Origin of the sequence: Mammaliicoccus sp. N-M50 (assembly GCF_022386995.1) — a bacterium.
GTDB lineage: Bacteria > Bacillota > Bacilli > Staphylococcales > Staphylococcaceae > Mammaliicoccus > Mammaliicoccus sciuri_A.
In genome coordinates, this window is sequence record NZ_JAJNJA010000002.1 from 57,672 (window position 1) to 115,342 (window position 57,671).

The following is a 57,671-nucleotide window of genomic DNA, read 5'->3' on the forward strand; positions in this document are numbered from 1 at the left end:
TATTGGATTGCTTGAATGTCCAAGTCTTCATAGCATCTATAAAGAAATTTGCTATGTTAGAACACACAAACAATCCACTGTTTATTCTAAAGATATTGTTACTTCAAAAAAATTTGATGACTTATCAATAACTTATCAGGAGAAACTTGAAGAAATTAAATTTAAAGTATCGGAATTCAATAAGACTTTATTTTAACTCCAAAACGCTTTTTATATACTACTACTGTTATAATCACTGTCTACTCATCAATAGTAATAGTAAGTTCCCGGTTGCTCTACAGTCATTAATTGCGTTATGTGATTCGCCATCGTCTAAATTGAAATGTTCTTTTAAAGTTTGAAGTTTATGATTAGGTGTTTCTCTGATTAGTTTTCTTGAAAAAGTGAGTGTGTCAATAACTCTCAATTTCTCATATTCTATATTATTAATTTGAAGTTGGTAGAGTAAGAACTTCATATCAAATGGTGCATTATGTGCGACTATCGTTCTTCTTCTAATGATATTATATAATTCCTCTAATTTATCCTTTCCTAAACTAGGTTTATCTTCTAAAAACTCATTTGTAATACCTGTGATTTTTTCTATTCTTTTACTTATTGGTTTACTTGGTTTGAAGTATTCATTATATTCATTAATGATTTTTCCATCTTCATATTCAATAATCCCACACTGAATAATTTCGTTTTCGTTATATTTTAAACCTGTCGTTTCGAAATCTAGAACGATAAAGGAATCTGTTAATTTACTAACTTTTGTATAACTTAAATCTAGTAAATTATTTGAACGATTATAAGTTCTTCTTGGCGCACGATAGGGTGATGTATAAGATTTTTGATTTTCCATATTATCAAGAAGCGCGCGATTCTCTTCATTTAATTTATTAATTTCATTTCTTAATTGAAAATTTTCTTTAATCAATTGTTCATTTTTATGTTGAAGTGCTTTTATATCATCATTGTTAAAATGATTAATCTCTCTTTCTAACTTTAAAGTTTTGTAAAATACTTGAATTGCATGAACTGGATCACTCGATGTAAAAGAAAATGTTAACATTCGATTTTCACCATAATCTAAAATTAATTTACTAGAAATAAAGTTTTCTATTGTATCTAAAGAAACAACCTCTGACCATGGGATTTGAAAAGTTAAATTCGCTTTATGCTGCACTAATATAATTTCTTGTATTGTCACAAAAATTGAGCCTATTACATACTCTTTATCAATCTTAGTTGAAGTTTCAGATTCAAGTAAGACCTCAACTTCAGGGAATTTAGATTGAAACAACATTTTATCCATTTTTTTAGCTTTCAATTTCATTTCACCCTTTCTAATTATATAACGCTAGTAAACAAGAGTATTTATAAAATCATGTCAGTTTTCTTTCTTTTTAATACTAAAAATTAATAAAACAAGTGGAACACTAAACATTACAGGCATTATAAAAATAAGTGGCAAAGTCATAAGAGCCATGTATAAAAATGTGCTGTCTAATGTGTATTTGGACATGTGTATCATTCCTTTGAAATTAAACTTTTTTATTTTTCGTGATAAAATTTTTGTAAAATTGATTATGTATGACTTATATATGAATAAATAATGATTTAAAACCTCAAATCATCAATAAAATAATACTCTTTTTTGTCTTTAAATAAATAATTTTGTAAAGGGATTAAAATGTCTTCGCTGATTATATAATTTTGAATTTCGTTAAAGTTGACCCATTTTAATTCTACAATTTCATTGTCAGGATCATTAATTGATATTTCACCGTTGAAATTTAAGCACTTAAAATAAGTTACTAAACAATGAGCATTCTCATTAGGTATGTTATTTTCAGCTATATATGCTAGTTCATATTGATTTATAGTTAATCCTGTTTCTTCAAATACTTCTCTAATTAAAGATTCATATAAAAACTCACCTTGCTCAACTACGCCTCCAGGTAAACTCCATAAATATTCATTATTATATTCATTTTTAACTAATAAAATAGTATTTTCTTTAATTAAAATAGCATTTATGACTCTATAGAAATTTGTCAAAATTATCACTCCTTTATTTCTTAAATATATTATAATAAAGTTGTTAAAGTATGATAATTCAATGTGATAGATAACAGATAAATTCGCTAAGATCATACGTAATATAAGATTTGGAGTTGATCACATTGTCAAATATTACAAAAATTAGGATCAGAACGATTTTGAACTATATCACTGGTATAGCATTACTTGGTTTAACGTTTTATTTACTATTTTTATTGTAACCTTGTTACGAAATATGGGCAAAACAAAGGCTAGGACTTTTTACATAAGTCCTAGCCTTTGATTTTTCTAAAATAAAAGATTTTCACATTATTTTGCTTAAATGACTTATAATATAGTTATTAGAATTTGTTAATTATATAAGGAGTTGCTTATTTTATGAGAATAAATGTTTTACAACATACGCCAAATGAAGGTGTTGGATCAATAGGTGATTGGGCTAAAGAAAGAGGACATGATTTGTATATTTATCATCCGTATTTTTATAATGGTGTAATACCTTCTGCTGAAGAAACTGATTTACTAATTATTTTGGGTGGTCCAATGAGTCCGAATGATACAGATGATTGGATTTTTAAAGAAAGAGAGTTAATAAGAGAGTTATTGAAAGCTAACAAACCAATGTTTGGAGCTTGCTATGGTGCCCAACAAATAACAAAAGCAATAGGTTATACAGTGGGTAAATCACCAGTAAAAGAAGTGGGCTGGGATAAAGTTTATCTTGAAAGTGATACTATACCGGATCTACCGAAAGAATTAATGGCATTACATTGGCATGAAGAAACATTCCAAATTCCTAAAAATGCAGAATTGTTATTTTCAAGCGAGTACTTAACAAACCAAGGATTCTTATTGAAAGATAATGTTATTGGCTTACAATTTCATTTTGAACCTGGACCTTTTGATGTTAAAGAAATTGTTACGAATGACTTTTCTTATGCAGTAGATTCTGTATTGAATCAAACACCTCAAGAAATAATTGACTATGAAGTACCTAAAGAAAATAAAGATGTTATGTTTAAATTATTAGATTTTATAACAAAAAGTAAATAATATATTTATTAATATCAAATCAAAACAAAGGCTAGGACTTTTTTACATAAGTCCTAGCCTTTATATATCTTCATATTTTCACGTCACTTCAGTTTTCTGTGCTTTTAAGAAGAAATACACGCCTACGAGTACGATAATGATACCTAGTATTTGTACGTATTCTAAGTATTCTTTCAAGATAAATATTGCTAATATTGATGCGCCTACGGGTTCTAGTAGCATGCTCATTGATATGGTTGTTGGATTTATGATATTTAAGAGATAATTGAATATGACGTGCGCTATTGTTGGGAAAATGGCCAATGATATAAATAATAGCCATTCTTTCATTGAATAGTTTACTAATGTAGCATGCGTGATGATGTTATAAATGAGTAAAAAGACGCCTGCGAAGAAGAACACGATGATGCTATAAACCCAATGTGTGAGTTTGAGCATTGCATTCTTTCCTATCATTAGGTAACACACTATTGATATAACACTTAATAAAGATAATATATTACCAATCATTGCAGTTAAGTCAGTTATATTAAAGTCGCCCCAACTTACGATTACAACACCGATAAACGATATTAAAATTGTACTCAAAACTTTTAGTGTTATTTTTTCTCTATAAAATAAGAAACTTGCAATAATCGCAATAATGGGTTGTAAAGATAATATGACTGTTGAACTAGCAACGGTTGTTAATTTTAATGAACCAAACCATAATCCGAAATGAAGTGCTAAAAATAGACCAGCTAATACAAGATATAGAAAATCTTTAAGATTTAATTTGAAGATTTCTTTTTTATATCGATATGCAAAGGGTACTAGCAAGATGACTGCTATAAACATTCTGTTCATGCTTATTACGCTAGAAGGGGCGTTTGATAGCTTTACTAATATGGCAGCTAGTGAAATTGCAATGATTGAAATAAGTAATAACATATTTGTCTGTTTATTCATAAGCAAAACCTCAATTTAAATTATAATTTTAGATGTATGATTGGATAATCTCTTCCTTGTCCATCATGTGAAGATTCTTTATATGGTTTAAATCCATTTTTCATATAAAAGTTCAAGGCTTGCTCGTTATCTTTGTTTACGTCAACTTTTTGGATATGATCTTCTGTTAACAAGTGTTGAAGTATTTCAGTTCCAAATCCTTTTCTGAAATGTTCTGGATCTATAAATAACATTTCTAAGTTATCTTCGTTGATACCTGAAAAGCCAACAGCTTCTCCATCGTAAAGCCATAAATTTGCATCTACGTATTTAAAGTAGGTTGGTATTTCTTTTTTTAATGCAATTCTGTCTTCTTCTTTTAAAAAGTGATGGGTTGCGAGTACGGAGCGTTCCCAAATTTTTAATGCAAGTGGATAATCTTTCTCTTGTAGTTCAGTTTTTAATAAGCTCATTGTTATGACTCCTAATTAGATGTGAATATTAGAATGATAGCATATGAAGGTTAAATGCGTATAGGTTATTATGAATTTTTTGATAAACTTATTAATCTTATGATTGGTATATTTTAATAGTAAATTTCAATAATTTTTATAGAAATATCATTCGATTCATTGTTATGAAAGTATTGTAATTTCAGTATATCTATCTATTTATTATACTAGAATGATATTTGCGGTATTTATTATATGATTGCTTTAACTTATCAGTTCTTTTTTTAATTGTTTCAATATTGATTATATGTTATTAATTAAGTTAGGTTAAAAATACTTAGTTATAAAGTGAATGCATTTATTGTATATACAATGGAGGAAGTAATGAAATTAGCGTGGTTAATTGATACAACAACTTATATTGATCAAAATATGGATGATAAAGATTTATTTGTCGTTTCTTTATCTACAATTATTAATGACAAACCTTATAAAGATTCACAATTTGAAAGTTCAAAGTTATTTTTTGATATGTTAAAAGAAAATGGTAATGGTGCTAAAACAGCTCAACCTACACCTCAAGATTTTATAGAGACGTATGAGCAAATTCAAGAAGAAGGTTATACGCATGTTATTGCGGTTCATCCTTCTAGTAGTTTATCAGGCACATATGCATCATCGCTATCAACTGCACAATCTTTCCCAATGGAAATTCATGTAATTGATAGTGGAACAGGAAGCTTTCCTCAAAAAGAATTAGTCGAGTATGGTAGAAAACTTTATGACGAGGACTATTCATTTGAAGAAATCGTTAATAAGTTAGAAGAAGTTAAACATACAAGTGAATTATATTTGTTGCCACGAAACTTACAACAATTAAAGAATAGTGGAAGGGTTTCGAATAGCAAATATTTATTAAGTAGCTTACTTCATATTAAATTATTATTGAAATTAGAGAATAGTACAATCGACTTAGAACTTAAGTCTAGAGGCAATAAGAAAATAGAAGCTTATTTAATCACACATATTAAAGAAATTATTGATAAAGGTGTTACAAACATTGGTGTGTTACATGCTGGAAATGAGCAAGAAGCACATGTATGGAAAGAGCGCATATTAACTTTAAATAAAGATGTTAATGTATATGTCGAACCTTTAGTTCCAGTAGCATCTGTTCATACGGGATATGGCACGATTGGAATAGGTTGGATACAAACTCAATAATGAAAACGTTTAAAAATCTGAGAATTTAATTTCTCAGGTTTTTTTATATACAAAATTCAAAAAAACTCTTGTAATTGCATAGCAAAAGTACTAATATGGTTAAATCTGATTAAAATAATAAGATTAAAGGAGCGTTGAGACATGAAAAAATATCCTTTAGCGATTTGGATACTAAGCCTTGGTGCTTTTGCGATAGGTATGACTGAATTTGTAATCATGGGTTTGTTACCTAATATTGCAAGAGATCTTGATGTAACCGTATCTGATGCGGGTCAATTAATTACAGGTTATGCATTGAGTGTTGCAATAGGGGGACCGATTATAGTGTTAGCGACTTATAAATTACCTCGAAAAAATTTACTCGTCTTATTAATGGCTATTTTTATAATAGGTAACGGGATAGGTGGTATTGCACCTAATTATGGTTCGCTTATGTTAAGTAGAATTATTGCCGCTTTAGCACACGGTTCATTCTTTGGTATTGGATCTATACTAGCAGCAAGTATGGTACCGCCTCATAAAAGAGCAAGTGCAATGGCATTAATGTTTATGGGATTAACAATGAGCAACATCATTGGTGTACCTTTTGGAACATTTGTAGGGCAAATATTTGGCTGGAAAATGACATTTATTATTATTAGTGTTCTAGGACTATTAACATTAATAGGTATTATTCGATTTGTACCTAACCAAAAAGATACACAGCCGATTTCAATTAAAAATGAATTGAGTGTATTAAAAGATGTTAAACTTTGGTTGACACTAGGTGTAACACTGTTCGGATTCAGTAGTGTATTTGCTTATTTCACGTATATTTCTCAAATATTAATCAATGTTTCGCATATAGAAGAACGCTGGATTTCATTTGTCCTTATTATATTCGGTGTTGGTGTAACATTTGGTAATATTATTGGTGGGAAATTAGCAGACTGGAATTTAAATAAAGCACTGAATACGATATTTATCGTCTTCCCAATATATATCTTTATGATGTACTTTATTCAAAACTATAGCTTGTTAATGGTTGTCGGTATTTTTGTATTTGGTTTGATTGGCTTTAGTATGAGTCCATCATTACAATTTAAAAGTATGGTCATTTCACAAGATGCACCAATGCTTGCTAGTACGATGAACCAATCAGCATTTAACATCGGTAATGCGCTTGGTGCGTTCATCGGCGGTATCGTAGTAAGTCAATTAGAAGTTAAGGATCTAGCGTTAGTTGCACCATTTTTAACACTTATAGGTCTTGTCTTCTTATTACTTGAACGATTTGTTACGCAAAGAAGAGAAAAAGAAGCAATCTAATATGATGGAAACCTAGGTGAATTGATCGCCTAGGTTTTTTGATATTATAAAGCATTTTTTATGTTTAAATTCAAAAATATCGTTATAATGAATAATGGTATAAGGAGGTCCAAACGATGAAACATTGGATTGAACAGCAGGTGTTACGTGCACCACATAAAATTGCAATTCAACAAGGTGATGTTGAATTAACTTATGAACAACTATTTAATGATTCTAAAAATAAAGCACATTACATTAAACAACTTCAATTGAAAAGAGTTGGATTATATATCAAGAATGATATTAAACATGCATCACTTATCATTGCAGCTTGGTTAGCAAATGTAGAAGTGGTTATGATTAATACGAAGTTAACACCAGTCGAAATTGAACAACAATTGGACAGTATTGGCGTTCAAACGGTCTTTACGTTTAAACCACTAAATATCAAGCAAAATTGTATTGATATTGAGGATATTTATATAGACGACAGTAAACATGTGGATCATGATTTTACGTTTAATATGGATGATATCGCGACGATTATGTTTACTTCTGGTACAACTGGTCCTGCAAAAGCTGTTCCACAAACTTTTTCAAATCATTATTTTAGTGCAATGGGTTGTAAAGAAAGTCTTGGCTATGATGAATCAACGAGATGGTTGTCCGTCTTACCGATTTACCATATTTCAGGTTTAAGTGTGTTAATACGTAGTTTAATAGAAGGTTTTACACTTATTTTAGAATCGAAATTTGATGTAAATCGCGTAATGCATTTAATTAAAAATGAGAACATCACACATATTTCATTAGTACCTCAAACATTACAATGGTTGATGCAAGATACGTTAACACAACCATATCAATTAGAAAAAATATTATTAGGCGGCGCAAAGTTATCTGAAACGATGATTAATAAAGCGTTAGACTATCAATTACCGATATATAATTCGTTTGGTATGACTGAAACATGTTCTCAGTTTGTGACAGCAAGTCCAGAGATGTTACGTGAAGCACCAAGTACAGTAGGGAAAGTACCTTCAAATGTTCGCTTCAAAATTTTAAATCAAAATGAAGAAGGACATGGGGAAGTCGCTGTATATGGTGGCAATGTGATGAATGGTTATTTAACAGGTAGTCAGAATTCAGAAACATTTGAAGATGGTTATTTTAAAACAGGTGATGTTGGATCAATAGATGATGCCGGTTATGTATATATTTATGATAGAAGAAAAGATTTAATCATTAGTGGTGGAGAAAATATTTATCCATTTGAAATTGAACATGTGATATTGAATCATCCGGACGTTCAAAATTGTGTTGTTGTACCAGTTGATGATGAAAAGTGGGGGCAAGTACCTGCATTAGTGTATGAAGCGGAACAGACTATCCAAGATGATACATTTAAAAATATACTCAATTCAAACTTAGCAAAGTATAAACACCCAAAATACTTTTATAAAATAAATGAAATACCAAGAACTTCGACAGGTAAACTTTCAAGATACAAAGTAAAGGCGTGGGTCATGAATGAGAAAAAATAGTTTGCATTTCTATAGATTCAAAGCACCTTTCAGAGTACCGATACGAACACCTTTAGTAGAATTAAATGAACGAGAAGCATTAATTGTAGAATGGCAAGACATGAATGGGTCTACGTATTATGGTGAATGTAATGCGTTTAATAGTGACTGGTATCATTTCGAGACAATAAATAAAGTTGAAGAAACTCTATTAAAATGGTTCGAAAAACATGAATTTGTTGATTTTAATAGTTATCCATTATGTTGTGAATTAATAGATGAACTCATTGAATATCCGAATGCACGTAGCGTTATGTCTATGATATTCTTTCAGAAATTTCATGAGTTAAAGCCGATAGAAGTAGCATATGGTGCAACTATTAATCAAAATATTGAACAATATTTCAAGCAATATAATGGTGAATTACCGACGAGAATTAAATTAAAATGGCATGAAGAAGTTAATCGAGATATAGATTTTTTAACAGAACATTATCCGCAAATACAAAGAGCAATTGATGCAAATGGTGTGTTAAATCATGAGCATGTGTCTTTATTAAATACATTTAAAGATGAACAATTTATATATATTGAGCAGCCATTTTCTAAATATGAACACTATATAGAGCATGTTAGTACGCTCGAGTTACCAGTATTTATTGATGAAAGTGCTCTAAATTTAGAGCAAATTATTCAATTTAATCAGCATAATCTGATTGATGGCGTTGTGATTAAACCTTCACGTGTTGGAGGGATAGATAAAGCACTTAAAATTATTGAATATTGTCGCGAACATCACCTTAAATATGTCATAGGTGGAATGTATGAATTTGGGCTTAGTAGTTACTTTACTGCATACTTAGCACAGTACAGTTCATATCCGAGTGATGTGACGCCGAGTGATTATTACTTCACGGAAGATTTCGTTGTTGATAACGCAAAGACTGATGGTCATCTCATTAAATATGTGCCACCAATCGTTGATAAAGATAAATTAACAAAATAAAAGGGGAGCGGGACAGAAATCTAATTTGTATAAAAAGATTTCGTAGTCCCGCCCCGACAAGGATGACTAGAGTTGAAAAAAGCTTGGTACAAGCGCATTTTCAATTCAGTCATCTACTGCCAAGATACTATAAGAGGCTAAGACATTACATTATGTCCCAGCCTCCTTTTAATAAATGTTATGAATCTTTTTTAGGTGGAACAGGGTCGTAGCCGCCTGGATGAAATGGGTGGCATTTTAAGATGCGTTTCGTACCTAACCATGTCCCTTTAATAACCCCATATTCTGAAATAGCTTCAACTGCATAGTTAGAACATGTAGGTTGGAACCTGCATGTAGGTGGTGTCAATGGGGATATATATCGTTGATAAAGGCGTATTAATTTAATAAATACTTTTTTCATAGCAATGCTCCTATTTGTAATTGTTTTTCGTTAAGTTCTGGTATGGTTTAACATCAGTGGAATTGAATTTATAGAAATCTGTTGTCTGTTTCATATGGATGTTAATCGTTTCATTTTTAATTTTTCCAGTTGCTTTAATGTTAAAGGTTAACGTTTTTGGTAATGTTTTGTCTTTTTGGAATGTAAGCTTAAACTTACCACTTTTAATTTTTAAGTCGTTAATATTACTTAATGACGCTTGATCTGCCAATGGTGATTGACTAAACCCTAGTTGATAGAGATATTCCATAACTTTACCTGTACCTTCATATGAAAGGGTATCGTTTTCTAAAGTGACATCGTCTTCAATAGGTTTTAGTAAACTTTGATTAAAAGTCGTTAAATCGAACCAATCTTGTCCAATTTTTTGATAATAATCTATTTCGGCATTCTTTGCATGATAATTTAAATACTTAGATTTAGGTGAGGATTTGATTTCGTTTGAATCAATCCAAACACTTTTATTATGCACTGGAAATTGTTTTGTATTACTTTCTTGTTCGACATTAAATGTAAGTTTATCATGGTGGTTTGTTCGGCCATGTGACAGTTGTTTAAGCGTTGTTTTTTTATCTTGAAAATCAACTGTTGTCTCGTTACTAGATTTAATCGAATGTGAATCTACTTTTTTAATGTTTTTTTGAAAAGCTTCGATAGCATCGCTACTATCATCAAATTTATTTTGACCTTCTGGACTACAACTTGCTAGAATAAGAGTAATTGTTAATACTAAGGTCGTTAAGGTTAACTTTTTCAATATCTTCTACCTTCCTAATAATATGTATATACAGTTTATCATAATTGAAGAAAGAGGTCGTGTATCATGCGCTACAAAGATCCAAATGGATTGGATGTTGATTTAGCATATAAATGTCCAACAGATCAACAAAATGCGAAACATGTTCTAGGTATTCCGATTTTTAATAATGAATATGTGTTAACGCATCATAAGATAAGAGGTATTGAATTTCCTGGTGGGAAAGTTGAACCAAATGAAACGAATAAAGAGGCTGTTCAGCGTGAATTATATGAAGAAACAGGTGCGATCGCTAAAAATATAACGTTTATAGCTTCATATACTGTACATGATACAATCCCGTTTAATAAAGATGTCTATTTTATTGAAGTCGAATCTATGGATAGCAATAAAGCGTATTTCGAAACTTATGGACCCGTTATTGCTAAAGAAATCAATGATATACCTGAAGAAGAGAAGAGTTTTCTTTTAAAAGATACAGCAATATTAAAGTGCGTTGAAAGGGTGTATAAACTTGGATTTCTACAGTAAGAAAAAAATGCCAGTTTTCTTTAATCATCATCTAACTGAAGAAGTGATATATGAAGTGGATGAATTGAAAGTCAGAGGCATGTTGATGACACCAAATGAACGTGTTAATCGCATCGTTGTATATTTACGTGGTGGTAAAGGACAAGTAGGTAGAGTGAGGCCAGGTCGTATGGCGCAATTTAAAGATAAGCATACACTTGTCTTTGCACCTTATTACAGAGGTAGTAACGGTAGTGAAGGTAGAGATGAATTTTGTGGTGATGACTTACATGATGTTATAGAAGGGATAGAAATACTCAAATCACAATACCCAAATGTTCCTGTTCATATGATTGGATTTTCTAGAGGTGGTATTCAAGGCTTGCTTACGTACCAAAAAGTGAAAGCAACGAGTTATATTATATGGGGTGGCGTTTCAGATTTATTGATGATGTATGAAGAACGAATTGATCTAAGAGGAATGTTAAAAAGAATGGTCGGTCATCCTAAAAAACAATATGAAGCTTATGCACGTAGAAATGCATTGCAATCTATTCATAAAGATAGTCCGCCTATATTAATCGTACATGGTGATGAAGATAAGCAAGTTAATATTAATATGGCATATCATCTAGAAGAACATTTAAAGCAAGAAGCGGTAGATCATCAAACAATCTATTTAAGTGGAGAAGGTCATGTTTTAAGACCAGAAATAGAAAAACAAACATTGTTACAAATTAAAGAATGGATGTATAAATGTGAAAAGAGCTTGGACCAATAAGGCCCAAGCTCTTTTTGTATTTTATAAGCGGTTATATGTGAATCCGCCTTCTTCTTGAATATGCTCAGAAGACTCACCGAATTTACCGAAGTTTTCTTTAAAGTTCTTAGCAAGTAATTTTGCTTTTTCGTCATATGCGTCAGAAGATACCCAAGTATTACGAGGATATAATATTTCTGAAGGTACACCTGGTACATGTTTCGGAATATTAAGACCAAAGATTTCATCTTTAACAAATTCTGAATTCTTAATTTCTCCACTAATTGCACGACGAATCATTGAACGTGTATGTTTCAAGTCCATTCTTGAACCTACACCGTATTCGCCACCAGTCCAACCAGTGTTTACAAGATAAACGTCTACATTATGTTCATCGATTAGTTTACCAAGTAATTCAGCGTATTCAGTCGCATGTAATGGTAAGAAAGGTGAACCGAAACATGTTGAGAATACTGGTTGAGGACTTGTTACGCCTCTTTCTGTACCTGCTAACTTAGAAGTGAAACCACTTAAGAAATGGTACATAGCTTGAGATTTATCTAATTTAGAAATAGGTGGTAATACGCCAAATGCATCTGCAGTTAAGAAGATAATAGTATTTGGGTGACCAGCTATTGATGGTGTAATAATATTATCGATAAAATCTATTGGGTATGCAGCTCTTGTATTTTCAGTTAATGTAGTGTCGTCATAATCTACTGAACCATCAGGATTTACAGTAACATTTTCTAAAACTGTTCCATAACGGATAGCATCATAAATTTGTGGTTCTTTTTCACGGCTAAGACTTACTGTTTTAGCGTAGCAACCACCTTCGATATTGAAGACACCATTTTCATTCCAACCATGTTCATCGTCTCCGATTAATTTTCTATTAGGATCTGCAGATAAAGTTGTTTTACCTGTACCTGATAGACCAAAGAATAAAGCAACATCTTTGTTATAACCTACGTTTGCTGAACAGTGCATACTCATAATGCCTTTTTTAGGTAATAAATAGTTCATTACTGAGAATATACCTTTTTTCATTTCACCAGCGTATTCAGTACCACCAATTAATATGACACGGTGTTTGAACGAAGTAATAATGAATGTTTCAGAATTAGTGCCGTCTTTTTCTGGATCAGCTTTAAATCCTGGTGCACTAATAACAGTGAAATTAGGGCTGATATTAAGTGCTTCTTCTTTAGTTTCTGGGCGGATAAACATGTTCTGTGCAAATAAATTATGCCAAGGTAACTCATTAATAACACGTAAATCTAAACGTGATGATTCATCTGCACCTGCATATCCATTAAAGACATAAAGTTGTGATTTTTGGTTTAAGTAGTCAATAACTTGATCATATAAATTTAAAAAGTTACTTTCTGAGATAGGTTGGTTGATTGTTCCCCAATCAATATCTTGTTCAGTATCTTCCTCTTTAACGATAAATTTGTCTTTAGGAGAGCGACCTGTGTATTTACCAGTTTCCATTCTGATTGCGCCAGATTCTGTTAATACGCCTTCTCCTGCTTCTAGAATGTGATTGTACAATTCAGTTCTAGAAAGTTGCTGTAGTGTAGTGTCCTTCTTTAAAAGGTTTGAAAGTTCGATTGATTCGGTAATTGACTGTATTGCCATAAATGACGACCCCCATGTCTAATATTAATGTTGTAAGCATTTTCATGGAATTAGTATAACACATTAAAATATATAGTCTATACTAATGAGTAAATTTGTTATAAAATTTTTTTAGAAATTTGAATGTGTTTCGTTCCATTGACATATTATGAAAACTTTAGTATTATCATTTCTGACGGATTCTCTTATCCTGAGTGGTGGAGGGACATGGACCCAATGAAACCCAGCAACCTCTTTCTAATGAAAGAAAGGTGCCAAACCGTTTGCAGACCAATATTGTCTGAACGATAAGAGCGAATGGACGAGTGTGCCTTCTCTCTATATCTTTATTGAGAGAAGGCACTTTTTATTTGCGCTGAGGAAGAGACCGTACAACTTTATTTAAAGGAGATTTTTTATGTCAAAGAATAGAAGACTCTTCACATCAGAATCAGTAACAGAAGGGCATCCAGATAAAATTGCGGACCAAATTTCCGATGCTATTTTGGATGAATTATTAAAAGGCGATCCTAAAGCAAGAGTCGCTTGTGAAACAACAGTAACAACTGGTATGGCTTTAATTGCAGGTGAAATTTCTACTTCAACTTATGTAGATATTCCTAAAGTAGTTAGACAAACAGTAAAAGATATAGGATACACAAGAGCGAAGTACGGTTATGATTTCCAAACGATGGCGATTTTAACAGCTATTGATGAACAATCACCAGATATCGCACAAGGTGTAGATTGCGCATTAGAAGATAGAGATGATTTATCAGATAGAGAAATAGAATCAATTGGTGCAGGTGACCAAGGTCTTATGTTTGGTTTTGCTACAAATGAAACTGAAACATATATGCCTTTACCAGGTTATTTAGCTCATCAACTTGCGAAGAGATTAACAGATGTACGTAAAGACGGTACTTTAGAATATTTACGTCCAGATGGTAAGACACAAGTAACAGTTGAATATGACGAAAATGATAAACCAGTAAGAGTAGATACAATCGTTATTTCTTCACAACATCATGAAAAAATTGAATTAGAAAAAATTCAACAAGATATTAAAGATCATGTTATCTATCCAATCGTACCTAAAGAATTATTAGATGAAGAAACTAAATTCTTTATTAATCCAACAGGTAGATTCGTAATCGGCGGACCACAAGGAGATGCTGGATTAACAGGTAGAAAAATCATCGTAGATACTTACGGTGGTTATGCAAGACATGGCGGAGGATGTTTCAGTGGTAAAGATCCTACAAAAGTAGATAGATCAGGAGCATACGCTGCAAGATATGTAGCTAAGAATATAGTAGCAAGTGGATTAGCAGATAAATGTGAAGTCCAATTAGCATATGCAATTGGTGTAGCACAACCAGTATCCATTTCAATAGATACTTTTGGTACAGGTAAAGTAGAAGAAACTGTATTAGTAGAAAAAATAAGAGAAGTATTTGATTTAAGACCAGCAGGCATTATTCAAATGTTAAACTTAAGACAACCAATCTACAAAAAGACAGCAGCATACGGTCACTTCGGTAGAACAGATGTTCAATTACCATGGGAACAATTAGATAAAGTAGATTTATTAAAAGACTTATTAAAATAAATGATGAAGCTCTGTATTTAATCTTGCGGGATTTATGCAGAGTTTTTTATTTTAGGTTTGGTGGAAGTTGGGTCGTTATTAGCAGATTAGGCGAGAGGTGCAAATACTGGGGTTGTTATTAGCAGTTTTGGTTAGAGGTGCAAATACTGAGGTTGTTATTAGTAGTTTTGGGTGAAAGTGCAAATACTGGTACCGTTAATTACACTTCTGAGTAGTTTTGTAATTAAGGTAGTCCATAGTAACATTTCAGCTGAGTTTTGTAATTATGGCGGTCCATAGTAACACTTCGACCTAGTTTTGTAACTATGGCTATCCTTAGTAACACTTCGGGTGAGTTTTGTAATTAAGGCCCTCGTTATGAACAAGTTTGGGCGAAAGTGTTCACAACGCCCCCGTTATGAACAAGTTTGGCGAGAAGTGTTCACAACGCCCCTGTTATAAACAAGTTTGGCGAGAAGTGTTCACAACGCCCCCGTTATGAACAAGTTTGGCGAGAAGTGTTCACAACGCCCTCGTTATGAACAAGTTTGGGCGAAAGTGTTCACAACGCCCCCGTTATAAACAAGTTTGGCGAGAAGTGTTCACAACGCCCCCGTTACGAACAAGTTTAAGTCAAGTTGTTCATAATGAACTGAATTTTTATAAAATATTTACTATTAAAGTGTGGTTTAACTACTCAAATGTATGAAGTATAAGAAATTACGTTATATTATCAATATATTTCATGATATATACTGAATTTATTTGTAATTTTTACTATAATGGAATTAATACATATGAAAGGGAGCGATCTACAATTATGAGTCAATTAGAACCGATTCATTATGGATTAATCGCAGCGATCGTTATTGCGATACTATTTATTATATTATTCTTTGTTTCATTAAAACAGAAACAAAAATCTTTGAATAAGATTCAAGAAGCTCATAAAAAAGAAAATGAGACGCTTAAATCTGAACATAAAGAAAAGTTAGATCATGAAAGAGTTGAAAATAAAAAGGTTCTAACGAAACAAGAAGAAACTCATCAAGAAGCAATTTCACAAAAAGAAAGAGAAATTGACTCATTAAAGTTATTTTCTAAGAATGAAGGGGAATATATAACTGATAGACATTTATTAGAGTTGAGAGACCAACTTGTTAACGAACGTAGAATTAGACCTGAAGATATGCATATTATGGCAAATATCTTCTTACCTAAAGATCCATTAGGTAAAGTTCGACAAATTGATCATTTAGTCTTAACAAGAACAGGTATATACGTAATTGACTCTAATTTAGTAAGTGGTCATATCTATCACGGTATTACAGAACAGCAGTTTAGTGATTTTCCAGTATTAGGACTAGTCTTTGAAACATTGGATTTAAACCCAAACAAAGAACAAACGTTATTACTTGAAAAACAATCAAATAATAAAACTGCAGCATTCCATTCATATACTGACGAAGTTAAAGAAGTTGATAATACAACTGAAGAATTACAAAGACAGTTAGAACTTAAATATACACCGACACCAATTATTTACTTCCATCCAAATGAAGTAAGTGAAGCAACTATCAGTAATTATTCTCAAGACCCTAACATTAAAGTGTTAGTTGGTGAAAAACAACTTCAACACTTCTTTAATAAATTTGTTTTCCATGGTAGATTCCAATACAGTGTGGAAGACCTTGAGAGAATTATGGATGAAATTGAAAAGTTTAACCCGTAATAACTAAGCGCTGCATTTTATGTAGCGCTATTTTTATACTAAAAAAGGTGGTTATAAGTATGGTAAAAGAAAATTTTGAAGTTAAAAATCCTGCAACTGGTGAAGTAATCGAAACGATTAAGAACAATACGGAAGAAGATATTAACAACAAGATTGAACAGGCACACGATGCTTTTCAAACATACAAAAAGAAACCGGCTCATGAACGTAGTGCATTGTTATATAAATGGTATGAATTGATTCTTGAAAATAAAGAAGAAATTGCTTTAATTATGACAAAAGAAAGTGGTAAACCATTAAAAGAAGCTTTAGGCGAAGTTAAATATGCGACAGATTATATATTATGGTTTGCTGAAGAAGCAAAACGTACTTATGGAAGAACCATTCCAGAACATGTTGATAACAAACGACTTATCGTTACACGTGCACCTGTTGGCGTTGTAGCAAGTATAACACCTTGGAACTTCCCAGCAGCAATGATGACTAGAAAAGCAGCACCAGCATTAGCAGCAGGGTGTACGTTTATATGTAAGCCAGCACAAGATACACCACTTACAACTATGAAATTAGTTGATCTTGCACATGAAGCAGGATTTGATCGTAGTGTTATCCAATACGTAAATGGTTCAGGTAAAGACGTAGGTGCAATTTTCACAAAGCATCCTTTAATTTCAAAAATAACTTATACAGGTTCAACACCTGTAGGTAAGCAGTTAATGGAACAATCAAGTTCAACATTGAAGAAAGTAACACTTGAATTAGGTGGTCATGCACCATTAATTGTTCACGAAGATGCAGATTTAGATAAAGCAGTTCAAGGAACAATTGCTTCTAAATTTAGAAATGCAGGTCAAACATGTGTATGTGCAAATAGAATTTACGTACATGAATCTATTAAAGACGCATTTGAAGATGCACTTAGAGCAGAAGTCAGTAAATTAAAAGTAGGCGATGGTCAGGATGAATCAACAGATATAGGTCCTGTTATTAATGCAGATGGTTTTGAAAAAATTAAATCTCATATTGAAGATGCTACAAGTAAAGGCGCTCGCGTGATTACTGGAGGAGATAGCTATAAAGATGGTGGCTATTTTATCACACCAACTGTTCTATCTGACGTTTCAGACGATATGAAAATCATGGTTGAAGAAACATTTGGACCAGTAGCACCAATTCAAACTTATAAAGATTTAGATGAAGTTATTGTAAAAGCAAACGATACACCATTTGGTTTGGCAGCATATTTCTTTACTGAAAACTATAGTAATGGTATAAAGTTGTATGAGAACTTAGATTATGGAGTAATTGGTTGGAATGATGGCGGACCAAGTGCAGCTCATATTCCATTCGGTGGAATGAAGGAAAGTGGATTTGGTAGAGAAGGTGGTTCAGAAGGCATTGAACCATATTTAGAAACTAAAGTTGTTTCAATTTTAATTTAAGTATCGTCTAAAATTAGGAGGCAGTAAAATGACACAGAAAATAATTGAGTTTTACAATGGCAATTCTATACCAGCTTTAGGATTAGGAACATTCAGAGTAGAAAATAATGATGAATGTAGAGAAGCGGTTAAACACGCTATTATAAGTGGTTATAGACATATAGATACAGCTCAAACTTATCACAACGAAGAAAAAGTTGGACAAGGTATCAAAGAAGGATTAGAAGCAACAGGATTAAACAGAGAAGATCTATTTATTACAACTAAACTTTGGATGACTGATTATGGTAGAGAGAACGTTCAATCAGCATATGAAGCATCTTTAGAAAGATTAGGTTTAGATTATGTAGATCTATATTTAATTCATTGGCCTGGCCAAGATAAAGAACTTATCACAGAAACATGGAAAGCTATGGAAGACTTATACAATGAAGGCAAAATTAAAAACATAGGTGTAAGTAACTTCCACGTACATCACTTAGAATCATTATTACAAGAAGCTTCTATTAAACCAGTTATTAATCAAATAGAATGTCATCCATACTTAACTCAAAAAGAATTAAGAACGTATTTAGAAGCACAAAAAATTGTTGCACAATCATGGTCTCCTTTAATGAATGGACAAATATTAGAAGACGAAGTTGTAAAAGAAATTGCAAATGAATTAGGTAAAACACCAGCTCAAGTTATTATAAGATGGAATATTGATGAAAATATTGTTGTTATTCCTAAATCAGTAACACCATCAAGAATTGAAGAAAACTTAAACGTATTTGATTTTGAGTTATCAGAAGATCAACTTTCAAGATTAAATGCTTTAAATAAAGATGAAAGAATCGGACCAGACCCAGAAGTCTTTACTGGTCAATAATTCATAAATAGCCAACGAATCATAGAGGTTCGTTGGCTTTTTTGATTTTAAGAATAAATATTTTGCTTAATAAAAAGTTTGATAAATAAATATTTTCATTTTAGAAAATGCCAATTTTTTGAATGTTAAGTATGTAATAATTTCGAATTTACAAAATAAGTATATTAATATCTTATATTTTTTGTTACTATTATAATAATTATTATTATATCCAAAATATGAGAGGAAGTATTTAATGTTTAAAAATAACAGGTATTCTATTCGTAAATTTTCTGTTGGAACTGGGTCAGTAATCATCGGTGCAATGCTTTATTTGAGCACACCAAATATCGTTAATGCAGAAGAATCAAATGTATTAAAAGAGGAAAGTAAGAGTACAGAATCGACTACAAATGCAGAGTCAAATAAGAATATAGAAACATCAAATGAAACTAACGAAACAAATACTAAAGAAGAATCAGCGCAAGACTTAACTCAGAAAACATCAACTGAAAATCCAACAACAGAAAATGATACAGCAGAATCAAATACTTCAGAAGAAAATGCTAAAGAAGATAAAGAGGAACAAAGCGACTTTACAATTGATCCAATAAACAATCAAACTGTGAAATCAAATGAAGCTATTAATCCTATAAAGATAAATGTAGAAGGTTCTGAGAACAATACGAATCAAGTACAAGGATTACCAGATGGACTTACATATGATTCAAGCACAGATACAATAACAGGAAATCCTACTACTGTAGGCAACTATACCATAACAGTAATTTCGAAAAATGATTCAGCCGTTCAAAAAGAGACTACTTTTACCATTAATGTAGAAGAAGGGGAAGAACCATCAACAGAAGAACCACAAACGAATAAAGATTCGAAATCAACTGAAGAAAACACGACTGAAGAGCCGACATCAGATGAACATAAATCAAAAGAAAATTCAACAAATGAAGATTCTAAAGAAGATAACAAAGATACAATAGAGGAACCAAAATCAACTGAAGAAGATTCATCGGAAGAACCAACAAATGATAAAGACTCAAAAACAGATCTATCTAAAACTGATGACAAGAATTCAACAAAAGATAAAACAAAATCAGATGAAAATTCAACAAATGAAGATTCTAAAGAAGATAACAAAGATACAACAGAAGAACCAAAATCAAATGAAGAAGAGACTTTAGAGGAACCAACAAAAGAAGAACCATTAGATAATAATAGTGAACAACCAGATACTGCTAACAATGATTTATCTACAGGTGACTCTGAAGATGATAATAATATAGACCCAAATGTTGATGCTACAGACTTAAAAACGACTAAGCCATTAACAGACAAAGAAAAAGAAGATATAGACCAAAAATCAAAAAATAAAAGTAAGACTGATAAAAATTTAAAAGCTTTAAGTGCATCTTCATCAAAAGTGGAAAAAGAAGCAACCAAAGCCGATGGTAGTCCATTAGGTGGAGATGATGTAAACAGCAAGATTAAATCTAGTAATGTTAAGTTTGAAGAGGGTACATGGAAAAAAGGTGCTGCTTTTGAAATAGGTTTTGATATATCTATTCCGAATGACGTAAAAAGAAATGATTATTTTACTGTACATATACCTAAAGAAATAAATCCTACATCTGCAGATAGAGATAATGGCATACTATTAGGAAATGATGCAAATAGTATTTATGCAAAAGGTACTTATAATCGTGCCGATAATTCATTTACATTCAAGTTTACTGATAATATAGAAAAATATAAAAACACTAGTGCACACGTTGATTTCTTAGGGTTAATCAATTTTAAAGAAGCAACCAAAACAGATAACTATAACTTGAATTTAAAAATTGGTGATTCAGAATATAATGCTATAAGAAAAATAGAATATTCAACTGATGCACGAAATTTAGATTTATATCAAGATTCTAGTGTTCAAGAAAAAGTAGATGATCATAATCCATATAACACAACATATACAGTAAACGGAAAAGCTAGGACTTTAAATAATGCCAAGGTTAAAATAACTCCATTTATGGGCAGTGAAAAAAATCCAGATGTCATTAGCCAATTTAATAAAGATATTACTAAAGTTCAAATTTTGAAAGTTACTGATAGGAATACATTGAATCAAAGTGGAAGTGATAAGAATGTCACTTATGTTGATGTATCATCATCACATAATATAATCTTTAATAGTGACGGCACTATAAGTATAGATCTAGGAAATACGAATAGCACATATATAATCGTAGTGAATTCTGAAACAAGTAAACCATTTGTTCCTGAAACTTTTATTGAAAGTACAATACAATTAAGTGCAAGCAATATTGCTTCTGGAAGTAGCCAATCTAAAATAGGAAAAAGTAAACCATCAAGTAATAACTCATCAGGTGTAATTGTTGATGATACGACACCACCCGTTGTTGATAAAGTTGATAATCAAACAACAGAAGTAAATTCGGCAATAGATCCAATTGTTATCAATGCGAATGATAATAGTGGTGAAAAAGTTCGAAATGACGTATTCGGTTTACCAGATGGTGTTACATATAATTCAGAAACGAATACAATCTCAGGTACACCTACAAAAGCAGGAACATATGAAGTAACTGTTATTTCGTCAGATAAAGTATATAACGAAACAGAAACGACATTTACAATTACAGTAGAAGATACAATAGCACCAACTGTGGATCCAATTGAAAATCAAACAACTGAAGTGAACACACCAATTACTGATGTTACTTTAAATGGCAAAGACAACAGTGGAGATCCAGTGACTCATAATGTAACTGGTTTACCAGACGGTGTGACTTATAATGAAGAAACAAATACAATTTCAGGTACACCAACAAAAGCTGGAAACTATAATGTGACTGTTATAACGAGTGATGAAGCAGGCAACGAAACAGAAACAACATTTACAATCACAGTAGAAGATACGACAGCACCTACAATAGATCCAGTAGATAACCAAACAACAGAAGTAAATACACCAATAACGGATATTAAATTAACTGGTAAAGATAATAGTGGAGATCCAGTGAGACATGATGTGACGGGACTACCAGATGGTGTAACTTATAATGAAGCAACACAAACAATATCAGGTACCCCTACAACTCCAAGAAATTATGAAATTACAATTGTAACAAGAGATGATGCGGGGAATTCTGCAGAAACAATATTCACAATTACAGTGGAAGACACATTACCACCAACAGTGGATCCTGTAGAAGATCAAACAACGGAAGTAAATACACCAATCGAGGACATTACACTTAATGGTAAAGATAATAGTGGCCAACCAGTCACACATGAAGTATCAGGACTACCTGAAGGTGTGACATATGATCCAGAAACGAATAGCATTTCAGGTAAACCAACAACTGTAGGTAATTATGATATAACAGTAGTTTCAACAGATGAGTCAGGTAATACGACAGAAACGACTTTCACGATTACAGTAGAGGATACTATTCCACCAACAGTAGATCCTGTAGAAGATCAAACAACAGAAGTAAACACACCGATAACTGATATTACATTAAGTGGAGAAGATAACAGTGGTCAACCAGTATCTCATATTGTAAGCGGCCTACCAGATGGCGTCGTGTATGATGAAGTTTCAAAAACAATTTCAGGCACACCAACCAAAACTGGTGATTATAATATTACTGTTGTAACAAGAGATGAAGCGGGTAATGAAACAAAGTCAACATTTACGATAACTGTAGAAGATACAACAGCGCCTGATGTTGATCCGGTGGATGACCAAACAACAGAAGTAAATACACCAATCAAAAATGTAACATTAAACAGTAAAGATAATAGTGGAAAACCAGTCACGCACGAGGTATCAGGATTACCCGAAGGTGTAACGTATGATCCAGAAACAAATACTATCTCAGGCACACCAACAACTGTAGGCAGTTACGAGGTAACAGTAATTTCAACAGATGAATCAGGTAATACAACAGAAACTACATTCACGATTACAGTGGAAGATACAACAGCACCAACGGTAGATCCAGTAGAAGACCAAACAACAGAAGTGAACACACCAATTACTAGTATCGAGTTAAATGGTCAAGATAACAGTGGAAAACCAGTGACACATGAAGTAAATGGACTACCCGAAGGTGTGACATATGATCCAGAAACAAATACAATAACAGGTACACCAACGATCGTAGGAAGTTATGACATAACAGTTGTTTCAACAGATGAATCAGGCAACAAGACAGAAACGACATTTACGATTACAGTAGAAGATACGACAGCACCTGATGTTGATCCGGTGGATGACCAAACAACAGAAGTGAATACACCAATAGAGGATATAACACTTAACGGTAAAGATAACAGTGGAAAACCAGTGACATATGAAGTATCAGGATTACCAGAAGGCGTGACATATGATTCTGAAACAAATACAATCTCAGGCACACCAACAACTGTAGGCAGTTACGAGGTAACAGTAATTTCAACAGATGAATCAGGTAATACAACAGAAACTACATTCACGATTACAGTGGAAGATACAACAGCACCAACGGTAGATCCAGTAGATGACCAGACAACAGAAGTAAATACACCAATCAAAGATGTAACATTGAATGGTCAAGATAATAGTGGAATACCAGTGAAACATGAAGTATCAGGACTACCAGAAGGTGTGACATATGATTCAGAAACAAATACAATCTCAGGCACACCAACAACAGTTGGTAGTTACGACGTAACAGTAATTTCAACAGATGAGTCTGGTAATACGACAGAAACAACATTTACGATAACAGTTGAAGATACATTACCACCAACGGTAGATCCAATTGAAGATCAAACAACAGAAGTGAACACACCAATTACTAGTATCGAGTTAAACGGTCAAGATAATAGTGGAAAACCAGTGACACATGAAGTATCAGGACTACCAGAAGGTGTGACATATGATCCTGAGACAAATACAATTTCAGGTACACCAACAACAGTAGGTAGCTATGATGTAACAGTAGTTACCACAGACGAATCTGGTAATACAACAGAAACGACATTCACAATAACAGTTGAAGACACAACAGCACCAGTTGTTGACCCTGTAGAAGATCAAACAACAGAAGTAAATACGCCAATCAAAGATGTAACGTTGAATGGTAAAGATAACAGTGACCAACCAGTCACGCATGAAGTATCAGGTCTACCAGAAGGCGTGACATATGATTCTGAGACAAACACAATCTCTGGCACACCAACAACGGTAGGCAGTTACGACGTAACAGTTGTGACAACAGATGAATCAGGAAACAAAACAGAAACGACATTCACGATTACAGTAGAAGACACAACAGCACCTGAGGTTGATCCGGTGGATGACCAAACAACAGAAGTGAATACACCAATTACAAATATTGAATTGAATGGCAAAGATAACAGTGGAAAACCAGTCACGCATGAAGTGTCAGGATTACCTGAAGGTGTAACATATGATTCAGAAACGAATACAATCTCAGGTACACCAACAACTGTAGGCAGTTACGACGTAACAGTAGTTACAACAGATGAATCTGGTAATACAACAGAAACGACATTCACGATTACAGTAGAAGACACAACAGCACCTGTTGTTGACCCTGTAGAAGATCAAACAACAGAAGTAAATACGCCAATCAAAGATGTAACATTGAATGGTAAAGATAACAGTGACCAACCAGTGACACATGAAGTGTCAGGATTACCTGAAGGTGTAACATATGATTCAGAAACGAATACAATCTCAGGTACACCAACAACTGTAGGCAGTTACGACGTAACAGTTGTGACAACAGATGAATCAGGAAACAAAACAGAAACAACATTCACAATTACCGTTGAAGATACAACATCACCTGATGTTGACCCAGTAGAAGACCAAACAACAGAAGTAAACACACCAATTACTAGTATCGAGTTAAATGGTAAAGATAACAGTGGAAAACCAGTGACACATGAAGTATCAGGACTACCAGAAGGTGTGACATATGATCCTGAGACAAATACCATTTCAGGTACACCAACAACAGTAGGTAGCTATGATGTAACAGTAGTTACAACAGACGAATCAGGCAACAAAACAGAAACAACATTCACAATAACAGTTGAAGATACATTGCCACCAACGGTAGATCCAATTGAAGATCAAACAACAGAAGTAAATACGCCAATCAAAGATGTAACACTTAACGGTAAAGATAATAGTGGAAAACCAGTGACACATGAAGTGTCAGGATTACCAGAAGGTGTGACGTATGATCCAGAAACGAATACTATCTCAGGTACTCCAACAACAGTAGGTAGTTATGAAGTAATAGTAGTTTCAACAGATGAGTCAGGCAACAAAACAGAAACGTCATTTACAATAACAGTTGAAGATACAACAGCACCAACGGTAGATCCAATTGAAGATCAAACAACAGAAGTAAATACGCCAATCAAAGATGTAACACTTAACGGTAAAGATAATAGTGGAAAACCAGTGACACATGAAGTGTCAGGATTACCCGAAGGTGTGACATATGATCCTGAGACAAATACAATTTCAGGTACACCAACAACAGTAGGTAGCTATGATGTAACAGTAGTTACAACAGACGAATCAGGCAACAAAACAGAAACAACATTTACGATTACAGTAGAAGATACAACAGCACCAACGGTAGATCCAATTGAAGATCAAATAACAGAAGTAAATACGCCAATAAAAGATGTAACATTGAATGGCAAAGATAATAGTGGAAAACCAGTGACACATGAAGTAAGTGGCTTACCAGACGGTGTAACATTCGATCCAGAAACAAATACAATTTCAGGCACACCGACAAAAGCTGGTGAATACACTGTTACAGTTGTAACTAGAGATAGTGAAGGCAATGAAACAACGACAACTTTCGTTATAATTGTAAAAGATGATTCATCAAATGATGGTAACAATCCCGGCGATGATGACGGTGACGATAACTCTGGAGATAATGGAGACGACTCATCCAACGGTGGAAACGACAACTCAGGAGATAACGGAGATGATTCATCAAACGGTGGAAATGACAACTCAGGAGATAACGGAGATGATTCATCAAACGGTGGAAATGACAACTCAGGAGATAATGGAGACGATTCATCAAACGGTGGAAACGACAACTCAGGAGATAACGGAGACGATTCATCAAACGGTGGAAACGACAACTCAGGAGATAATGGAGACAATTCATCAAATGATGGAAATGATTCTAAAGAATTGCCAGATACAGGTGAACAAGATAAAAACTTAACTTTATTTGCATCTGTTATTGCGTTATTTGGTGGAATTTTAACATTTAGAAGAAAGAAAAAAGATTCTAAGACCGATAAGTAAAATAGTTAGAGTCTTAACTAAAAATAAACACTTTTAAAAACAGAAGGACTGATAAGAAAAAATTTATTCTTATCAGTCCTTTTTATTTTGTCATTGATTTAAATGAACCTTTTACTTAAGAGGTTTTATAAGTGATATCCTAAATAACATGCTCCGATTGATAGTATGACTGTTGATACGATATAAATAGTCATCATTTTATATGATTTTAACAAGTATCGTTCATAAATTTCTAAAAAGTGAGTAGAGAATGTTGTAAATCCTCCACAGAAGCCTATTGCGATAATTGCATATGAATAACTATTATCATTTAAATATTGTGCGGCAAATCCTATTATAAGGCTTCCGATTACGTTAACAGTTAGAGTAGCTACTGGGAAGTGATTTGTATATAGTTTAGTGAAGAATTCATTCACGAAATTTCTGCAAAGAGCACCTATACCTGAACTTATCATAATATATAATAACGTCATGCTTCATCAGTTCCTTTCCTATATCCTATTGCAATAAATATGAAACCGAGAAGTAAACTAACGAGTAAATATGTGCCTGCAAGAAATATATGTCCACGTTCTAGTAGCTCGACTGTTTCTAAACTTAAAGATGAATATGTTGTTAAAGCACCTAAGAAGCCTGTTGTAATTAATTTTTTAATATTTGGATGTGCTTTGAAATAGCTAATGAAATATGTAGAGAAAATACCCATTAAAAGTGCTCCGATTACGTTAACAGTTAAGGTGGAGAACGGGAAAGCGTCATTAGTGATCATTAACGAAACTAAATATCTTAGCCCTCCACCTATAGCACCGCCTAAAAATATTGCTAAATATACCATTTAATAAACCTCCTCATTAAAAAAAGGAAACATTATGTTTCCCTTAAATTATTCCGAAAAATCTTATTATAACGACAATATGATATAAAATGACGATGAATAAAACAATTGGTAATAGTTTATTCAATTTTGATAATGTTGAGTGTTTATCAGTTTGATATTTAATTGACTTATCAGTTGTAAAGACAGCAATTAATAATAAAATACCGTTTAATATACTACTTATTAGTACGAGTGAAACTAAAGATCCAAACATCGTTTCTAAAAGTGGATTTTGTGCACTTAAAAATAAACTAATAATAATAAGTATAATTGATATATAAAAATAGCGTTTAGCTTTATCCATGATGCCCTCCAAAAATTCCGTATAATCGTTTATGTTATCATATAAATTATTTTATTGCATCTAATAATTCCATTACTTCTTCAAAGTCGTCCATTTTTTTACAATGACTAGGAATGATAAAAAGAGAGGTATTCGCATTTTCTTTTAAATCAATAAGCTTTAAATGGGTTTCAATGAAAAGTTCGCCGTTGTATGCTTTGCGCAACAATCTTTTAGTAGGAAGGTCATTCTTTTGAATATTTGAACGGCACCATGCGGCATCGCTACACATAAAAATCATTAAATTAGAGAATGTCATCATTAAGCCAAATTGACCTGGCATGGCTCCTGGCAAATCATAGCTAACTAAAGCATCTTGATTGAAGACTTTATATCCTTTACCCAAAATAGGGTGTTCAGTTTGTACAAAATCTTCTACAAATTCAATGCGTTCTTTAAAGTTATCCGGCATAACATGAAAGCTTAATTGAAGGTTATTGTTGTTGGAAACTTGTTGTGTAATAAAATCATGATAAGCTTCACTTGAAGTTATGATTGTCGCATTTTTAAACGCGTTTAAATAACCGAGATGATGACTTGAAAAATTGGTAATGATACAATAATCGATCTCATCTGGATGTACATGATCTTTCAGCAACTGACTTGGTAAAGTTTCGTACACTTTATAGTCTTGTCTGCGAAATAATTTTAAAGTTTTTAAATCCGTACTTGGTTTCACATGTTCGGAAAAGCCTGTATTTATGAGTATTTTGAAATCATTAATTTCTAAATAGTAGGAAAAAATATAGTACCGTTCAACTCGGCTCGTAGGACTATTATTGATGACTGCTTCGTCACCTAAAAATGAACCGGTCGTATATAGTTTGAAATGCTTTATTGTTTCTATATTATCAGCCATCAAAATACACCACCTAAGCAATTTATATTACTTAAAAAATATTATTTGATTTATATTTATTCTTATTATGCCATAAAGCACCTCAAAATACATTTAAAATAACTCGGATATTGTCGTTTTAAACAAATAATTTAGTAAGCGATTGCAAATTATGGTACGATAAATGCACAACATGTAGAAAGGAATGAAATTCATGAGTAATCTTAAAGTACAAGTTTTTGCTGATGGTGCAGACATTGAAGAAATGAAACAAGCCTATCAGAATAAAGAAGTTGATGGTTTCACAACAAATCCAAGTTTAATGAAAAAAGCAGGTGTAACGGATTATAAAACATTTGCTGAAGATGTCGTTAAAGCAATACCAGATGCTTCAATTTCATTTGAAGTATTTGCAGATGATATAGAAACAATGGCTAAAGAAGCAGAAATTTTAAAACAATACGGTGAAAACGTATTTGTCAAAATTCCTGTTGTAAATACAAAAGGTGAATCAATGATTCCTTTAATTAAAAAATTATCAGAAAGTGATGTTAAAGTTAATGTCACTGCTGTTTATACAATTGAACAAGTTAAAGAAATAGTAGAAGCAATTAAACCAGGAGTTGAAACATATGTTTCAGTATTCGCAGGTAGAATTGCTGATACAGGTGTAGATCCACTACCATTAATGAAAGAATCAGAAAAAGTTTGTCATAGTAAAGAAGGCGTTAAATTATTATGGGCAAGTTGCCGTGAATTATTTAACGTTATTCAAGCAGACGAAATTGGCGTAGATATCATTACATGTCCTAAAGATGTAGTAGCAAAAGTACCAAACATCGGAAGAGATATCAATGAATTATCTGTAGATACTGTTCAAGGATTTGCTAAAGATATTAAAGCTAGCGGATTAAGTATTTTATAAGTATGAAGGTCATCGAACCCAACAAAGTTAACTAACTTTGTTGGGTTTTTTAGTTTTGTAAGTAAAATGATTTTTAGACGTTACAAAAGTAGGGCGGATTGTAACTAAGGCGGCACATAGTAACAAAAGTCGGTGGAAGTGTAACCAAGGGTGGCCATTGTAACAAATAATATCTGAACATATACTAAAAATTTTTAGATATATAAATACTATATTATAAGAGTATATGTACTTGAAATATAGGTATGCCTAAAACATAAATATGCGAAATAATTTATATTATTTTACGATAACTAATTCATTAACTTGTCTCAAATTTTGTTATATAATCATATTTCAGTGAAAAAATTGGAGTGTTGGAAATGGCAAATAATTTGAGAATTGCACAACGTGGCGCATATATAAGTTTAGTTACTTATATTATTCTTTCTATTTTGAAATATGTAGTAGGGACAACTTATAATTCAGCTGCATTAAAAGCGGATAGTTTAAACAACTTAACGGATATATTTGTTTCTGTGGCAGTACTAGTAGGGTTGAAGATTTCGGTCAAACCTGCAGATAAGAATCATCCTTATGGACACATGAAAACTGAAAATATTACAACTTTAATTGTATCTTTTATCATTATGTTTGTCGGGATAGAAGTTATTTCTAGCAACATTCCTAAATTACTTCAAGGTGACTATAGTGAACCTAGCACACTGACGATATGGGTCAGTTTTATAAGTGGTATTATTATGATTTTAGTATATTTGTTTAATTGGAAATTAGCGATTAAGACTAAAAGCACATCACTTAAATCAGCAGCAAAAGATAATTTGTCTGATGCGTTAGTCAGCATTGGTACTGGTATTGGCCTTATATTTACACAGTTTGGTCTACCTATAATTGATATTATTCTTGCTGTCATTCTTGGCTTTATTATAGTTTATACTGGTTTTACGATTTTTAAAGAATCGATATTCACGTTGAGTGATGGTTTTCATGAAAAAGATTTAAATAATTATATAGAAGAAATTGAAAATATAGAGGGCGTATTAGACGTACCATCTATAAAAGGGCGTTATCATGGTAATAGTGTATTTCTTGATGTAACGATCATTGTAGATAAAGATTTAACATTAGATGAAGCACATGATATTTGTGATTTAGTTGAACATCAATTAAAAGAAGCAGGCGCTTATTCATCTTATGTACATCCTGAGCCTAACTTGTAAACAATTTATTATGAAATTCAAATATTAAAATAAATTAAATAAGTATGATACTATTAGTGTATGAGTGTTTGATATATATCTAAGGGGATGTTATTCATGCAAATACTAGGAAAAGGATATGAGAATGACCATCATTATTTTCATGTTATTACTGATAAAAATCATCTTATAAAAGTTAGAGTTCCAGATGATATGGATGATCATGATTTAAGACACTTACTTGAAGCAGTTTGTAATGATTATGACGAGGCTAATAGCTAAGTTTAATGAATATATGAATGCATTAAATATTTGTATAAAAATAAGCATATCACGCTTAATCTGAATTTAATTTCAGATGCGTGATATGCTTTTTATTTACACTGTATTTAATCTATTATGTCGTCTCCATAAGAAGAATTCAATAATTGCGACTGGAATAAGTGATAATCCGAATAATGGCATTGCGATTCCTAGTATAACTAGGAAAACAATGAGTCCAATTGGAATTTGATTACTAGTTCTTATTGGTGCGCTAAATGAGTTGGATTTCTTTCTTTTCATCCATGATAAGAAACCAAATGTAATGCCACCAATAAAGGCTAAACAAACTAATAGGTTAATGATTTTATTTGCAGTTCCAAATAGATGACCTTCATGTAAAGGTATGCCGAAACTGAACCATTTACCGATAATACCATAATCATCATAGTCTACTTTATCTAAAAGTTTACCTGAATATTGATCGAAATATGCTGTTGTTTCTTCTTTTGGTGCAACGTCTAGTCCTGTAACACCTGTATTACTACTTTTCGAAACAGTGAATACACCTTTTTCATCAGAAGGGTAAACGATAGAGAATGGCTTTTTAATGCCATTTTCTTCAGCACTTGCGATAATATTTTCTAAACTTTGTTGTCCATCTGTACCAATCACATTACTCATAGAACCGTGATGTGCGGCATGTGGATCTTTTTTAGATGAAGGTTTCTCCTTAGTACGCGTTGCCCATGGTAATTCATTATCTTCTGATTCTGGTGGGTTAGCTTGTAATGCTGTATAGCCGAGCTTTGGATGATCCTCAGCAAATTGGTTAATTTGTTTACCCATAAGTGCTGACCATGGTAAGCCTGTTAGAACGATTATGAATATAGGAATTGCAATAATAAGTCCTATGATCGCGTGTAATCGTCTATTAAATAAGAATGATGATTTCTTTTTAGTTGGATTCAATGCTTTTGATTTAAAAGTTAAATAAATACCTGATATAATCATAAAAATTGTCCAACATGCAGCTAGCTCAACTAAATAATTTACAAAACTTCCACCAACGAATAATGAACTATGTGTTTCTCTTAATACGTTGGAATATGTATATTTAGCATTTTGATTTGCAACTCTTTGATTATGTTCATCCAAGAAAATATAGCGTGAATCTCCATCTTCATTCCCGATTGTAACTCTGTTATTGTATGGCTCATCCATAATACTAATCTTTTGAATGTCGTATCCTTTATATACATCTCTAATTTCTTGAATAGCATCATCTAATGATTGATGACCTTTCGTAGTGCTATCTTTAAAAAATTCATCATGGTAAATATTATTTTCTACATTTGTATAAAATAAATAACCAATACCTGTAAGTGAGAGTGTTAATAATAAAGGTGTGATAAAGAAAGCTGCATAAAAATGTAACCGTCTCAATGGATTAAAACTTTTGTTCATGTACTCAACCTCTATTTCAAATAATGTATAACTTCTATTTAACATTATTATTTTTTGAAATTAATTACAATATGGAAACGACGTAATTTTTGACGCTTTCGTGAATGCCGAAAAAATTATGTAATAAATGACTTGAAAATGTAATAATAAAATACTCTAAATATTCAGTTTAAGATGTTAAAATATAAGCAACGGGATGAGGTGAATGACTATGTTAACAAACCTAAAATTATTCGACGATCACGATAATCGTACTCAAATTATTAATCAATTTTACAATGGATTAAATCAAGAGAATATACACGATGCAGTCATTTCTTTAGAAGAAAGAAAGCATCAAGATTTTCCTCATGGTTCAGTATATTTTAAGAATGATTTATCAAATGCCAAACAAGATGAATTAAACTTAAATGAGTCAGATGGCTTATTTATTATTGAAGAGAATGGGACAGAAAAAGGTTCTATTATCCCATTACATGATATCGTGCAATATTTAGCAACAAATAGAGAACGCATTGCACAGGAAAAATCACTTAGTTTAATACAATTAGAGAACATTATCGATCGTTTAGAATTGACACTTAAATCAGAAGATTTATAATCAGAATAAGAGACCGGGATTAAGAATAGTCCTAGTCTCTTATTTTTTTAGAATGGAGTGTATGAACATGTACGATGCAATCATATTTGATTTTGACGGTACGATAATAGATACAGAAATTAATTTATTTAACACGTTAAATAAACACATTGAACAAAAGAATAACGAAAAGATAAGTTTAGATGAATATAAAGCTTCAATAGGATCAGTATCAGAAGCATTAAATGATAAAATATTGAATGCTTTAGGTTCAAAACAGGCTTTAGAAGAGATGTTTGAAGATCATTATGAAGGTACGAAATCTCTGCCTATTAAACCAGTGGTTAAAGATTTAATAGAATATGGTACTCAAAATCAAAAGAAAATGGGTATCGCGACTAGTAGTTATAAAGCACATATTATGCCTAATGTACAAAGATTAGAATTAGATAAATATGTCGATGTTATAAAAGGGCGTGAAGATGTTGCGTTTGTTAAGCCGAATCCAGAATTATACATTCAAGCAGCACATGATCTTGAAGTAGAACCAGAAAAGTGTTTAGCAATTGAGGACACGACGAATGGTGCACAAGCTGCAATAGATGCTGGTATGGACGTAATCGTTATAACGCATGAAATTACAGAAGATTTGAATTTTGATTCATTAAATATTTTAGCAAAGAATATAGAGGCTGAAGAGATTATCAATCGCTATTTGTAATGTGAATAGACATTGTATCTTTTTCTAAAAAGAAGCGGCGTCATGTTTCTATGATTTTTAAAGACTTTTGTAAAATGAGCTTGGTCATAAAAGCCATATTCTAAAGCTATTTCTGAAATAGATTAGTTTGAATTGAAGATAAGTGCCACAGTAGCTTCAAACAAATGACGGTTTCTATAATGATTGTGGTGGTAAAGACTTACATAAGAATCGTTAGTTGAAATTTTAGGATAAGGTGGCTGTTTAATATCATCTAATAACGCAATGATACGCGTTGAAACGGTCGTCGTTAATTGATCTTTATGATAAGGTGCAAGAATATTAAGCGTATTTAAGTGATCATATACTTTATCAAATTTGAAAGACTGAATAATAGGATAGAAATTTTTGAGTAAGAAGTATTCATAGATATTTGAAGCTAACGTATATATTAATAATTTATTAATATTCAGTATACATATTTGACCATTAACTGCATATATAAAGCTATATTCATCATATGGTACAATGCACAAAAATCCTTTATTCAATGTCATCATGTAATTCGATGTATGATAAAAAATATTAATATAACCATTTGTGACATATATGATCGATGCGTATTCATTATGATAAATCCATTTATTTTCATGTGAAATAAAGTTGATATTAAAATTAAACATTATTTTCACTCCTTCAAAATAGCAATTTTGAAAAATAATCAACGTAGTGATTGATTAATGTTATAATTAAAATATTAATGAATTTTAGAGGTGTGTAATGAATAACGAACAATATAAATCCATTGTTTATAAAAAGCTTTGGTTTATCAATAAAAAAGAAAAAAATATAGCGCATGAAAAATTAAACCATCATGCAGATAAAAATTTAATCGATGAATATGGTAAACCAAGTAAATTTGTGAATGAATTTGTAGAAAATGAAATTATAGATAAAGCAACACCACCAAGTAGTTTATATAAAGTAATTACGTTAGGTGGACTATTATTTGGAAATGTCTTAATGGCGGGCATTTTAATAACAGCTGCTTTGTTGATATTAGGGACATTTACATTATATTTCACAAAACCAATTGGTGAAGCATTAACATTACAAGCCTTATACCTTGTTATAGGTATTGTGTTATTTTTTATAGGTTATAAAGGTATCAAATGGGTAAATGCATTCTTTACAAGGCGTTTATTAATCGCTAGAAGATTTAAAGAATTTTCATAGATTACTGATTAGGGGGTGTTGTAGATGAGCTTGTTATATTTTGATGAATGGCGTGATACACGTGCAACAATAAGATATATTGTTCAAATTATGGGGAAATGTTGTTTAGCTGTGAATACACCTGAACCGTTATATAAGCACGTTATGTTAACTGTCAATCAAGTTGGGCTATCTACAGGTGAATTAAAAAAGGACAACCATACATTTGAAATTAACTTAGATTTAATCGATCAGTTATTAATCGTTAAAATAGATGAAAAGGAAGAATCAATGATCGTCAAATCTGGACGTACAATTCAAGAATATTATCACTTTATATTTGATACATTGCATGATAACGGCATTGATATTGCAATCAATACGAAGCCATATAATATTCCATATGAAAAAACGCTAGATGAAGATGATAAAGAACGCATCTTTAATCCAAAGACTGCATATCATGCACTTAGATTAATGCAGCAAGCTCAATATGATCATTATCAATTTTTGCATTCAAGAAATATTAAAGATGTCAAAACAGGATTGTTTTGGGATAAATTTGATGTAACATCTATTTTTTACGTAGAAGGTAATGATGAGTATACGGTATCACTTTGTTATTACTTTGGAGATAAATATAGAGAGTCTCCTTATTATATTATTAAGATTAATCCGTTTAAGCAAGATAAAATCAACTTGAAACAAGTAGAACCATCATATGCTGAATATAATGGTAAAGATGGAAGCTTTTTAATTTATGAAGAAGATTTAGAAAGTATTATTAGAAGAGATGAAGTACTGCTGACATTCTTTAATAGTGCATACCAAGCATTGTTATCAGGTGTAAGTAGCAAGTTAATATAGCATGACAAATAAAGCCGTTACGCAAATAAAGCGTAACGGCTTTTATATATTTGAGGGTAGATTTAGTCTGTTAAGATGATGCTTTTGAAACTGAATGAGTCTTAATGATTCACCGAGCTTTCTACTGATTATAGGATATTCATGATATATCACTTTCGTATGCTGATTAATTAATAACAATTTAGTGTAATGTTTGTATGCGTCGATATGAACAATGTGTTTACTGTTAATCAACATATAATTGTCGTTAGATTTAGCACTTGTTGGAAATAATACGAAATCTTCAGTGGCATAGATAAGAATGGGAAGAAGTTTAGAAATTTTTAGGACATATTTGGCGTAACGTTCTCTTGATTTTAAACTTGCACCTTCAATTTTCAGTGCTTCGTTAATAAGATAGGGGATAGAGTGGTTAGTATAAACGGTTGATTGATCTAAATATTCGATTTGGAATCTATAAGCTGAATCATCAGCGTATTTCAGTAATGTCATATTAGGGTTGATCAAAGTCATTTGATACACCTCCCTATATAACATGTTACTTAAATTTTGGAAAAAATGATTGTAATTTTTGAAGATTCATTTGTAATTAAAATAAAAAATGAGATTTTAATTTACGTCGTGCATTTTTACGATAGTACTTAATAGACGATTCACTTTTATTTAAATATATCGCAATTTCTTGAGTTGAGAAGCCTTGTAATGTTAGCTTTAACCACATGAGTTCATCTTGAGACAAAATCTCTAACATACTAAACGTTTCAAATTGATGAGTTTCAATGAAGCTTTGATCTAACATTTCATGATTTGAAGTGGGGGAAACACGGTTTGAATCTTTACTTTGCTTTCTGATACAGTCAATGAGGTAATACTTTAATTTCGTATATAAATATTTATCTAGTGAAGCGGTCTTTGAAAAATCATAACGCTCAATTTCAGTCCATAGTTTAATTAATAACAGTTGATAATAATCTTCGTAACCGTATTGGATATGATATCGATGCAGTAAATAATGAATCATATTTTTATATTGCTTATAATAATGTTCAAATTTGTGTTGTTTCATGTTGTCCTCTTTGGTGAGCATGCACACGGTTATTTCCGGATAAACGCATTGTAAATAATAAATAAGCACTTTAAAAATCAGTTAAATATTAAAAAAACGGACAAACTTTAAAATAGAACATAATTTATGAGATTATTTCGAAAAAATAAAGACTTTTTCTCGAAAATATCTTATAAAAACATAGATTGAAATGATTTACATTTTCGCTTCAAACGTGTATATTTGGTTATATATATGGACATATGTTTTATTGGGGCAAAGATTAGGAGGCTCATCATATGGATTACGAACATCTAAATTTAGAACACTTTTTTGCAAGAAATAATGACTTGAATACGATAAGAGATAACGCAGATTTTGTAATGATTAACAACGTAAACAGATTTATGAATTATAGAAATGGCGAAGAAGAGGGTACAATCAATTTAAGCCACTATAACTATAAGAATAGATCAGCGGCAATGTCATTTATATTTATGAATTATTCAACTTATAAATAAGCAAACATACTTTCAAAGCATGTTTGCTTTTTTTGTTGAAATATAATAGTAATTAAAACGTAACATTCTTATTTTTGAATAATAAGCCCTTATCCTATAGAATATAAAGAGTAAACTTTAATGCAATTGTAAAAATTAGGTAATAAATTATGATTGATGGTGGTTTACAAACACAGAGGTGAAACGATGAAGAATGCCAGGCTAGAAACCATTAAAAATTTAGTCATATTATCAATAGTCTTGTTAGTTATTGTTGGCCTGTTTTATTATTTGATTTCAGATCATTTGAAATTTTATGAAGTAGATAAACAAGAAGATAATGTAGAAGTTCCATTAACTTTAAGTAAAGCAGTAAATAAACAATATAAAAATGATACGAAAATGCAAGTAGCAACAGAGTCAGGCAATTGGAAAAATGCAACACGAAGCGAAATATATGAAGTGATGGATGTAGAAAAAATCTTAAATGATAAAAAACAAGTATATCAATTTCTGAACTTATCAGAGTATCAAGGAATTGAAGAAAAACGAATTCATCATATGTTAAGAAAGCAAGAAGTACTTGAAGATTATACAACAGAATTTTTAAATGCTGCTAAGAAAGAGCATGTTAATGAAGTGTATTTAATATCTCACGCGATATTAGAAACAGGTAATAATAAAAGTGAATTAGCAAATGGTGTCATGTTAACTGAGAAAGGGAAAGTAACGAAATCTAAAGAAGAATCTGATGGTAAAAAGTATTATAACTTTTATGGTGTCGGTGCTTTAGACAGTGATCCTATCGGAACAGGCGCAAATTACGCTAAAAAAAGAGGCTGGGATACACCTCAAAAAGCCATATCAGGTGGCGCGAAATTTATACATGATCATTATTTATCAAACCCAGAGCAAAACACATTATATAGTATGAGATGGAACCCAGAGAAACCAGGCGTACATCAATACGCAACAGATATCAAATGGGCACAAAGTAATGCACGTATAATAGCAGATTTCTATAACGAACTTAAAACAGAAGGAAAGTACTATATCGTATATAAATACGAAGATACAGATAAGTCACTTTCAATCAAAGCATTAGATGACAAATTAGATAAACAAGAAGAAAAATAGTAATTAAGAAGACTCGGGACAAACGTCTCGAGTCTTTTTTGTGTGAGTGGAGTATAGAAGTAGTCGTAATGGACTATTGTTATTAGCAGTATTGGCAAGAAGTGCAAATACTGGTGTCGTTATTAGCAAGTTTGCTGAGAAGTGCAAATACTGGTGTCGTTATTAGCAAGTTTGCTGAGAAGTGCAAATACTGGTGTCGTTATTAGCAAGTTTGGTGAGAAGTGCAAATACTGGTGTCGTTATTAGCAAGTTTAGTGAGAAGTGCAAATACTGGTGCCGTTATTAGCAGTTTTAATAAGAAGTGCAAATAGTGATGCCGTTATTAGCAGTTTTGTCAAGAAGTGCAAATACTGGTGTCGTTAATAGCAAGTTTGGTGAGAAGTGCAAATAACGAGTTCCTTGTTTACAAATCTCAGGAGTTTTGTAATTAAGGCAGCCCATAGTAACACTTCGGCCGAGTTTTGTAACTAAGGCAGTCCATAGTAACACTTTGGCCGAGTTTTGTAACTAAGGAGGCCGTTAGTAACACTTTGGCCGAGTTTTGTAACTAAGGAGGCCGTTAGTAACACTTTGGCCAAGTTTTGTAACTAAGGCGGTCCATAGTAACACGTCAGCTGAGTTTTGTAATTAAGGCAGTCCATAGTAACACTTCGGCCAAGTTTTGTAACTAAGGAGGCCGTTAGTAACACTTTGGCCAAGTTTTGTAACTAAGGCGGTCCATAGTAACACTTCAGCCGAGTTTTGTAACTAAGGCAGTCCATAGTAACACTTCAGCTGAGTTTTGTAATTAAGGCGGTCTATAGTAACGCTTCGACTGAGTTTTGTAACTAAGGAGGTCCATAGTAACACTTTGGCCAAGTTTTGTAACTAAGGCAGTCCATAGTAACACTTTGGCCAAGTTTTGTAATTAACAATCCCGTTATGAACAAGTTTGGCCAGAAGTGTTCACAAGGCCCCCGTTATGAACAAGTTTGGGCGAAAGTGTTCACAAGGCACCCGTTATGAATAAGTTTAGCCAGAAGTGTTCACAAGGGACCGCACCTATCCAAATCAAAAAAGACTCGAGGCATTAACCTCGAGTCTTTACTATTTATGATGCTTTATCTGAACTATTTGATGAACTACTGCTTGATGAGCTAGATGATCCGCCTTGTAAGTCTTCTATTTTCTTAGCGTCTTTTGCTTCATCTGGAATCTTAATTTCATCAATTTCGTTTAACTTATTATATGTGACGTTTGTCTTCATATCAGCGGTTTCGTCATCTTTAGTTAATTTAGCATTTAATTTGTATGAATCAATATGATTATCTTTATTTACTTTCAATACAGCATTACCTTTAACTTTATCAACTTGTGATTCAAATTGTTCTAGTTGATCTTTGTTACCTGAGGCGTTAGCTAACTTGGTAAAATCTTCTTTGTTTTTGATGTCATATGTAAGTTCATATCCATCGTCAACTTTTTTAGCTTTCGCATCTTTAAAAGCACTTAAAGTTTTTGCGTATTTTTCATAATTTAATTGATCTAGAGAACTATCGATATTCATATTTTCTACTTGAGAAGATAAGTCTACCCATTGGTCATCTACTTTAGCGAGCATTTTATCGCCTTGTACATAAATTGACATTTTTTGTCCAGCTTGGTCCATATCTAATTTAGCTGTTTCTTTTTCATCAACATCCATGCCAACTTCTACAGTTTGACTATCTTCGCCTTCAGCAGAAACTTCGATTTTGTTATCAGTATGATAACTTTTAACATCTTTCGCACTACTTTGTAAGTCTTTTACGACTTGGCTAGAACTTTTAGTGTCATCTTTCTTTTCTGATTTTGTATCAGAATCTGAACTATCTGAGCCATTCCCGCATGCTGCTAAAACAAGTGTTGATGATAAAAATAAACTTCCAAGTATTCTATATTTCATATTACTTCCTCCTTTGTTTTAACTATACTAACACTATGCAATTAATAATAGCAAAAAATTATATAATTACATAAGTTATTAATGTAAATTATTTGAGTTTTTTCTTAGGTGAAAGTATTAAAATAACAATAGTTGCTACAATTACTTTAAATATAAATTTCATTTAATATCACTCCGAAAGTGTTTGAGGTTGTGGACCTTTTTGCTTTCTCTTTGTTGGGTCTAATTTCTTTTCAATATATCCTAAAAATAAATCACTTAATACTGCTAATAAAGCGGTAGGGATTGCACCGGCTAAGATTAGTGATGTACCATCAGTAGCGTTTGTACCTCTAATAATGATATCACCAAGTGTAGACGATCCAATAAATGATCCGATTGCAGTAACACCAATTGCAATAACGAATGCGATTCTTATACCACCGATCATAACAGATAAAGAAAGGGGAAGTTCAACCATCGTTAAGATTTGACGTGAAGTCATACCCATACCTTTACCAGCATCTTTAATACTTGAATTTACGTTATTAATACCAGTATACGTATTTTTGATAATCGGTAATAAAGCGTATAAGAATACTGTCATAACAACAGTGTTAGAACCAAGACCCATTACAAGCATTAGTATAGCTAGTAGGGCAAGTGCTGGAACCGTTTGAATTATATTAGCTAGTGAAATAACAAAGCCGGATAATTTAGAATATCTAGCAATGAAAATTCCTACTGGTATACCTATTATAACCGCAAATAACACACCATAAACAGAAATAAGTAAATGAGTTAGAAAAAGTTGAAATATATATCCACCATTTGTTGCATAATAATCGACTAATTGTGACCATACATGATTATCAACCACTATTACTCACCATCCTTTTCATCGTCAAAATAATTGTGCTTTTTAAGGAATTCTTCAGCTACTACGGCAGGTTCTTTAAGGTTATTATCTGCTTCGTAGTTTAATTTTTGCATTTGTTCTGTTGAAATTTTTCCTCTTAATTTATTCATTGCACGATCAACATAAGGTTTTTCTTTAATTAAAGATTTTGTAACTAATGGACTTGCATCATATGGAGGGAAGAAGTTCAAGTCATCTTCAAGCACAACTAAATCATAGCTCGCAATTCTTCCGTCTGTCGTGTAACCTAAAACAACGTCCATTTTACCTGTGTTTAACGCATCATATACAAGACCAATTTGCATTGGACGAGTACGTTTAAAATCGAAACCATATTTTTCTTTAAATGCTGGGTATCCATCGCCAGGACGTTTCATCCAAGATGAGTCAACGCCTGCTTCTAATTTGTTTGCTACTTTTTTCATATCTGAAACTTTTTTAAGGTTGTATTTCTTCGCTGTTTCTTTCGTAACCATCATGGCATAAGTGTTTTCAAAACCATATGAACCATACCATTTTTGGTCGTAATCTTTATCGAATGCATCTCTCACTACTTTTAAAGCTTTTTTAGGGTCAGTGATAGGGTCTTTACCCAATGCACCTGTTAAATCAGTTCCCGTATATCTTGCACTTGAAATGTTAACATCACCACTATTTTGAGCATTAAATGTAACAGTTGATGATCCTAAATTATTGATAAGCTGTATGTTGTTTTCTTTTACGTTATCTTTTTTAGCTTCATGTTCTATCATCAATTTATCTATATGTCCCATAATTTGTGATTCACTTGTGTTTTGCATACCTATTTTTATTGAGTTTTCATCACCTGAAGCGCCAAGAAAAGGTAATGAACATCCAGATAAAATGACAGATAAAGCCATGATAGGCAATAACAGTTTAAAATATCTATTCATGTTTATATTTCCTCCTTATCTTGAAACTTTTAACCCTTTAGGTGTAACCCATAGTTCAACTTTAGAAAGTACAAAGTCCATAATAAGCGCAATTAATGTAACACTTATGGCACCGCCAATAATTAAATCAGGTTGGTATAAGTTCAAACCATTAAAGATAAAGTCGCCTAAACCACCAGCACCAATGAAACTTGCTAATGTTGCCCAACTGATTGCATAAACACTTGATAAGCGTACGCCACTCATAATAACTGATATAGCAAGTGGTAATTCAATCATGAACATTTCTTGGAATTTTGTCATACCCATACTTAGTCCAGCTGCTTTAACATTTTTATCAACATTATTAATACCGATATATGTGTTGTTTAAAATCGGTAATAAGATATAAATAAATAATGCTAAAATGGCAGGTAATTTACCAACACCTATGAAAGGAATCATAAGTGCTAATACTGCTAATGACGGAACGGTTTGTAGAACACTTGCAATAGATAATACGACTTTGGCTAACTTTTTAGTTCGTGTTAATAAAATGCCAAGCGGTATCGCTACGATCATTGCTAAAAGTAAAGCTAATAATGAAATATAGAAGTGTTCCAGTGTTTTCTGAAGTAGTTCGTTTCCGTTAACTTGTAAGAATTCAATCACTATTTTTCACTCCTTATTTGATATCACTTTTTTCAGTTGCTTCTGCTTCTTCAGGTTGTCCCCATATAGAATCGTAAACAATATCTACTAAGCTTGCTCTTGTTATAACACCTTTTATGTAATATTGTTCATCAACCACAGGAATTAATCTCACATTTCGTTTTAAAATTGTACGAACAGAGTCTTGAAGCATCGTACCTGTCTTAACTGTATAAATATCTCGATGCATAATATCGATAATGTCTGATTTTTTACGATATCCTTCGTTTAAATCTTCAATATCAATATATCCGACAAGTTTACCTTTTACATTTGTAATAAATAGCGTATCTACGCGTCGCTCTCTCATAATTGAAACAGCTTCGTCAATAGTCTTCTCAGAAGTGATGGCAATTGGATCTTTCATTGCATCATCAACAACACGTATGTTAGGTCTATCTTGAATAAGTCTGTTCTGACCGATAAACTCGCGTACGAAATCATTAGCTGGATTTTTTAAAATATTGTTTGGTGAATCAAATTGAATGATTTCACCTTGAGACATAATACAAATTCTATCTGCCAATTTAATTGCTTCATCCATATCATGCGTAACAAATATAATGGTTTTACCAAGTTTTTGTTGTAGCGTTTTTACAAGGTCTTGCAATGTATCTCTCGTAATAGGGTCTAACGCGCCAAATGGTTCGTCCATTAAAATGATATCTTGGTCTGCTGCAAGTGCTCTTACAACACCAATACGTTGTTGTTGTCCACCAGATAATTGAGATGGATATAAATCTAAATATGATTCTGGTAAGTCTACTAATTTAATAAGTTCTTTAGCTTTTTTCTCTTTTTCTTCTTTAGTCCATTTAAGTAATTTAGGTACTAATACGATATTTTCACGTATTGTCATATGTGGCATTAAACCAATTTGTTGAATGACATAACCTATATTTCTTCTTAAATTAACTGGATTCATCTTGCTTAAATCTTTCCCGTCAAGCGTAATTGTCCCGCTAGTTGGCTCAATCATACGGTTAATCATTCTTAAAGCAGTTGTCTTCCCGCTACCACTCGTACCGATAAAAGCTATGAATTCACCAGATTCAATTTCCATATTGATGCTATTAACGGCTTTTTTACCGCCACGATAAACTTTAGTTAAGTCTTGGATTGATAACATAACACTTCTCCTTTTTTTGAAATTTATAATAATGACGTTTATTATTATAACACATTAGTTGCATAATTATGAAAATCGCCCAAATCGTGTAATTTATGTTTATTGTTATTTAAAAAAAGGAATAAATACAAAAAGTGTGAATTAGGCTAGAAGTATGTATAAAGACAAGTCGTGTTTTTCACATGTATAATAGATTTATAAAATTCGGTATTTTTTGCATATTATGCATTGAAAGATTTGGAGGGGGACAATTTGAAAGTAGCAATAATAGGAATGGGAACTGCTGGTGTTAGTACATTAAATCAATTAGCAAAACATAAAAAGTTTAAGAAAATTACGGTCGATATATTTGATAGTGTCGAAGATATGGGTATGGGCAAGCCATTTCAAAATGATAGTGATCGCTTACTCATTAACTTACCAGCTAATCAAATGTCTTTAAGTCCTGATGATACGAAAGATTTTAAGAAATGGTATAAGAAAAATGATGATTTTGACTATGGAAAAGCTAAATATTTACCACGATTAGTATTCGGTCATTATATGAAATCTATTTTGAATGACTTGTTAAATAAACACGATAATATATTCGTACATAAGCATAAAGTTGATAGTTGCTATGTCGAAGAAATTAAAGATGAAAGAGGTCAATATAAAATAGATGTCTGTTATATAGAAGATGATGAAGCGGTATGTCAAAAATATGACTATGTATTTTTGACTATTGGAACTTTACCTTATAAAGATCCATACAATTTATCTGGATTAAAAGGGTATATTGAATCACCATATCCAACAATTAAAGCATTGCGTGATGTAAAAGAAAATGACGATATTGCGATAATTGGAACAGGACTTAGTTCAATAGATGTCATTAGATTTGTAATGGAAAATCATAAACAACTGCCAATAACTGTAGCATCAAGACATGCTCAATTTCCGACAGTCAGAGGTATTAAACATGAAATCAATTTGAAGTATATTACGAAAGATGCAATAGAAAAATTAAAAAAGACGCATAAAGGTATCGCACCATTAAAAGAAATAGAAAATCTCTTTGCAAAAGAATGTGAATATCAAAATATTAACTTGAAGAAAATGCTTTATCGATTTAAAAAAGATAATGTAGCGAATATGAAATATGATTTAAGACATGAAGATGAGGTAGGGCATTTTCAATCATTTGTTGAAGAAGTAAAACATCATATGATTCCTGTTTGGAATGCCATGACACTTGATGATAAGACGACATTTTTAGAAAAGTATGGACATCACTTTAAACGTAATGCGAATCCAATGCCTCAATCGTCTGCTAAGCAATTAATCGAATGGATTGAAAATGGAGACATTGTCGTTAAAGAAGGATTAGAAAATGTACGAAAATATTACGGTAAATTTAGAATTAAATACGAAGGTGAACAAGAAGAATCAAGTTACCATTATGTTATTAATGCGACTGGTCCTAAAAAACATTTATCAGAATTGACAGAAGAAGAGCATTTTATTAAAGGATTAGAGAACAAACAAATTATAGCTGCTCATCCATTTGGAGGTATTCTAGTCATGCCATATTCAAATGAAGTTATTAGTCCTAAATTCGGTACAATGCCTAATTTAAAAGTCATTGGACAATTAACAAGTGGTGTTAATTTTGACGTAAATGGCGTTTCATTATTAGTCGATCAATCCGTAAGAGCAGTCAATGACTTATATGTTGAATTAGAAGAAAGAAAAAAAGTTAAAAAGGCGAAATCAAAAAAGAAATAGAATAGGGAGCGGGACAGAAATCTAATTTGTATAAAAAGATTTCGTAGTCCCGCCCCGGCAAGGATGACTAGAGTTGAAAGAAGCTTGATACAAGCGCATTTTCAATTCAGTCAGCTACTGCCAAGATGCTAAAAGAGTCTGAAACATTACATTATGTCCAGACTCTATTTTTATGTGTACGGGTGATGGGGCGTTTAAAGCAGTTTTGGCTGAAAGTGTAAATACTGGTGCCGTTATTAGCAGTTTTGGTACAAAGTGCAAATACTGATACTGTTATTAGCAAGTTTGGCAAGAAGTGCAAATAACGAGTGTGTTAGTAACAATTCAGGCGAGTTTTGTAACTAATGCCCCCGTTATAAACAAGTTTCATCAAAAGTGTTCACAACAACCTCGTTATGAACAAGTTTGGCCAGAAGTGTTCACAACGCCCGCCGTTATCAGTTTTTTAAAACCATCAGACAAACACCAGCTAAATAAATTTAACTTCTTCATTTGTAATTCTTAGTGAAATGGTATAGAATGATGTCATCAGTGATTACTGATATATAATTTAATAATATATTCTTTCGGGGCAGGGTGAAATTCCCAACCGGCGGTATAATAGCCCGCGACCCATAAGTGATTTTTCATTTATGGCTGATTCAGTAACATTCTGAAGCCGACAGTATAGTCTGGATGGGAGAAAGAATAGACGACAGCGTATGTTATACGCTTATTTCGTTATACTTAAAATGTTAAAGTCTTTTTTCATAAAAGGCTTATTTCGTGATACATTTTTACTCCCAACCACCGAAAAGTGATTTTCGGTGGTTTTTATTTTTAGGAGGTAAAGAAATGAATCAATATTTAGATTTTGCAATTGATTTAGCTGAACGGGTACAAGGACAGACGGGTACGAATCCTTCTGTTGGTGCAGTTATTGTTAAAAATCATAAAATCATAGGTTTTGGAGCACATTTAAAAAAGGGTGAAGCACATGCTGAAATACAAGCTTTAAAAATGGCAGGTGAAGAAGCTCAAGGTGCAACAATATATGTTTCTTTAGAACCTTGTTCACATTATGGTTTAACACCACCTTGTGCGAAAGCGATTATCGACAACGGTATTCAATCAGTTGTATATGCAGTCAAAGATGGTTCTCTTAAAAATAGTGGTCATGAAATGTTGTACGAAGCTGGGATAGATGTAAAACATGAGCCTTCTAAAAGAGCAGAAGACTTATATGAAGCATTTTTTCAACAACAACGAACGAAAATACCATTTATCACTTTGAAAATTTCTACGAGTCTAGATGGTAAAGTTGCGACAGATTACAAAGAAAGTAAATGGATTACTTCTAAAGAAGTTAAACAAGATGTATTAAAATTGCGCTCACAACATGACGCCATTATTACAGGTGGGATGACAGTTCGTGAAGATAATCCATTATTAACTTCTCGTAATCCTGAGTTAAGTAATCCAACTAGAATTGTATTAACAGAGCAATCAAGCTTTGAAGGTGATTATGAGATATTCAAAGATGAAGATAATCCTGTCGTTGTTGTAACGAGTTCGGAATCATTTCACACGTATGAGAATCAACATATTAAAGTTAAGAACAGTGATTTATCAAATTTAAAAACGATTATGAAAGATTTATATGAAGAAGGATATGCTCAAGTGATGGTTGAAGCAGGTCCTAAACTTGTAAGTCAGTTTATTGAACAAGACTTAGTAGACCAATTAATTATTTATCAAGCCCCGAAGATGATTGGTGGTCAAGGAAAATATCAATATTATCAAACGCAAGATGTCGTTCCTTTATCCAATAGTAAATTATTTGAAATTATATCAACAGAAATCATTGGTGGAGATCTTAAAATAACATTAAGAAAGAAGTGACAAGATGTTCACAGGACTCATTGAAACAGTTGGTGTAATCAAGAATACAAGTACAAACCAAGGCGTTAAAACATTAACAATTGAAGCCACTGAAATAATGGATGATTTATCACTAGGTGATTCCGTTGCTGTTAATGGTGTTTGTCTGACCGTTACTGAGAAAGCAAGTTCTACTTTTAAAGTGGAAGTGATTACTGGAACAATCTCAGTAACTTATTTAGAACATTTGAAAATGAATGACAAAGTCAATCTTGAAAGAGCGATGTTAGCGAATGGAAGATTTGGCGGTCATTTTGTAAGTGGACATGTAGATGGTCAAGGCATTATTAAACATATTTCAAAAAGACAAGATGAATGGATTATTGAAATATCTGCAGAAGCGCATTTATTAAATCAAATGATTGATAAAGGATCTATCACAGTTGATGGTGTTAGTTTGACAATTTTCAAATTATATCCTCAAAAATTTGAAATTCATTTAATTCCTGAAACGAGAGATCGTACAATCTTTGTTAATAAAAAACAAGGCGACAGCGTACATATTGAAACGGATCTGTTATTTAAATATGTGCAGAAAGCAACAGGACAAAATCATTCAAATTTATCCGAAGAGAAATTACTAAATCTAGGATTTTAGGAGGCTATAACATGTTTGATAATGTAGAAGATGCCATACAAGAACTTAAAAGTGGTAAACCGATTATTGTAGTAGATGATGAAGATAGAGAAAATGAAGGTGACCTCGTCGCTATATCTGAGTATTTAACAGCTGAAACGATTAATTTTATGGCTACACATGCGAGAGGTTTAATCTGTGCACCGATTAGCAGTGAAATTGCTCAACAATTTGGTTTGAAATTGATGACTGAAACAGGTGATAAATATAAGACTGCATTTACTGTAAGTATTGATCATGCATCGAGTACGACAGGTATAAGTGCTTTTGAAAGGGCAGATACGATTAAAGCCTTAATAAATGAAACGTCACCAACAGCATTTGTTCAACCAGGTCACGTATTTCCATTAATAGCTAAAGACAATGGTGTTCTTGAAAGAATAGGTCATACAGAAGCTTGTGTTGATTTAGCGAAACTTTCTGGAGCGAAACCAGCTGGTGCTATTTGTGAAATTATGAATGATGATGGCACGATGGCTCGTAGAGATGATTTATATCAATTTAAACGTAAACATGGTTTGTTAATGATAACGATTGATGAACTTGTGAAATATAGAAAACGACATGATCAAATTATTCATCTTGAATCTAAAGTTAAATTACCAACTTCATACGGTGAATTCGATATGTACGGCTTTACATCTCAATTAGACGATAAAGAATATATTGTCATTAGTTCAGGTGAAATCAAAAATGGTATGAATGTACGTATTCATTCTGAATGTGTGACAGGTGATATTTTCCATAGTGCAAGATGTGATTGTGGAGAGCAGCTTGAATATTCAATGAAATACATTCAAGTACATGGTGGCATGATTTTATACTTACCTCAAGAAGGTAGAGGAATAGGTCTGATCAATAAACTTAAAGCATATGAACTTATTGAACAAGGTTATGACACGATTACTGCTAATGAAGCTTTAGGCTTTGAAGCGGATTTAAGAGATTATACTGAAGCGAGTCAGATTTTGAAATACTTTAATATAGAAGAAATTCAACTCATCAGTAATAATCCAGATAAATTTAATCAATTACAAGATTTAGGTATACATGTTTCTAATAGAGTTCCAGTTGTAATTGAACCGAACGAAACAAACGCATCATATATCAATACTAAAAAGCATGAAATGGGACATTTAATATAAAATAGAATGGAGTTTTTAAAATGAAATTTGAAGGTAAAATGGATGGATCACAATTAAAAGTAGCAATCGTCGTGAGTAGATTTAACGATTTTATAACAGGTCGTTTATTAGATGGTGCTAAAGATACTTTAATCAGACATAATGTGGAAGAAGAAAATGTTCATGTCGCATATGTACCTGGTGCGTATGAAATTCCTTTAGTAGCTAAAAAGTTAGCGAAGTCAGGTAAATACGATGCAGTCGTAACATTAGGCTGTGTCATTAGAGGGGCGACTACACATTATGATTATGTATGTAATGAAGTTGCGAAAGGTATTTCTAAAGTAAACGATGAAACTGAAGTACCTGTAATATTTGGAATCGTAACGACAGAAACAATTGAACAAGCGATTGAAAGAGCAGGAACAAAAGCAGGTAATAAAGGTGGAGATGCTGCCTTAGCTGCAATAGAAATGGCAAACTTACTTAAAAATATCGAAACACAAATATAAAACCAATGAAGCCAGGACAAGCGTCCTGGCTTATTATATGTTATTTCTTCTTACCTTTAGCAATGCCGCCAATACCTAATAGGGTTAAGCCAGCTAATACACTAGCTCCGATAGCGATTTTTCCTTTATTCTTTTCACTAAAGATATCTAATAACATTAAATTAATATTTTGAGGTCTTTCTGCTAATCTTCTCATAAAGTAACCGAACCAATCTTCCCCAAATGGTACGTACATACAGAAGTTATAGCCTTCGTTAGCAATTTGATATGCATAATCTGTTCTAAAACCATATAACATTTGGAATTCAAATGAATCTCTTGAAATATTATGATCTTTAACAAATTGTTTTACATGATTAATAACATTATGATCGTGTGTTGCAATTGAAGTGAATGCTTTAGCAGTTAATAATCTTTTTTCAATTAATGCTATATAATTTTTATCAATTTCTTCTTTAGTTTGAAAAGCAATATGTGGTGCTTCTTTATATGCACCTTTTACTAATCGTAAACGTACATCATCGTATTTATCCATAATATTCATAGCATCAAATAAGTATGCTTGAATAACTGTTCCTACATTTTTAAATTCACCTTTAAGTTTATCTACTATTTCAGTAGTACCAACTAAATCTTCATATTTTTCAGCATCGATGTTTACAAATGTATTTCCGTATTCATGAGCTTTTAATAAAATTTCTCTCGTATTTTGATAAGCAAACTCTCTATCTATATTAAGACCTAATTGTGTAAGTTTAATAGATACATGCGCATCAATATTAGCATTGTAGTTTCTTCGCATAATTTCAACAATATTTTGTTGAGCTTCTAAAGCTTCTTGACGTGATGTTACGAATTCCCCTAGATTATCTAACGTACATGAAATTCCTTTCATATTTAATCTTTCAACTGTATCGATTGTTGAATCAATATCAACGCCCGCTACGACCTTGTTTGCACCTAGTGCAGGACCCATTTTCTTAGCTGATTCATTCATGAATTTGTTGTTAGATAATGCAATAAAAAAATCTTTTACGACAGGCATAGCAAGTCCTCCTTAAATATATATGTTCATTTAATTTATTTTATCATGGAAATACAAATTTAGTTAAGCGTTTACATTTTTAATATAATGTAAAATTATACTAATTATGAATTCTGACACGAAAAAGAACGCCCCCGTAAGGCGTTCCATAATATTGACAATATTTTGTCCGAAATTAGATATTATATACACGTATATTAATGTAGTTTAAATAGATTTGTATAATGCCATTGAACAATTAAATCTTAAGCGTATTTAGGACTTTCTCCATATTTGTTTGGTTCTTTATGTCCGTCACCACACGCCATAATTAGTATTGCTAGATTCAAAAAGAAACAGATAATCATTAAAACAGCATATATTACACTAACAGTTGTACTTGTAACGTAACTATTAAATAAACTATACAAAATATCTAAAGTGAAAGTAATTGCATAAGTTATAGTTGGAAATGTCATTGTCATATTTAAATCATGGAATCTTCTACTAGTTACAGAAATAGAAGCAATAAAAGTTGCGAAATTAAATATGAAAGAAATAACAACTGTAATAAGTTCAGGAATAGGTATCAATCTAATTAATAGATTTCCCAGCAAAGTGATAATGATTGTAGCAAGTATTGGATACCAGAATTCTTTACGTCTAGATCGACCGTGAATATTAAAAGCATTTAACCAAAATAGTTTGTAGTAATGCACCATAATAAATCCCTCCAATAATACTTTTCTAAGATGTAATTAATACTATTATATACATAAATGGATAAAAAAGGAATTTAAACTATAAAAAGAGAAACTGATCGTCTTAATCAGTTTCTTTCTAATTTTCTAGTTATTAAATTTCGATTTGTTGTTTGTTATGGGGTAGTGGTTGATGTTGAAGTTACTTGCTCATAGTTTGGTGAAATGGGTTCTGCTGCTATGCTAATTGCATGTGGTAGAAATGTGAATATAAACAAAGAAATAATTATTTTTTTAAAGAAATGCATTTTATCATGCTCCTTTAAAGGCGTCTTATGTTACATCTTTAAAGTAACACGACAATATGAATTGATTGCTAATTCAATGTAAAGATTTAATGGCTATTAATGTTAATTTTATGTTAAGGAAAGCGATGAATCTTTAAAGTATCTTAATAATTATAGTTAGTTTGTCGTGATATAATGAATGTATTAGAAATGACTGTAAAGGAGAAATCGGGATGTTTAGGGATATGGCATTTTATATGTTTGGAAAACCTTTAGATAGTTTCGTGCAATTGTTTATTTTTGAGCCAATTGTGATTGGTATTATAGCAATTTTAGTGGCGATGATTACTAAAAAGTCATGGACAGTTTTTATAACAATCATTGCTTTAAATATTATTGATAATTTCTTACTCGTTAACTACCACTTTAGTGGGGCAGGTATAGGCACAATATTAGTTCAGAATGTTGTCTTCTTCTTTGAGAAGTTCTTCTCGATGTTTTATGAAATAATTATCGCTTATATCGTTGTAAAATTACCGTTTATGCATAGCAAATTTAAAATAGCGTAACAAAAAAGGATTGGGACATCGAGTCTCAATCCTTTTTACTATTTATTGATCTGCTTTATAAATCTCAGCTTTTTCAATATATGATGCATTGATTCTTTTTAATTCATTATAATCATCTTCTGTCAGTTCTCTAATGACTTTTGCAGGACGACCAAACGCTAACGTATGTGGTGGTATTTTCTTTCCTGGTGGAACGAGTGACCCAGCACCGATAAATGCATATTCTCCAATTTCTGCACCATCAAGAATTGTTGAATCCATTCCGATTAACGCGTGCTTGCGAATAATACTAGAATGTAATGTCACTTTATGACCAACTGTTACAAAATCTTCTATTATAAGTGGTTGGTTAGGACTTTGGTGTAAACAACATAAATCTTGGATATTAACACCTTCACCAATAATTGTAGGGGCAACATCTCCTCTAATAACTGAGTTAAACCATACTGAGCTTTTAGGACCGATTGTAATATCACCAATTAAAGTTGCATTTTCAGCAATATAACAGCTTTGATCGATTTGTGGTTTTTGACCTTTAAAAGATTTAATCATTCAAGATTCTCCATTCTTTTGAAAAATTTTGTTATACTAAGTTTAACAAAAAAGTAGCTATATAGGTAAAAGGAGTAATATATTATGTGGAAATGGGAAACTGAGAAAGAAGCTAAAGGAATTGTAGTAATTGTACATAATATGCTAGAACATACAGGAAGATACGCATACGTAATCACTAAGCTACGAAGAGAAGGTTACCACGTTATTATGGGTGACTTAAAAGGGCAAGGACAAACTTCCCGTGTACATAGAGGACATGTTGATAAATTTGAAGAATACCATGAGCAAGTACTTGAATGGATATCTATTGCAGAAGAATATCACTTACCAGTATTTACATTAGGTGTTGGTTTAGGTGGACTTATTCTTCTTAATTTATTAGAAAAAGTAGATTTAAAAGTAGAAGGCGTACTATTGATTTCACCGCTAGTTGCTTTTCAACAAAATATTTCAACAAGACGTAATTTCTTAGCTTCAAGTTTCGGTACAGTCGCGAAAGATGCTAAATTTGATACAGGTATTAAAGTAGAAAGTTTAACAAGAAATAAAGAAGTAATAGATGATACGAATAAAGATGCTTTAATGTTAAATAAAGTGAGTTACCATTGGTATAAGACCATTTTAGAAACGATGAAAGCAACTATGGAAAATATCCACCACATATCTCCAATTCCTACATTGCTGATGCTAGGTACAGAAGATAAAATAGTAGATACAGAATCAATTCGACAAATCGGTAAAACAATCAATACAAACGAATTATATTTCAAAGCTTGGCATGGACTTAATCACGAAGTACATAATGAACCAGAACGCGAAAATGTTATGAAATATATCATTTCATTTATGAATAATCGGATTCACTATGTAGGATTATTAATAGATGATGAAACAGAATAATTTATAAAATATCATACAAATAAGCTTAAGCGTTACTATATCGGGTATATAACACATATAGAGAACGTTGGGGGCGAGTTTATGACAGAGAAAGTAAATAACGTAAGTGACTTAATTCTATTAGATGATATTCAAAAAAATATAAATATTATTTTTTATAAAATCGAAGAAAAGTTTGATATAGAAAAAGAAGAGTTTCTTACATTAATCATGTTATGGAATAATGGATCAATGAGTTTGAAAGAATTGGATGGTTATATAGATATCAAGCCATACAAACGAACAAGATTATACAATAACCTTGTGAAAAAAGGGTGGATTAAAAAAGTACGCCCAGAGAATGATGAAAGAACAGTAATCGTTGAAGTGAATAAAGACTTCGAAGACAAGAAAGATGCAATAATCGATTTCGCTTGTGAAGAAATCAAGAATAGAAAAGAACATTTTGAAAAACAATTTGAATCAATCGTTAATACATGTAATATATAAGAACGCAAACCTGATGATCAGGTTTGCGTTTTGTCATTTTCGAGGAATTTTGGGGAGGTATATAGGTTTTGGCTTCAAGAATTAAGAAAGAAGAAGGTTAAAAAAATGAGTGAGCAGTTTAAGAGTGAAAAAGATGTGAGTTAAAGAAGCAGTAAACTCACGAGATTGAGAAACATTTGAGTTAAAGGTGGAATAAACCCACGAGTCATGGCTTAAGTACCGAGTAAAGCCAAGAGATGAACCAAGTCATGGCTTAAGTACCGAATAAAGCCAAGAGATAGCCCAAGTCTTGGCTTAAGTGCTGAATAAAGCCAAGAGATAGCCCAAGTCTTGGCTTAAGTGCTGAATAAAGCCAAGAGATAGCCCAAGTCTTGGCTTAAGTACCGAATAAAGCCAAGAGATAGCCCAAGTCTTGGCTAAAGTCCTGAATAAAGCCAAGAGATAGCCCAAGTCATGGCTTAAGTAGCGAGTAAAGCCAAGAGATGAACCAAGTCATGGCTTAAGTACTGAATAAAGCCAAGAGATGAACCAAGTCGTGGCTTAAGTACTGAATAAAGCCAAGAGATGGACCAAGTCTTAGCTTAAGTGCTGAATAAAGCCAAGAGATCACCCAAGTCTTGGCTTAACCACCGAATATATCCAAAAAACCTCAAATCTCACACATAAAAAAAACGCAAACCTATTCCTAAGGTTTGCGTTTACTCATTTTACTCATTTTTATCTTTTTTCTATTGCTAATATATATGGTGGATTGTTTTTTTGGTTTATAAATTGATAGCGAAGTACGTGTGCTGATTGTTGATCTATTGAACTTACGTAATTGATGACTTCGTTAGATTCTATCTGGCCTTCTGGGTGTCCTGGATATACGACTAATACGATGATGCCATTTTTACTTGTCATTTCGAATAGACTTTCAATTGCTTTAATTGTTGTCGGTGCATTCGTTGTAATATGTTTATCGCCTTTTGGTAAATAGCCTAAATTAAATATTGAAGCATCAATTTGCTGATGACGTTCTTTTATTATAGGTGCTGCATTTTCATGACCTGTTTGATAATAATGGATATTACTAAATGCTTCAGTTTTGATTTTAGTATTTTTAATGGCTTCTTCTTGTATATCGAACGCATATACTTCTCCGTTTGGAACTTGATTTGCAAGGAAAAGTGTATCGTTGCCGTTACCGCATGTTGCATCAACTACGATACTTTTGTCCGTTATATGTGTTGCTATTAAATCTCTTGCGAATGGTAAGATTCCTTGAACAATCATTTTTGAACTTGTTCTGCTTTCTTAAATTTAGATCCTTGCATTGTGCCACGTTCTTTAAGTTCATTGTCTATAGCGTTAAGGACTTCCCACTTATTTACACTCCACATAGGTCCAACCATTAAATCGATAGGACCATCACCCGTAATACGATGAATGATCATTTCTTCTGGTAAAATTTCTAATTGGTCACATACGAGTTGCGTATAATTATCTTGAGTCATGAATTCAAGCATACCTTTTTCGTATTGTTTAACCATTGGAGTACCTTTAAGTAAGTGTAACAAATGGATTTTAATCCCTTGAACGTCCATTTGTGCGACTTCTTTCGCAGTTTCCATCATCATATCGTAATCTTCACCAGGTAAACCGTTAATGATATGTGTACAAATATTGATATTGTGTTTTCTTAATTTAGCGATACCTTCGTAATAGCATTTCATATCATGAGCACGGTTAATTAAATCAGATGTTTCTTGGTGTACAGTTTGTAAACCAAGTTCTACCCATAAATATGTTCTTTCATTTAATTCTGCTAAGTATTCTACAACATCATCTGGTAGGCAGTCTGGTCTTGTCGCAATTGATAGTCCAACTACATTTTCTTCTGATAAAGCAGCTTCGTATTTTTCTCTTAATACTTCAACTGGCGCATGCGTATTTGTAAAAGCTTGAAAATAAGCGATATATTTTCCTTCAGACCATTTTTCATGCATTTTGTCTTTAATTTCTTTAAATTGTACATGGATTGGTTCTGCACGATTACCTGCAAAGTCACCGCTCCCGGCTGCTGAACAAAATGTACAACCCCCATGAGCTACTGTGCCGTCACGGTTTGGACAATCAAATCCACCATCTATTGCGATTTTAAAAATCTTCTCACCAAATTTATTTCTTAAATGATAATTCCATGTATGATATCTCTTGTTATCAAATGCATAACGGAATTGTTCTGTCATTATATTTCACATCCTGTTCTACAAACTTATCTAAAGCATTTTAACATATAATATTGAACTTTTGCAGAAAAAGGTTTAGACTATTAAAATTGACAAAATTTGAGAGGAGGTCGAAATCCTTGAGAATGCCGAAAATTGTTAAAATGCTCATCATAGGAATGGCGATCAATATTACAGGATCAAGTTTCTTATGGCCACTTAATACAATATATATGAATGAAGAGTTAGGTAAGAGTTTAAGTACAGCTGGTATCGTTTTAATGATTAATGCATTCGGGAGTGTAATTGGGAATTTATTAGGCGGAAGTTTATTCGACAAAATTGGTGGGTTTCGTTCTATTATTTTTGCGTCTATTTTAAATATTTTAAGTTTAATCGGGTTAAACTTTTTAAATGATTGGCCATGGTATCCTTTCTGGCTTGTGATACTTGGTTTTGGTGGAGGCGTAATTGTGCCAGCTATTTATGCGATGGCTGCTGCGAGTTGGCCTAACGGAGGACGCACAACATTTAATGCAATTTATCTTGCACAGAACTTAGGTGTTTCTATTGGGGCTGCAGCAGGTGGATTTGTAGCGGATTTTAGCTTTAATTATATTTTTATGGCGAACTTACTACTATATGTCGTGTTTATCATAATAGCGTTAAAATATTACAACATAGATTTAGATATTCATTTGAAAAATGATGAAGGCATCACGAGTGCTATGCAAGTTAAAGATAAAAGTAAATTCACTGCACTTATACTTCTATGTATTATGTTTAGTTTATGTTGGATCGGATATGTTCAGTGGCAAACAACAATTGCAACTTATACAC

The 57,671-nt window shown here is 32.2% G+C and carries 57 protein-coding genes and 2 riboswitches (2 of these 59 cut by a window edge); of the genes, 31 read left to right on the forward strand and 26 right to left on the reverse strand.

Going from position 1 to position 57,671, the window contains the following annotated elements; translation table 11 throughout:
* A protein-coding gene (locus tag LQ622_RS03650) for a hypothetical protein (protein ID WP_239763118.1) crosses the window boundary here: on the forward strand, positions 1-196 show its 3' end. 212 nt of this gene lie to the left of the window's left edge; only the last 196 of its 408 coding nucleotides appear in the window; its start codon lies off the left edge, out of view; the stop codon is at positions 194-196.
* 36 nt (positions 197-232) lie between these two features.
* Here the strand turns inward: LQ622_RS03650 and LQ622_RS03655 are convergent, their stop codons facing one another.
* Complete coding sequence (locus tag LQ622_RS03655) at positions 233-1,312, reverse strand: 3'-5' exonuclease (protein ID WP_239763115.1); 1,080 nt, start codon at positions 1,310-1,312, stop codon at positions 233-235.
* Positions 1,313-1,602: 290 nt separating this feature from the next.
* Positions 1,603-2,043, reverse strand: coding sequence for an NUDIX domain-containing protein (locus tag LQ622_RS03660; protein ID WP_206180572.1), 441 nt, complete (start codon positions 2,041-2,043; stop codon positions 1,603-1,605).
* A gap of 381 nt (positions 2,044-2,424) precedes the next feature.
* Here LQ622_RS03660 and LQ622_RS03665 point away from each other — a divergent pair, with 381 nt between their 5' ends.
* Complete coding sequence (locus tag LQ622_RS03665) at positions 2,425-3,099, forward strand: type 1 glutamine amidotransferase (RefSeq protein ID WP_037589709.1); 675 nt, start codon at positions 2,425-2,427, stop codon at positions 3,097-3,099.
* Between the two features lie 78 nt (positions 3,100-3,177).
* Here the strand turns inward: LQ622_RS03665 and LQ622_RS03670 are convergent, their stop codons facing one another.
* Together LQ622_RS03670 and LQ622_RS03675 are read right to left on the reverse strand one after the other, a co-directional pair.
* On the reverse strand, positions 3,178-4,047 hold the full coding sequence (locus LQ622_RS03670) for a DMT family transporter (protein WP_239763112.1): 870 nt from the start codon (positions 4,045-4,047) through the stop codon (positions 3,178-3,180).
* A gap of 20 nt (positions 4,048-4,067) precedes the next feature.
* Positions 4,068-4,499, reverse strand: a complete 432-nt coding sequence (locus LQ622_RS03675; RefSeq protein WP_204189173.1) for a GNAT family N-acetyltransferase — start codon at positions 4,497-4,499, stop codon at positions 4,068-4,070.
* A 363-nt stretch (positions 4,500-4,862) separates the two neighbouring features.
* On the opposite strand from LQ622_RS03675, the gene LQ622_RS03680 reads away from it, so the two are divergent.
* From LQ622_RS03680 to menC, 4 genes are all read left to right on the forward strand, one after another.
* Positions 4,863-5,702: a DegV family protein gene (locus LQ622_RS03680; RefSeq protein WP_037589706.1), complete on the forward strand. Its 840-nt coding sequence runs from the start codon at positions 4,863-4,865 to the stop codon at positions 5,700-5,702.
* Between the two features lie 141 nt (positions 5,703-5,843).
* Positions 5,844-7,010 carry an MFS transporter gene (locus LQ622_RS03685; protein WP_191836731.1) on the forward strand — a complete coding sequence of 389 codons (1,167 nt, stop codon included), beginning with the start codon at positions 5,844-5,846 and terminating at the stop codon, positions 7,008-7,010.
* A 116-nt stretch (positions 7,011-7,126) separates the two neighbouring features.
* Positions 7,127-8,536, forward strand: a complete 1,410-nt coding sequence (gene menE / locus LQ622_RS03690) for an o-succinylbenzoate--CoA ligase (RefSeq protein WP_239774721.1) — start codon at positions 7,127-7,129, stop codon at positions 8,534-8,536.
* Positions 8,523-9,521, forward strand: coding sequence for an o-succinylbenzoate synthase (menC, locus tag LQ622_RS03695; protein WP_239763108.1), 999 nt, complete (start codon positions 8,523-8,525; stop codon positions 9,519-9,521). Before menE ends, menC begins: the two co-directional genes overlap by 14 nt.
* A gap of 178 nt (positions 9,522-9,699) precedes the next feature.
* Here menC and yidD read toward each other — a convergent pair whose 3' ends face one another.
* Together yidD and LQ622_RS03705 are read right to left on the reverse strand one after the other, a co-directional pair.
* On the reverse strand, positions 9,700-9,924 hold the full coding sequence (gene yidD / locus LQ622_RS03700; protein ID WP_025905546.1) for a membrane protein insertion efficiency factor YidD: 225 nt from the start codon (positions 9,922-9,924) through the stop codon (positions 9,700-9,702).
* Positions 9,925-9,934: 10 nt separating this feature from the next.
* A complete protein-coding gene (locus tag LQ622_RS03705; RefSeq protein ID WP_239763106.1) occupies positions 9,935-10,720 on the reverse strand; it encodes a hypothetical protein in 786 nt (261 codons plus the stop codon).
* A 66-nt stretch (positions 10,721-10,786) separates the two neighbouring features.
* Between LQ622_RS03705 and ytkD the strand changes: the two genes are divergently transcribed.
* Both ytkD and LQ622_RS03715 read left to right on the forward strand, forming a co-directional pair.
* Positions 10,787-11,251 (forward strand): RNA deprotection pyrophosphohydrolase, encoded by a 465-nt coding sequence (gene ytkD, locus LQ622_RS03710; RefSeq protein ID WP_037589701.1) that lies wholly within the window; start codon positions 10,787-10,789, stop codon positions 11,249-11,251.
* The gene (locus LQ622_RS03715) at positions 11,235-12,011 is read left to right on the forward strand and encodes an alpha/beta hydrolase family protein (RefSeq protein ID WP_204258613.1); all 777 of its coding nucleotides are present in this window, start codon (positions 11,235-11,237) and stop codon (positions 12,009-12,011) included. Before ytkD ends, LQ622_RS03715 begins: the two co-directional genes overlap by 17 nt.
* Before the next feature lie 21 nt (positions 12,012-12,032).
* Here the strand turns inward: LQ622_RS03715 and pckA are convergent, their stop codons facing one another.
* Positions 12,033-13,634 carry a phosphoenolpyruvate carboxykinase (ATP) gene (gene pckA / locus LQ622_RS03720; RefSeq protein ID WP_239763104.1) on the reverse strand — a complete coding sequence of 534 codons (1,602 nt, stop codon included), beginning with the start codon at positions 13,632-13,634 and terminating at the stop codon, positions 12,033-12,035.
* A gap of 182 nt (positions 13,635-13,816) precedes the next feature.
* Positions 13,817-13,928, forward strand: a riboswitch (SAM riboswitch).
* Between the two features lie 103 nt (positions 13,929-14,031).
* On the opposite strand from pckA, the gene metK reads away from it, so the two are divergent.
* From metK to LQ622_RS03745, 5 genes are all read left to right on the forward strand, one after another.
* Positions 14,032-15,225 carry a methionine adenosyltransferase gene (gene metK / locus LQ622_RS03725; RefSeq protein WP_025905541.1) on the forward strand — a complete coding sequence of 398 codons (1,194 nt, stop codon included), beginning with the start codon at positions 14,032-14,034 and terminating at the stop codon, positions 15,223-15,225.
* 799 nt (positions 15,226-16,024) lie between these two features.
* Positions 16,025-16,936, forward strand: coding sequence for a nuclease-related domain-containing protein (locus tag LQ622_RS03730; RefSeq protein WP_239763102.1), 912 nt, complete (start codon positions 16,025-16,027; stop codon positions 16,934-16,936).
* 59 nt (positions 16,937-16,995) lie between these two features.
* Positions 16,996-18,378, forward strand: coding sequence for an NAD-dependent succinate-semialdehyde dehydrogenase (locus LQ622_RS03735; protein WP_204189161.1), 1,383 nt, complete (start codon positions 16,996-16,998; stop codon positions 18,376-18,378).
* Between the two features lie 28 nt (positions 18,379-18,406).
* Positions 18,407-19,249, forward strand: a complete 843-nt coding sequence (locus tag LQ622_RS03740) for an aldo/keto reductase (RefSeq protein ID WP_204189157.1) — start codon at positions 18,407-18,409, stop codon at positions 19,247-19,249.
* A 235-nt stretch (positions 19,250-19,484) separates the two neighbouring features.
* A complete protein-coding gene (locus LQ622_RS03745) occupies positions 19,485-26,627 on the forward strand; it encodes a putative Ig domain-containing protein (RefSeq protein WP_239774722.1) in 7,143 nt (2,380 codons plus the stop codon).
* Between the two features lie 125 nt (positions 26,628-26,752).
* Here LQ622_RS03745 and LQ622_RS03750 read toward each other — a convergent pair whose 3' ends face one another.
* Genes LQ622_RS03750 through LQ622_RS03765 form a run of 4 tightly spaced genes read right to left on the reverse strand, consistent with a single transcriptional unit; the run spans position 26,753 to position 28,706 of the window.
* Complete coding sequence (locus LQ622_RS03750; protein ID WP_037588653.1) at positions 26,753-27,100, reverse strand: fluoride efflux transporter FluC; 348 nt, start codon at positions 27,098-27,100, stop codon at positions 26,753-26,755.
* Positions 27,097-27,462: a fluoride efflux transporter CrcB gene (crcB, locus tag LQ622_RS03755; protein ID WP_126477612.1), complete on the reverse strand. Its 366-nt coding sequence runs from the start codon at positions 27,460-27,462 to the stop codon at positions 27,097-27,099. Before crcB ends, LQ622_RS03750 begins: the two co-directional genes overlap by 4 nt.
* Before the next feature lie 43 nt (positions 27,463-27,505).
* Positions 27,506-27,808: a hypothetical protein gene (locus LQ622_RS03760; protein WP_037588649.1), complete on the reverse strand. Its 303-nt coding sequence runs from the start codon at positions 27,806-27,808 to the stop codon at positions 27,506-27,508.
* 46 nt (positions 27,809-27,854) lie between these two features.
* On the reverse strand, positions 27,855-28,706 hold the full coding sequence (locus LQ622_RS03765; RefSeq protein WP_037588647.1) for an MBL fold metallo-hydrolase: 852 nt from the start codon (positions 28,704-28,706) through the stop codon (positions 27,855-27,857).
* Positions 28,707-28,899: 193 nt separating this feature from the next.
* Between LQ622_RS03765 and LQ622_RS03770 the strand changes: the two genes are divergently transcribed.
* The 3 genes from LQ622_RS03770 (at position 28,900) to LQ622_RS03780 (ending at position 31,091) form a co-directional block, all read left to right on the forward strand.
* Positions 28,900-29,610 (forward strand): transaldolase, encoded by a 711-nt coding sequence (locus LQ622_RS03770; RefSeq protein ID WP_037588645.1) that lies wholly within the window; start codon positions 28,900-28,902, stop codon positions 29,608-29,610.
* A 362-nt stretch (positions 29,611-29,972) separates the two neighbouring features.
* On the forward strand, positions 29,973-30,830 hold the full coding sequence (locus tag LQ622_RS03775; protein WP_126477611.1) for a cation diffusion facilitator family transporter: 858 nt from the start codon (positions 29,973-29,975) through the stop codon (positions 30,828-30,830).
* Positions 30,831-30,926: 96 nt separating this feature from the next.
* A complete protein-coding gene (locus LQ622_RS03780) occupies positions 30,927-31,091 on the forward strand; it encodes a hypothetical protein (protein ID WP_162841912.1) in 165 nt (54 codons plus the stop codon).
* 96 nt (positions 31,092-31,187) lie between these two features.
* Here the strand turns inward: LQ622_RS03780 and LQ622_RS03785 are convergent, their stop codons facing one another.
* On the reverse strand, positions 31,188-32,537 hold the full coding sequence (locus tag LQ622_RS03785) for a PepSY-associated TM helix domain-containing protein (protein ID WP_239762036.1): 1,350 nt from the start codon (positions 32,535-32,537) through the stop codon (positions 31,188-31,190).
* A 211-nt stretch (positions 32,538-32,748) separates the two neighbouring features.
* On the opposite strand from LQ622_RS03785, the gene LQ622_RS03790 reads away from it, so the two are divergent.
* Both LQ622_RS03790 and LQ622_RS03795 read left to right on the forward strand, forming a co-directional pair.
* Positions 32,749-33,138: a hypothetical protein gene (locus tag LQ622_RS03790; RefSeq protein WP_185805829.1), complete on the forward strand. Its 390-nt coding sequence runs from the start codon at positions 32,749-32,751 to the stop codon at positions 33,136-33,138.
* Between the two features lie 67 nt (positions 33,139-33,205).
* A complete protein-coding gene (locus LQ622_RS03795) occupies positions 33,206-33,838 on the forward strand; it encodes an HAD family hydrolase (RefSeq protein ID WP_204173752.1) in 633 nt (210 codons plus the stop codon).
* Here the strand turns inward: LQ622_RS03795 and LQ622_RS15205 are convergent.
* The gene (locus LQ622_RS15205; protein WP_481817263.1) at positions 33,829-33,957 is read right to left on the reverse strand and encodes an AraC family transcriptional regulator; all 129 of its coding nucleotides are present in this window, start codon (positions 33,955-33,957) and stop codon (positions 33,829-33,831) included. The two genes, LQ622_RS03795 and LQ622_RS15205, sit on opposite strands and share 10 nt — an antisense overlap.
* A 3-nt stretch (positions 33,958-33,960) precedes the next feature.
* Positions 33,961-34,500: a hypothetical protein gene (locus LQ622_RS03800; RefSeq protein ID WP_239774723.1), complete on the reverse strand. Its 540-nt coding sequence runs from the start codon at positions 34,498-34,500 to the stop codon at positions 33,961-33,963.
* A gap of 97 nt (positions 34,501-34,597) precedes the next feature.
* Here LQ622_RS03800 and LQ622_RS03805 point away from each other — a divergent pair, with 97 nt between their 5' ends.
* Both LQ622_RS03805 and LQ622_RS03810 read left to right on the forward strand, forming a co-directional pair.
* The gene (locus LQ622_RS03805; RefSeq protein ID WP_126477607.1) at positions 34,598-35,053 is read left to right on the forward strand and encodes a hypothetical protein; all 456 of its coding nucleotides are present in this window, start codon (positions 34,598-34,600) and stop codon (positions 35,051-35,053) included.
* A gap of 24 nt (positions 35,054-35,077) precedes the next feature.
* The gene (locus LQ622_RS03810; RefSeq protein ID WP_037588630.1) at positions 35,078-35,899 is read left to right on the forward strand and encodes a DUF5996 family protein; all 822 of its coding nucleotides are present in this window, start codon (positions 35,078-35,080) and stop codon (positions 35,897-35,899) included.
* Between the two features lie 42 nt (positions 35,900-35,941).
* Here LQ622_RS03810 and LQ622_RS03815 read toward each other — a convergent pair whose 3' ends face one another.
* Positions 35,942-36,412, reverse strand: coding sequence for a competence protein ComK (locus LQ622_RS03815; RefSeq protein ID WP_239762033.1), 471 nt, complete (start codon positions 36,410-36,412; stop codon positions 35,942-35,944).
* A gap of 76 nt (positions 36,413-36,488) precedes the next feature.
* Positions 36,489-36,965, reverse strand: coding sequence for a sigma-70 family RNA polymerase sigma factor (locus tag LQ622_RS03820; protein WP_037588628.1), 477 nt, complete (start codon positions 36,963-36,965; stop codon positions 36,489-36,491).
* A 278-nt stretch (positions 36,966-37,243) separates the two neighbouring features.
* On the opposite strand from LQ622_RS03820, the gene LQ622_RS03825 reads away from it, so the two are divergent.
* Together LQ622_RS03825 and sagB are read left to right on the forward strand one after the other, a co-directional pair.
* On the forward strand, positions 37,244-37,465 hold the full coding sequence (locus LQ622_RS03825) for a hypothetical protein (protein ID WP_025905232.1): 222 nt from the start codon (positions 37,244-37,246) through the stop codon (positions 37,463-37,465).
* Positions 37,466-37,651: 186 nt separating this feature from the next.
* Positions 37,652-38,581: a peptidoglycan release complex glucosaminidase SagB gene (sagB, locus tag LQ622_RS03830; RefSeq protein WP_239774724.1), complete on the forward strand. Its 930-nt coding sequence runs from the start codon at positions 37,652-37,654 to the stop codon at positions 38,579-38,581.
* Between the two features lie 1,090 nt (positions 38,582-39,671).
* Here the strand turns inward: sagB and LQ622_RS03835 are convergent.
* The 5 genes from LQ622_RS03835 to LQ622_RS03855 all read right to left on the reverse strand — a co-directional run bounded on the left by LQ622_RS03835 (position 39,672) and on the right by LQ622_RS03855 (position 44,136).
* A complete protein-coding gene (locus LQ622_RS03835) occupies positions 39,672-40,505 on the reverse strand; it encodes a DUF6612 family protein (RefSeq protein ID WP_025905234.1) in 834 nt (277 codons plus the stop codon).
* Positions 40,506-40,674: 169 nt separating this feature from the next.
* On the reverse strand, positions 40,675-41,364 hold the full coding sequence (locus tag LQ622_RS03840) for an ABC transporter permease (RefSeq protein WP_025905235.1): 690 nt from the start codon (positions 41,362-41,364) through the stop codon (positions 40,675-40,677).
* Positions 41,365-41,366: 2 nt separating this feature from the next.
* A complete protein-coding gene (locus tag LQ622_RS03845) occupies positions 41,367-42,317 on the reverse strand; it encodes an osmoprotectant ABC transporter substrate-binding protein (RefSeq protein WP_037588621.1) in 951 nt (316 codons plus the stop codon).
* A 15-nt stretch (positions 42,318-42,332) separates the two neighbouring features.
* Complete coding sequence (locus LQ622_RS03850; RefSeq protein WP_037588619.1) at positions 42,333-42,968, reverse strand: ABC transporter permease; 636 nt, start codon at positions 42,966-42,968, stop codon at positions 42,333-42,335.
* Between the two features lie 13 nt (positions 42,969-42,981).
* Positions 42,982-44,136, reverse strand: coding sequence for a betaine/proline/choline family ABC transporter ATP-binding protein (locus LQ622_RS03855; RefSeq protein WP_159315506.1), 1,155 nt, complete (start codon positions 44,134-44,136; stop codon positions 42,982-42,984).
* A gap of 252 nt (positions 44,137-44,388) precedes the next feature.
* On the opposite strand from LQ622_RS03855, the gene LQ622_RS03860 reads away from it, so the two are divergent.
* The 5 genes from LQ622_RS03860 (at position 44,389) to ribH (ending at position 50,096) form a co-directional block, all read left to right on the forward strand.
* Positions 44,389-45,903 carry an FAD/NAD(P)-binding protein gene (locus LQ622_RS03860; RefSeq protein ID WP_103361433.1) on the forward strand — a complete coding sequence of 505 codons (1,515 nt, stop codon included), beginning with the start codon at positions 44,389-44,391 and terminating at the stop codon, positions 45,901-45,903.
* Between the two features lie 558 nt (positions 45,904-46,461).
* A riboswitch (FMN riboswitch) is annotated at positions 46,462-46,594 on the forward strand.
* A gap of 143 nt (positions 46,595-46,737) precedes the next feature.
* The gene (gene ribD / locus LQ622_RS03865; protein ID WP_204168595.1) at positions 46,738-47,784 is read left to right on the forward strand and encodes a bifunctional diaminohydroxyphosphoribosylaminopyrimidine deaminase/5-amino-6-(5-phosphoribosylamino)uracil reductase RibD; all 1,047 of its coding nucleotides are present in this window, start codon (positions 46,738-46,740) and stop codon (positions 47,782-47,784) included.
* Positions 47,785-47,788: 4 nt separating this feature from the next.
* The gene (locus tag LQ622_RS03870) at positions 47,789-48,421 is read left to right on the forward strand and encodes a riboflavin synthase (protein ID WP_204168594.1); all 633 of its coding nucleotides are present in this window, start codon (positions 47,789-47,791) and stop codon (positions 48,419-48,421) included.
* 11 nt (positions 48,422-48,432) lie between these two features.
* Complete coding sequence (locus LQ622_RS03875) at positions 48,433-49,605, forward strand: bifunctional 3,4-dihydroxy-2-butanone-4-phosphate synthase/GTP cyclohydrolase II (protein ID WP_037588609.1); 1,173 nt, start codon at positions 48,433-48,435, stop codon at positions 49,603-49,605.
* A gap of 20 nt (positions 49,606-49,625) precedes the next feature.
* Entirely contained in the window at positions 49,626-50,096 is a 471-nt protein-coding gene (ribH, locus tag LQ622_RS03880; RefSeq protein WP_025905243.1) for a 6,7-dimethyl-8-ribityllumazine synthase, read from the forward strand.
* A 40-nt stretch (positions 50,097-50,136) separates the two neighbouring features.
* On the opposite strand, the gene LQ622_RS03885 is transcribed toward ribH, so the two are convergent.
* Positions 50,137-51,141, reverse strand: coding sequence for a proline dehydrogenase family protein (locus LQ622_RS03885; protein ID WP_107577375.1), 1,005 nt, complete (start codon positions 51,139-51,141; stop codon positions 50,137-50,139).
* Between the two features lie 245 nt (positions 51,142-51,386).
* A complete protein-coding gene (locus tag LQ622_RS03890; protein ID WP_239774725.1) occupies positions 51,387-51,842 on the reverse strand; it encodes a DUF805 domain-containing protein in 456 nt (151 codons plus the stop codon).
* Positions 51,843-52,341: 499 nt separating this feature from the next.
* On the opposite strand from LQ622_RS03890, the gene LQ622_RS03895 reads away from it, so the two are divergent.
* Entirely contained in the window at positions 52,342-52,677 is a 336-nt protein-coding gene (locus LQ622_RS03895) for a hypothetical protein (RefSeq protein WP_025905246.1), read from the forward strand.
* A 42-nt stretch (positions 52,678-52,719) separates the two neighbouring features.
* Here LQ622_RS03895 and LQ622_RS03900 read toward each other — a convergent pair whose 3' ends face one another.
* On the reverse strand, positions 52,720-53,229 hold the full coding sequence (locus tag LQ622_RS03900) for a gamma carbonic anhydrase (protein WP_037588601.1): 510 nt from the start codon (positions 53,227-53,229) through the stop codon (positions 52,720-52,722).
* Between the two features lie 84 nt (positions 53,230-53,313).
* On the opposite strand from LQ622_RS03900, the gene LQ622_RS03905 reads away from it, so the two are divergent.
* Together LQ622_RS03905 and LQ622_RS03910 are read left to right on the forward strand one after the other, a co-directional pair.
* Positions 53,314-54,132 (forward strand): alpha/beta fold hydrolase, encoded by an 819-nt coding sequence (locus LQ622_RS03905; protein ID WP_025905248.1) that lies wholly within the window; start codon positions 53,314-53,316, stop codon positions 54,130-54,132.
* A gap of 81 nt (positions 54,133-54,213) precedes the next feature.
* Positions 54,214-54,621, forward strand: coding sequence for a transcriptional regulator, SarA/Rot family (locus tag LQ622_RS03910; protein WP_025905249.1), 408 nt, complete (start codon positions 54,214-54,216; stop codon positions 54,619-54,621).
* 717 nt (positions 54,622-55,338) lie between these two features.
* Here LQ622_RS03910 and mnmM read toward each other — a convergent pair.
* Both mnmM and mnmL read right to left on the reverse strand, forming a co-directional pair.
* Positions 55,339-55,896: a tRNA 5-(aminomethyl)-2-thiouridylate-methyltransferase MnmM gene (gene mnmM / locus LQ622_RS03915; protein WP_204168635.1), complete on the reverse strand. Its 558-nt coding sequence runs from the start codon at positions 55,894-55,896 to the stop codon at positions 55,339-55,341.
* A complete protein-coding gene (gene mnmL, locus LQ622_RS03920; protein ID WP_204173750.1) occupies positions 55,893-56,852 on the reverse strand; it encodes a tRNA modification radical SAM protein MnmL/YtqA in 960 nt (319 codons plus the stop codon). Before mnmL ends, mnmM begins: the two co-directional genes overlap by 4 nt.
* 119 nt (positions 56,853-56,971) lie before the next feature.
* On the opposite strand from mnmL, the gene LQ622_RS03925 reads away from it, so the two are divergent.
* Positions 56,972-57,671: the 5' portion of an MDR family MFS transporter gene (locus LQ622_RS03925; protein WP_204168633.1), read on the forward strand. Its footprint extends 476 nt past the window's final position; only the first 700 of its 1,176 coding nucleotides appear in the window; it begins with the start codon at positions 56,972-56,974; its stop codon lies off the right edge, out of view.

What these genes read in the sequence shown, in the direction of transcription:
- pckA (WP_239763104.1), bottom strand. Translation starts at nt 13,634, where the DNA reads ATGGCAATACAGTCAATTACCGAATCAATCGAACTTTCAAACCTTTTA.
- LQ622_RS03765 (WP_037588647.1), bottom strand. Translation starts at nt 28,706, where the DNA reads ATGGCTGATAATATAGAAACAATAAAGCATTTCAAACTATATACGACC.
- mnmM (WP_204168635.1), bottom strand. Translation starts at nt 55,896, where the DNA reads ATGATTGTTCAAGGAATCTTACCATTCGCAAGAGATTTAATAGCAACA.
- LQ622_RS03665 (WP_037589709.1), top strand. Translation starts at nt 2,425, where the DNA reads ATGAGAATAAATGTTTTACAACATACGCCAAATGAAGGTGTTGGATCA.
- menC (WP_239763108.1), top strand. Translation starts at nt 8,523, where the DNA reads ATGAGAAAAAATAGTTTGCATTTCTATAGATTCAAAGCACCTTTCAGA.
- LQ622_RS03795 (WP_204173752.1), top strand. Translation starts at nt 33,206, where the DNA reads ATGTACGATGCAATCATATTTGATTTTGACGGTACGATAATAGATACA.
- LQ622_RS03835 (WP_025905234.1), bottom strand. Translation starts at nt 40,505, where the DNA reads ATGAAATATAGAATACTTGGAAGTTTATTTTTATCATCAACACTTGTT.
- ytkD (WP_037589701.1), top strand. Translation starts at nt 10,787, where the DNA reads ATGCGCTACAAAGATCCAAATGGATTGGATGTTGATTTAGCATATAAA.
- LQ622_RS03800 (WP_239774723.1), bottom strand. Translation starts at nt 34,500, where the DNA reads ATGTTTAATTTTAATATCAACTTTATTTCACATGAAAATAAATGGATT.
- crcB (WP_126477612.1), bottom strand. Translation starts at nt 27,462, where the DNA reads ATGGTATATTTAGCAATATTTTTAGGCGGTGCTATAGGTGGAGGGCTA.
- LQ622_RS03740 (WP_204189157.1), top strand. Translation starts at nt 18,407, where the DNA reads ATGACACAGAAAATAATTGAGTTTTACAATGGCAATTCTATACCAGCT.
- LQ622_RS03870 (WP_204168594.1), top strand. Translation starts at nt 47,789, where the DNA reads ATGTTCACAGGACTCATTGAAACAGTTGGTGTAATCAAGAATACAAGT.
- menE (WP_239774721.1), top strand. Translation starts at nt 7,127, where the DNA reads ATGAAACATTGGATTGAACAGCAGGTGTTACGTGCACCACATAAAATT.
- ribD (WP_204168595.1), top strand. Translation starts at nt 46,738, where the DNA reads ATGAATCAATATTTAGATTTTGCAATTGATTTAGCTGAACGGGTACAA.
- LQ622_RS03780 (WP_162841912.1), top strand. Translation starts at nt 30,927, where the DNA reads ATGCAAATACTAGGAAAAGGATATGAGAATGACCATCATTATTTTCAT.
- LQ622_RS03875 (WP_037588609.1), top strand. Translation starts at nt 48,433, where the DNA reads ATGTTTGATAATGTAGAAGATGCCATACAAGAACTTAAAAGTGGTAAA.
- LQ622_RS03790 (WP_185805829.1), top strand. Translation starts at nt 32,749, where the DNA reads ATGTTAACAAACCTAAAATTATTCGACGATCACGATAATCGTACTCAA.
- ribH (WP_025905243.1), top strand. Translation starts at nt 49,626, where the DNA reads ATGAAATTTGAAGGTAAAATGGATGGATCACAATTAAAAGTAGCAATC.
- LQ622_RS03900 (WP_037588601.1), bottom strand. Translation starts at nt 53,229, where the DNA reads ATGATTAAATCTTTTAAAGGTCAAAAACCACAAATCGATCAAAGCTGT.
- LQ622_RS03675 (WP_204189173.1), bottom strand. Translation starts at nt 4,499, where the DNA reads ATGAGCTTATTAAAAACTGAACTACAAGAGAAAGATTATCCACTTGCA.
- metK (WP_025905541.1), top strand. Translation starts at nt 14,032, where the DNA reads ATGTCAAAGAATAGAAGACTCTTCACATCAGAATCAGTAACAGAAGGG.
- LQ622_RS03775 (WP_126477611.1), top strand. Translation starts at nt 29,973, where the DNA reads ATGGCAAATAATTTGAGAATTGCACAACGTGGCGCATATATAAGTTTA.
- LQ622_RS03670 (WP_239763112.1), bottom strand. Translation starts at nt 4,047, where the DNA reads ATGAATAAACAGACAAATATGTTATTACTTATTTCAATCATTGCAATT.
- LQ622_RS03895 (WP_025905246.1), top strand. Translation starts at nt 52,342, where the DNA reads ATGTTTAGGGATATGGCATTTTATATGTTTGGAAAACCTTTAGATAGT.
- LQ622_RS03760 (WP_037588649.1), bottom strand. Translation starts at nt 27,808, where the DNA reads ATGGATAAAGCTAAACGCTATTTTTATATATCAATTATACTTATTATT.
- LQ622_RS03685 (WP_191836731.1), top strand. Translation starts at nt 5,844, where the DNA reads ATGAAAAAATATCCTTTAGCGATTTGGATACTAAGCCTTGGTGCTTTT.
- sagB (WP_239774724.1), top strand. Translation starts at nt 37,652, where the DNA reads ATGAAGAATGCCAGGCTAGAAACCATTAAAAATTTAGTCATATTATCA.
- LQ622_RS03810 (WP_037588630.1), top strand. Translation starts at nt 35,078, where the DNA reads ATGAGCTTGTTATATTTTGATGAATGGCGTGATACACGTGCAACAATA.
- LQ622_RS03845 (WP_037588621.1), bottom strand. Translation starts at nt 42,317, where the DNA reads ATGAATAGATATTTTAAACTGTTATTGCCTATCATGGCTTTATCTGTC.
- LQ622_RS03910 (WP_025905249.1), top strand. Translation starts at nt 54,214, where the DNA reads ATGACAGAGAAAGTAAATAACGTAAGTGACTTAATTCTATTAGATGAT.
- LQ622_RS03745 (WP_239774722.1), top strand. Translation starts at nt 19,485, where the DNA reads ATGTTTAAAAATAACAGGTATTCTATTCGTAAATTTTCTGTTGGAACT.
- LQ622_RS03820 (WP_037588628.1), bottom strand. Translation starts at nt 36,965, where the DNA reads ATGAAACAACACAAATTTGAACATTATTATAAGCAATATAAAAATATG.
- LQ622_RS03905 (WP_025905248.1), top strand. Translation starts at nt 53,314, where the DNA reads ATGTGGAAATGGGAAACTGAGAAAGAAGCTAAAGGAATTGTAGTAATT.
- LQ622_RS03855 (WP_159315506.1), bottom strand. Translation starts at nt 44,136, where the DNA reads ATGTTATCAATCCAAGACTTAACTAAAGTTTATCGTGGCGGTAAAAAA.
- LQ622_RS03730 (WP_239763102.1), top strand. Translation starts at nt 16,025, where the DNA reads ATGAGTCAATTAGAACCGATTCATTATGGATTAATCGCAGCGATCGTT.
- LQ622_RS03815 (WP_239762033.1), bottom strand. Translation starts at nt 36,412, where the DNA reads ATGACTTTGATCAACCCTAATATGACATTACTGAAATACGCTGATGAT.
- mnmL (WP_204173750.1), bottom strand. Translation starts at nt 56,852, where the DNA reads ATGACAGAACAATTCCGTTATGCATTTGATAACAAGAGATATCATACA.
- LQ622_RS03785 (WP_239762036.1), bottom strand. Translation starts at nt 32,537, where the DNA reads ATGAACAAAAGTTTTAATCCATTGAGACGGTTACATTTTTATGCAGCT.
- LQ622_RS03750 (WP_037588653.1), bottom strand. Translation starts at nt 27,100, where the DNA reads ATGACGTTATTATATATTATGATAAGTTCAGGTATAGGTGCTCTTTGC.
- LQ622_RS03825 (WP_025905232.1), top strand. Translation starts at nt 37,244, where the DNA reads ATGGATTACGAACATCTAAATTTAGAACACTTTTTTGCAAGAAATAAT.
- LQ622_RS03680 (WP_037589706.1), top strand. Translation starts at nt 4,863, where the DNA reads ATGAAATTAGCGTGGTTAATTGATACAACAACTTATATTGATCAAAAT.
- LQ622_RS03770 (WP_037588645.1), top strand. Translation starts at nt 28,900, where the DNA reads ATGAGTAATCTTAAAGTACAAGTTTTTGCTGATGGTGCAGACATTGAA.
- LQ622_RS03735 (WP_204189161.1), top strand. Translation starts at nt 16,996, where the DNA reads ATGGTAAAAGAAAATTTTGAAGTTAAAAATCCTGCAACTGGTGAAGTA.
- LQ622_RS03885 (WP_107577375.1), bottom strand. Translation starts at nt 51,141, where the DNA reads ATGCCTGTCGTAAAAGATTTTTTTATTGCATTATCTAACAACAAATTC.
- yidD (WP_025905546.1), bottom strand. Translation starts at nt 9,924, where the DNA reads ATGAAAAAAGTATTTATTAAATTAATACGCCTTTATCAACGATATATA.
- LQ622_RS03805 (WP_126477607.1), top strand. Translation starts at nt 34,598, where the DNA reads ATGAATAACGAACAATATAAATCCATTGTTTATAAAAAGCTTTGGTTT.
- LQ622_RS03890 (WP_239774725.1), bottom strand. Translation starts at nt 51,842, where the DNA reads ATGGTGCATTACTACAAACTATTTTGGTTAAATGCTTTTAATATTCAC.